48 protein-coding genes and 1 pseudogene (2 of these 49 running past the window's edge) are annotated in these 57,671 nt (G+C 38.7%); 30 read left to right on the top strand and 19 right to left on the bottom strand.

Annotated elements, in window-relative coordinates; genetic code table 11:
- Positions 1–262, top strand: the 3' end of a protein-coding gene (locus AC1PJ9_RS18010; protein ID WP_311087991.1) for an OprD family outer membrane porin. 1,019 nt of this gene lie to the left of the window's left edge; only the last 262 of its 1,281 coding nucleotides appear in the window; its start codon lies beyond the left edge, outside the window; its stop codon occupies positions 260–262.
- 252 nt (positions 263–514) lie between these two features.
- On the top strand, positions 515–2,713 hold the full coding sequence (locus AC1PJ9_RS18005) for an OsmC domain/YcaO domain-containing protein (protein ID WP_311087990.1): 2,199 nt from the start codon (positions 515–517) through the stop codon (positions 2,711–2,713).
- A 64-nt stretch (positions 2,714–2,777) separates the two neighbouring features.
- On the opposite strand, the gene AC1PJ9_RS18000 is transcribed toward AC1PJ9_RS18005, so the two are convergent.
- The 4 genes from AC1PJ9_RS18000 to AC1PJ9_RS17985 form a co-directional block, all read right to left on the bottom strand.
- Positions 2,778–4,448 carry a GMC oxidoreductase gene (locus AC1PJ9_RS18000; RefSeq protein ID WP_311087989.1) on the bottom strand — a complete coding sequence of 557 codons (1,671 nt, stop codon included), beginning with the start codon at positions 4,446–4,448 and terminating at the stop codon, positions 2,778–2,780.
- Between the two features lie 27 nt (positions 4,449–4,475).
- On the bottom strand, positions 4,476–5,369 hold the full coding sequence (locus AC1PJ9_RS17995; protein WP_311087988.1) for an alpha/beta hydrolase: 894 nt from the start codon (positions 5,367–5,369) through the stop codon (positions 4,476–4,478).
- 75 nt (positions 5,370–5,444) lie between these two features.
- The gene (locus AC1PJ9_RS17990; protein WP_311087987.1) at positions 5,445–6,299 is read right to left on the bottom strand and encodes an SDR family NAD(P)-dependent oxidoreductase; all 855 of its coding nucleotides are present in this window, start codon (positions 6,297–6,299) and stop codon (positions 5,445–5,447) included.
- 44 nt (positions 6,300–6,343) lie between these two features.
- Positions 6,344–7,831 (bottom strand): flavin-containing monooxygenase, encoded by a 1,488-nt coding sequence (locus AC1PJ9_RS17985; protein ID WP_311087986.1) that lies wholly within the window; start codon positions 7,829–7,831, stop codon positions 6,344–6,346.
- 133 nt (positions 7,832–7,964) lie between these two features.
- On the opposite strand from AC1PJ9_RS17985, the gene AC1PJ9_RS17980 reads away from it, so the two are divergent.
- A complete protein-coding gene (locus AC1PJ9_RS17980) occupies positions 7,965–8,978 on the top strand; it encodes an AraC family transcriptional regulator (protein WP_311087985.1) in 1,014 nt (337 codons plus the stop codon).
- A gap of 7 nt (positions 8,979–8,985) precedes the next feature.
- Here the strand turns inward: AC1PJ9_RS17980 and AC1PJ9_RS17975 are convergent, their stop codons facing one another.
- The 4 genes from AC1PJ9_RS17975 to AC1PJ9_RS17960 form a co-directional block, all read right to left on the bottom strand.
- Positions 8,986–9,861 carry a class I SAM-dependent methyltransferase gene (locus AC1PJ9_RS17975; RefSeq protein ID WP_311087984.1) on the bottom strand — a complete coding sequence of 292 codons (876 nt, stop codon included), beginning with the start codon at positions 9,859–9,861 and terminating at the stop codon, positions 8,986–8,988.
- Positions 9,862–9,972: 111 nt separating this feature from the next.
- Positions 9,973–11,496 (bottom strand): flavin-containing monooxygenase, encoded by a 1,524-nt coding sequence (locus AC1PJ9_RS17970; RefSeq protein WP_311087983.1) that lies wholly within the window; start codon positions 11,494–11,496, stop codon positions 9,973–9,975.
- 22 nt (positions 11,497–11,518) lie between these two features.
- On the bottom strand, positions 11,519–12,352 hold the full coding sequence (locus AC1PJ9_RS17965) for an SDR family NAD(P)-dependent oxidoreductase (RefSeq protein ID WP_004702815.1): 834 nt from the start codon (positions 12,350–12,352) through the stop codon (positions 11,519–11,521).
- Positions 12,353–12,414: 62 nt separating this feature from the next.
- Entirely contained in the window at positions 12,415–13,374 is a 960-nt protein-coding gene (locus AC1PJ9_RS17960) for a metal-dependent hydrolase (protein WP_004702813.1), read from the bottom strand.
- A 526-nt stretch (positions 13,375–13,900) separates the two neighbouring features.
- On the opposite strand from AC1PJ9_RS17960, the gene AC1PJ9_RS17955 reads away from it, so the two are divergent.
- On the top strand, positions 13,901–14,524 hold the full coding sequence (locus AC1PJ9_RS17955; RefSeq protein ID WP_004702811.1) for a TetR/AcrR family transcriptional regulator: 624 nt from the start codon (positions 13,901–13,903) through the stop codon (positions 14,522–14,524).
- A 59-nt stretch (positions 14,525–14,583) separates the two neighbouring features.
- Here AC1PJ9_RS17955 and AC1PJ9_RS17950 read toward each other — a convergent pair whose 3' ends face one another.
- Positions 14,584–15,306, bottom strand: coding sequence for a pirin family protein (locus AC1PJ9_RS17950; protein WP_311087982.1), 723 nt, complete (start codon positions 15,304–15,306; stop codon positions 14,584–14,586).
- 556 nt (positions 15,307–15,862) lie between these two features.
- Between AC1PJ9_RS17950 and AC1PJ9_RS17945 the strand changes: the two genes are divergently transcribed.
- The 6 genes from AC1PJ9_RS17945 to AC1PJ9_RS17920 all read left to right on the top strand — a co-directional run bounded on the left by AC1PJ9_RS17945 (position 15,863) and on the right by AC1PJ9_RS17920 (position 22,600).
- Entirely contained in the window at positions 15,863–16,780 is a 918-nt protein-coding gene (locus AC1PJ9_RS17945; RefSeq protein ID WP_223861106.1) for a metal-dependent hydrolase, read from the top strand.
- Between the two features lie 65 nt (positions 16,781–16,845).
- Positions 16,846–17,676 carry an SDR family NAD(P)-dependent oxidoreductase gene (locus tag AC1PJ9_RS17940; protein ID WP_311087981.1) on the top strand — a complete coding sequence of 277 codons (831 nt, stop codon included), beginning with the start codon at positions 16,846–16,848 and terminating at the stop codon, positions 17,674–17,676.
- Between the two features lie 23 nt (positions 17,677–17,699).
- Positions 17,700–19,250, top strand: coding sequence for a flavin-containing monooxygenase (locus tag AC1PJ9_RS17935; RefSeq protein ID WP_311087980.1), 1,551 nt, complete (start codon positions 17,700–17,702; stop codon positions 19,248–19,250).
- 368 nt (positions 19,251–19,618) lie between these two features.
- The gene (locus AC1PJ9_RS17930; protein ID WP_004702801.1) at positions 19,619–19,846 is read left to right on the top strand and encodes a hypothetical protein; all 228 of its coding nucleotides are present in this window, start codon (positions 19,619–19,621) and stop codon (positions 19,844–19,846) included.
- 323 nt (positions 19,847–20,169) lie between these two features.
- Complete coding sequence (locus tag AC1PJ9_RS17925) at positions 20,170–21,489, top strand: NCS2 family permease (RefSeq protein ID WP_004702799.1); 1,320 nt, start codon at positions 20,170–20,172, stop codon at positions 21,487–21,489.
- A gap of 112 nt (positions 21,490–21,601) precedes the next feature.
- Positions 21,602–22,600, top strand: coding sequence for an adenosine deaminase (locus AC1PJ9_RS17920; RefSeq protein ID WP_068935879.1), 999 nt, complete (start codon positions 21,602–21,604; stop codon positions 22,598–22,600).
- A gap of 43 nt (positions 22,601–22,643) precedes the next feature.
- Here AC1PJ9_RS17920 and AC1PJ9_RS17915 read toward each other — a convergent pair whose 3' ends face one another.
- Positions 22,644–23,201: a cytochrome b gene (locus AC1PJ9_RS17915; RefSeq protein WP_311087979.1), complete on the bottom strand. Its 558-nt coding sequence runs from the start codon at positions 23,199–23,201 to the stop codon at positions 22,644–22,646.
- Positions 23,202–23,440: 239 nt separating this feature from the next.
- Here AC1PJ9_RS17915 and AC1PJ9_RS17910 point away from each other — a divergent pair, with 239 nt between their 5' ends.
- Positions 23,441–23,818: a hypothetical protein gene (locus AC1PJ9_RS17910; RefSeq protein ID WP_077166139.1), complete on the top strand. Its 378-nt coding sequence runs from the start codon at positions 23,441–23,443 to the stop codon at positions 23,816–23,818.
- A gap of 67 nt (positions 23,819–23,885) precedes the next feature.
- A complete protein-coding gene (gene rnhB / locus AC1PJ9_RS17905; protein ID WP_311087978.1) occupies positions 23,886–24,452 on the top strand; it encodes a ribonuclease HII in 567 nt (188 codons plus the stop codon).
- Between the two features lie 69 nt (positions 24,453–24,521).
- Here the strand turns inward: rnhB and csrA are convergent, their stop codons facing one another.
- From csrA to alaS, 3 genes are all read right to left on the bottom strand, one after another.
- Entirely contained in the window at positions 24,522–24,776 is a 255-nt protein-coding gene (csrA, locus tag AC1PJ9_RS17900) for a carbon storage regulator CsrA (RefSeq protein ID WP_000906487.1), read from the bottom strand.
- A 245-nt stretch (positions 24,777–25,021) separates the two neighbouring features.
- Entirely contained in the window at positions 25,022–26,302 is a 1,281-nt protein-coding gene (locus AC1PJ9_RS17895; RefSeq protein WP_004702788.1) for an aspartate kinase, read from the bottom strand.
- Between the two features lie 65 nt (positions 26,303–26,367).
- Complete coding sequence (gene alaS / locus AC1PJ9_RS17890; protein ID WP_311088077.1) at positions 26,368–29,004, bottom strand: alanine--tRNA ligase; 2,637 nt, start codon at positions 29,002–29,004, stop codon at positions 26,368–26,370.
- Positions 29,005–29,273: 269 nt separating this feature from the next.
- Between alaS and AC1PJ9_RS17885 the strand changes: the two genes are divergently transcribed.
- From AC1PJ9_RS17885 to AC1PJ9_RS17865, 5 genes are all read left to right on the top strand, one after another.
- Complete coding sequence (locus AC1PJ9_RS17885; RefSeq protein WP_311087977.1) at positions 29,274–30,293, top strand: type I glyceraldehyde-3-phosphate dehydrogenase; 1,020 nt, start codon at positions 29,274–29,276, stop codon at positions 30,291–30,293.
- Positions 30,294–30,604: 311 nt separating this feature from the next.
- The gene (locus AC1PJ9_RS17880) at positions 30,605–31,771 is read left to right on the top strand and encodes an ATP phosphoribosyltransferase regulatory subunit (protein ID WP_032011696.1); all 1,167 of its coding nucleotides are present in this window, start codon (positions 30,605–30,607) and stop codon (positions 31,769–31,771) included.
- 64 nt (positions 31,772–31,835) lie between these two features.
- Positions 31,836–33,155: an adenylosuccinate synthase gene (locus AC1PJ9_RS17875; RefSeq protein WP_100191889.1), complete on the top strand. Its 1,320-nt coding sequence runs from the start codon at positions 31,836–31,838 to the stop codon at positions 33,153–33,155.
- A gap of 127 nt (positions 33,156–33,282) precedes the next feature.
- Positions 33,283–33,600 (top strand): hypothetical protein, encoded by a 318-nt coding sequence (locus AC1PJ9_RS17870; protein WP_311088076.1) that lies wholly within the window; start codon positions 33,283–33,285, stop codon positions 33,598–33,600.
- A gap of 116 nt (positions 33,601–33,716) precedes the next feature.
- Positions 33,717–34,499, top strand: a complete 783-nt coding sequence (locus tag AC1PJ9_RS17865; protein WP_263613282.1) for a M48 family metallopeptidase — start codon at positions 33,717–33,719, stop codon at positions 34,497–34,499.
- 55 nt (positions 34,500–34,554) lie between these two features.
- On the opposite strand, the gene AC1PJ9_RS17860 is transcribed toward AC1PJ9_RS17865, so the two are convergent.
- Together AC1PJ9_RS17860 and crp are read right to left on the bottom strand one after the other, a co-directional pair.
- Complete coding sequence (locus AC1PJ9_RS17860; RefSeq protein ID WP_311087976.1) at positions 34,555–35,604, bottom strand: NADP(H)-dependent aldo-keto reductase; 1,050 nt, start codon at positions 35,602–35,604, stop codon at positions 34,555–34,557.
- A 160-nt stretch (positions 35,605–35,764) separates the two neighbouring features.
- Positions 35,765–36,472, bottom strand: coding sequence for a cAMP-activated global transcriptional regulator CRP (gene crp, locus AC1PJ9_RS17855; protein ID WP_000203217.1), 708 nt, complete (start codon positions 36,470–36,472; stop codon positions 35,765–35,767).
- A 264-nt stretch (positions 36,473–36,736) separates the two neighbouring features.
- Here crp and AC1PJ9_RS17850 point away from each other — a divergent pair.
- The 3 genes and pseudogenes from AC1PJ9_RS17850 to AC1PJ9_RS17840 all read left to right on the top strand — a co-directional run.
- Positions 36,737–36,817, top strand: a pseudogene (locus AC1PJ9_RS17850) (hypothetical protein); the annotation flags it as partial.
- A gap of 94 nt (positions 36,818–36,911) precedes the next feature.
- Positions 36,912–37,334 carry an OsmC family protein gene (locus tag AC1PJ9_RS17845; protein ID WP_001195082.1) on the top strand — a complete coding sequence of 141 codons (423 nt, stop codon included), beginning with the start codon at positions 36,912–36,914 and terminating at the stop codon, positions 37,332–37,334.
- A gap of 89 nt (positions 37,335–37,423) precedes the next feature.
- The gene (locus AC1PJ9_RS17840) at positions 37,424–37,852 is read left to right on the top strand and encodes a GNAT family N-acetyltransferase (protein ID WP_311087975.1); all 429 of its coding nucleotides are present in this window, start codon (positions 37,424–37,426) and stop codon (positions 37,850–37,852) included.
- On the opposite strand, the gene AC1PJ9_RS17835 is transcribed toward AC1PJ9_RS17840, so the two are convergent.
- Positions 37,846–38,655 (bottom strand): peptidoglycan DD-metalloendopeptidase family protein, encoded by an 810-nt coding sequence (locus tag AC1PJ9_RS17835; protein ID WP_311087974.1) that lies wholly within the window; start codon positions 38,653–38,655, stop codon positions 37,846–37,848. The genes AC1PJ9_RS17840 and AC1PJ9_RS17835 overlap by 7 nt on opposite strands.
- A gap of 339 nt (positions 38,656–38,994) precedes the next feature.
- Here AC1PJ9_RS17835 and AC1PJ9_RS17830 point away from each other — a divergent pair, with 339 nt between their 5' ends.
- Positions 38,995–42,903 (top strand): Dyp-type peroxidase, encoded by a 3,909-nt coding sequence (locus tag AC1PJ9_RS17830; protein ID WP_311087973.1) that lies wholly within the window; start codon positions 38,995–38,997, stop codon positions 42,901–42,903.
- 322 nt (positions 42,904–43,225) lie between these two features.
- Positions 43,226–45,805, top strand: a complete 2,580-nt coding sequence (gene clpB, locus AC1PJ9_RS17825) for an ATP-dependent chaperone ClpB (RefSeq protein ID WP_311087972.1) — start codon at positions 43,226–43,228, stop codon at positions 45,803–45,805.
- Positions 45,806–45,863: 58 nt separating this feature from the next.
- Here clpB and AC1PJ9_RS17820 read toward each other — a convergent pair whose 3' ends face one another.
- The gene (locus AC1PJ9_RS17820; protein ID WP_263613288.1) at positions 45,864–46,352 is read right to left on the bottom strand and encodes a CinA family protein; all 489 of its coding nucleotides are present in this window, start codon (positions 46,350–46,352) and stop codon (positions 45,864–45,866) included.
- 268 nt (positions 46,353–46,620) lie between these two features.
- Between AC1PJ9_RS17820 and AC1PJ9_RS17815 the strand changes: the two genes are divergently transcribed.
- Positions 46,621–47,037 carry a hypothetical protein gene (locus tag AC1PJ9_RS17815; protein ID WP_263613289.1) on the top strand — a complete coding sequence of 139 codons (417 nt, stop codon included), beginning with the start codon at positions 46,621–46,623 and terminating at the stop codon, positions 47,035–47,037.
- Positions 47,038–47,061: 24 nt separating this feature from the next.
- On the opposite strand, the gene rlmKL is transcribed toward AC1PJ9_RS17815, so the two are convergent.
- Positions 47,062–49,266 (bottom strand): bifunctional 23S rRNA (guanine(2069)-N(7))-methyltransferase RlmK/23S rRNA (guanine(2445)-N(2))-methyltransferase RlmL, encoded by a 2,205-nt coding sequence (gene rlmKL, locus AC1PJ9_RS17810; RefSeq protein ID WP_263613290.1) that lies wholly within the window; start codon positions 49,264–49,266, stop codon positions 47,062–47,064.
- Between the two features lie 229 nt (positions 49,267–49,495).
- Here rlmKL and AC1PJ9_RS17805 point away from each other — a divergent pair, with 229 nt between their 5' ends.
- From AC1PJ9_RS17805 to AC1PJ9_RS17785, 5 genes are all read left to right on the top strand, one after another.
- On the top strand, positions 49,496–49,840 hold the full coding sequence (locus AC1PJ9_RS17805; RefSeq protein WP_311087971.1) for a hypothetical protein: 345 nt from the start codon (positions 49,496–49,498) through the stop codon (positions 49,838–49,840).
- 123 nt (positions 49,841–49,963) lie between these two features.
- Complete coding sequence (locus AC1PJ9_RS17800) at positions 49,964–50,980, top strand: aspartate carbamoyltransferase catalytic subunit (RefSeq protein ID WP_263613292.1); 1,017 nt, start codon at positions 49,964–49,966, stop codon at positions 50,978–50,980.
- A gap of 11 nt (positions 50,981–50,991) precedes the next feature.
- A complete protein-coding gene (locus AC1PJ9_RS17795) occupies positions 50,992–52,227 on the top strand; it encodes a dihydroorotase (protein ID WP_263613293.1) in 1,236 nt (411 codons plus the stop codon).
- A gap of 212 nt (positions 52,228–52,439) precedes the next feature.
- A complete protein-coding gene (locus AC1PJ9_RS17790) occupies positions 52,440–53,858 on the top strand; it encodes an OmpA family protein (RefSeq protein WP_311087970.1) in 1,419 nt (472 codons plus the stop codon).
- A 103-nt stretch (positions 53,859–53,961) separates the two neighbouring features.
- A complete protein-coding gene (locus AC1PJ9_RS17785) occupies positions 53,962–54,741 on the top strand; it encodes a Rossmann-like and DUF2520 domain-containing protein (RefSeq protein ID WP_311071861.1) in 780 nt (259 codons plus the stop codon).
- Between the two features lie 13 nt (positions 54,742–54,754).
- On the opposite strand, the gene AC1PJ9_RS17780 is transcribed toward AC1PJ9_RS17785, so the two are convergent.
- On the bottom strand, positions 54,755–55,381 hold the full coding sequence (locus AC1PJ9_RS17780; protein ID WP_311071860.1) for a glutathione S-transferase family protein: 627 nt from the start codon (positions 55,379–55,381) through the stop codon (positions 54,755–54,757).
- 216 nt (positions 55,382–55,597) lie between these two features.
- On the opposite strand from AC1PJ9_RS17780, the gene AC1PJ9_RS17775 reads away from it, so the two are divergent.
- Both AC1PJ9_RS17775 and AC1PJ9_RS17770 read left to right on the top strand, forming a co-directional pair.
- Positions 55,598–56,365 (top strand): hypothetical protein, encoded by a 768-nt coding sequence (locus AC1PJ9_RS17775; RefSeq protein WP_311071858.1) that lies wholly within the window; start codon positions 55,598–55,600, stop codon positions 56,363–56,365.
- A gap of 226 nt (positions 56,366–56,591) precedes the next feature.
- On the top strand, positions 56,592–57,671 hold the start of the coding sequence (locus AC1PJ9_RS17770) for a putative Ig domain-containing protein (protein ID WP_311087969.1). It continues 7,395 nt past the right edge of the window; the window shows 1,080 of its 8,475 coding nt (coding positions 1–1,080); it begins with the start codon at positions 56,592–56,594; the stop codon falls past the right edge of the window.

The raw sequence follows: 57,671 nt of genomic DNA, 5'->3' as shown, positions 1-57,671 counted from the left end.
AGGTGATTTTTCATTAAATGGATTACGCTTTATGACTCGCTATGCAAAAGGTGAAGACATTGATTTATTGCAATATGGCGACCAACGTTTTAAAGAGGAGTCGATGGAATTTGATTTGAGCTATAAAATTCCTGAAGGTAAGTTAAAAGGCTTAGGTATGCGAGCTCGTTTTTCTCACTACCGCAACGATATGCCAACGAATATGACATTCCATTCGGCAAATGAAACGCGTTTGAATGTTGACTATACCTTTAAATTTTAACGTTCAATATTTAACTAAATTCAAGACAAGTTAAAACATTGTGATCAGCAATGTTTTAACTTTAGTTATCAACTGCACAAAATCCCTCTATAATACCGCCAATCTTATTAAAGCCACTTGAGTCTCTCATTAAACACATGGCTTTAATCTCTCATTTTTTTAAGTCAATTTCTTCGCTGTGATTCGGCTTATTTTTCAATATTTAGAATTTTATGTGTCTGTGCTGACACATAAAAATATTTAGGTGCCAGCATGGAAATCAAGGTTAATTATCTCGACAATCTTCGACAGGAAGCTAAGTTCGATGACTTTACGGTAATTGCCGATCAACCAATTCGCTACAAGGGTGACGGTTCGGCACCGGGCCCATTTGACTATTTTTTAGCATCGTCGGCATTGTGTGCAGCGTACTTTGTAAAAGTGTATTGTGCCGCTCGAGATATCCCAACCGATAATATTCGTTTATCGCAAAATAATATTGTTGATCCTGAAAACCGCTATAAGCAAACCTTTAAAATTCAAATTGAATTACCAGCCGATATTTCAGAGAAAGATCGCCAAGGGATTTTACGTTCGATTGACCGTTGTACTGTTAAAAAAGTGATTCAAACGGGTCCCGAATTTATTATCGAAGAAGTTGAAAGCATCGACGCAGATGCGCAAGCACTGTTATTGCCAAGCTTAACTTCAGAAAGTCATACCTATATTCAAGGTAAAGACCTGCCATTAGAAGAAACCATTGCCAATATGTCAGCTATTTTGGCAAATTTGGGCATGAAGATTGAAATCGCATCTTGGCGTAATATCGTGCCAAATGTATGGTCATTACACATTCGTGATGCCCAGTCTCCAATGTGCTTTACCAATGGTAAAGGTGCAACTAAAGAAAGTGCTTTGGCATCTGCATTGGGCGAGTTTATTGAGCGTTTAAACTGTAACTTCTTCTATAACGACCAGTTCTGGGGTGAAGATATTGCGAATGCTGAATTTGTGCATTATCCAGATGAAAAATGGTTTAAACCGGGCCCAAATGGTGAATTACCTAAAGAAATCTTAGATGAATACTGTCTTGAGATTTACAACCCAGATGATGAGTTACTTGGCACACATTTATATGACACCAACTCAGGCAACGTAGAGCGTGGCATTTGCTCGTTACCCTTTGTGCGCCAGTCTGACGGTGAAGTTGTCTATTTCCCATCAAATTTAATTGAAAACTTGTACTTAAGTAATGGTATGAGTGCTGGGAACACTTTGGCAGAAGCCCAAGTTCAATGCTTGTCAGAAATTTTTGAGCGTGCTGTAAAACGTGAAATTTTAGAAGGTGAAATTGCACTTCCAGATGTTCCTGAAGACGTATTAGCAAAATACCCAAGTATTGTTGCTGGTATTAAAGGTCTAGAAGAGCAAGGTTTCCCAGTATTAGTTAAAGATGCATCGTTAGGCGGTCAGTTCCCTGTAATGTGTGTGACTTTGATGAACCCGCGTACGGGTGGGGTGTTTGCATCTTTCGGTGCGCATCCAAGTTTTGAAGTTGCGTTGGAACGTAGTCTGACTGAATTACTTCAAGGTCGTAGTTTCGAAGGCTTAAATGATTTACCTCAACCGACTTTCCAAAGTAATGCAGTGACCGAACCGAATAACTTTGTTGAGCACTTTATTGATTCAAGCGGTTTGGTATCTTGGCGCTTCTTTAGCTCTAAATCTGACTATGACTTTGTTGAATGGGATTTTTCTGGCGAAGGCGAAGAGTCGAACGTAGAAGAAGCTGCAACATTGTTCGGCATTCTCGAAGAGATGGGCAAAGAAGTATATATGGCAGTCTATGAGCATTTAGGTGCGACCGCTTGCCGTATTTTAGTACCAGATTATTCGGAAATTTATCTCGTTGAAGATTTGATTTGGGACAACACCAATAAGGCACTTTCATTCCGTGAAGACATTCTAAATCTACATCGTTTGGATGATGAACAGCTTGAGGCATTGGTTGAGCGCTTAGAAGAATGCGAGTTGGACGATTACACTGAAATCACCACGCTGATTGGTATTGAGTTTGATGACAATACAGTTTGGGGACAGCTCACCATTTTAGAACTGAAATTGCTGATTTATGTTGCTTTACAACAGTTTGAAGAAGCAAAAGAGCTTGTCGAAACTTACTTGCAATATAACACCAACACCGTTGAGCGTGGCTTGTTCTATCAGTGCATGAACGTGGTGCTTGAAGCGATGTTAGATGAAGAACTAGAGCTTGAAGACTACCTGACTAATTTCCGCCGTATGTTTGGTGATACACGAATGGATGCGGTATTAGGTTCTGTCGATGGTAGTGTTCGTTTCTATGGCTTAACACCAACAAGTATGAAATTAGAAGGACTTGATCGCCATTTACGTCTGATCGAGAGCTATAAAAAATTGCATGCAGCTCGCGCTAAAGCCGTAGCGATGTAATTTAAAAAGCGAAATAAAAAAGCCTATTTTTAAATAGGCTTTTTTTATAAAACGACTCGCTAGTTTAAGCAGAAGCTTTAGTAATCTCTATGGTTTCTGCATCTGCTCTATAACCTTGTTGCTCATCCAAAGTATGTTTAGCTGGAATATACGACATTGCGCGTTCTGCAAGAGCTGTAATGGTGAGACTTGGGTTAACGCCCAAATTGGCACCTAACATTGAACCATCTACAACATATAAGTTTTTATAGTTAAAGACACGGTTTTGTCCATCTACTACGCCACGCTCTGGACTTGAAGAAATCGCACAACCACCCATACAGTGAGCTGTAAAAGGCACGTTAAATAAAATTTCGGTAATGGTCGTCATTGGATGACCATTAAACATTTTGGCAACTTTTTCGGTAAATGCATTGGCCTGCGGAATATACACAGGTAGCTTTTTACCTTCGCTCGATAACACCTTACCAAAAGGCCAGAACCAATTACGTTTCAAGCGCATGTTGATGGAGGCATCTGCTGTTTGCATCACCAAGAAAATTAAGGTTTGGCGTGCAAAACTGACCGGATTACTCATGCGAAGAAAAATAAATGGATGGCAAATAAGTGCCCATAACCAAAAGAATATACGTGTCCAACCCGGTTTGCCTTTCGCCATATAAGTACACATGAGACCCATGGCATCTGAACCAGTTTGGTAACGCGTCGCTTCAATGTGAGTGTCATGGTCAAGGTAAATACTTGAACCAATGGCAACACCTTTACTCATGTCGACATCTTTACCAAAAAAGCGAACGCCTAAAATCGACTCGGCATTAGTACGAACCCGATTACCCAAATCATCAGAGATATTTGGCAGTGAACCAGACTGTTTTAAACGGAATAACATCTCTTGCGTACCCAAAGAAGATGCAGAGAAAATCACGTTACGAACACGCCATGTACGGCGTTGTTTATTAAACCATGAGCTCGAACATTCAGTTGTAACTTCATAGCCATCGCTGCCATCGGCTTTACCATTGAGTGGTTTCACATCAACGACTTTGGTTTCTTCATAAACCTTGGCGCCATTTTTTTCGGCAAAGTACAAATAGTTTTTATCTAAGGTATTTTTTGCGTTGTGTTTACAACCCGTCATACAGCCGCCACATGCCGTACAGGTTCCGCGGTCTGGACCTTCGCCGTTAAAATACGGGTCTGGGTAGGTCTTGCCGCCTTGTTCACCTTCGGGTGGAAAAAACGTTGCAACACGAGTCGGTTTAAACGTATGCCCAACACCAACTGCATCGCCCATTTTTTTCAGCATGTGGTCCGCAGGACCGAAAATTTTATTATCAGTCACCCCAAGCATACGTTCTGCTTCAGCATAGTGCTGCGGCATTTCATTTTTCCAGTCCGCTGCATCTGCCCATGTGCCTTCATCCCAAATATGTTCAGGTGGAACAAGTAGGGTATTGGCATAGGTGATTGAGCCACCGCCTACAGCATTACCGCAAATAATGGTGACATGGCGAAAAAAACGCATGTTGAAATAACCAAAAAGTTTCATGCCCGGGCGCCAAATCCAGCGACGGGTATTCCAGTTATTTTTAGCAAAATCTTTAGCTTCCCAGCGTCGCCCCATTTCCATTACAGCAACAGAGTAACCTTTTTCGGTTAGACGGCAAGCAGAAACACTACCACCAAAGCCTGAACCAATAATGAGGTAATCATAGTCATAATTGTTTGTTGTCATGCCGAGGACTCCTCTCTGGCGATATTTTTATATTGACTGTGTATGTTTATCAATGAATTGCCCAATGCGCTCAATCGAGTCATTAGATTCATTTAGTATACCCGCGTGGAACTGAAAAACATGTCCGACTCGGTCATAAACCTTCAAATTCGTCGGAATACCGTATTTTTCAGTTTGTTCAGCAAGGCGTTTTGCATCGTCTAATAAGACTTCTTCTGTACCGACATGAATTAAAACAGGTGGTAATCCAGTTAAGTCAGCATAGAGTGGGGAACAGATTGGATCGGTTCCCGATTTTTGTCCGCAATAGTTTTTTGCACACCACGCTAACCAGTTTTCTGACAACATCGCATCTTGAGCAGCATGAGTTTTCATCGTGCTTCCAGAGAGGCTTAAGTCAACCCAAGGTGAAAGTAAAACTAACGATGCTGGTAATGGCAATCCCGCATCCTGTATCGCAATTGCAGTACTTAAACTCAGTCCGCCGCCAGCAGAATCGCCAGCGATCACGAGTTTTTTCGGGTCCTGCCCTTGAGCAAGTAGAGTTTTATAGACTGCAACCACATCTTCAATAGCAGCTGGGCTTGTGTGCTCTGGGGCTAGGCGATATTCAGGTAACCAGACTTGCGCTTGAGCTGCATGTCCGATTTGTGCAGCAAGCTTAGTGTGACTTTTTGAGCTACCCACCACATAGCCTCCGCCATGTAAATACAAAATGCCGAGTCCTGATTGAGTCGTTTTGGGCTGAATATGAACTGTCGGTACTTGAGCAATTGTTTGCTTTTTTGTTTTATAGCCACGTGGCCCAAGCACAATTGCACTGGCTGCATCACTACAAAAACGTTGTAGTTTTAGTGGTGTTTTAGAGGATAAAGCTGGACGTAGCGTGGTACGGATAGTCCATGCAAGAAGCTGCTTCATAATAAGAACTCATACTAGAGCTTGTCATTTATCGACCAGCATCTCTTAAAATAAAGAGTATGCTGACCACTATTTTTATTTTGCTGATTTATTGAGTAGGTGAGTTTGCAAGGCAGTCGCAGTTGCAAAAATCTTTTGGTAACCCTGTGGAAGAATACGTTGAATCACATCAACGGCTTTCGCATCGGCTCCGATCAGTAAGCGGCGGCGGTCCTTACGAACAGCTTCTAAAATTTGTTGAGCTGCATCATCAGCAGGAGTACGAAGTAATTTATCGAAAGCATCCTGACTTTTTAAAGGATCCATTCCTAAAGACTGGACGCTATTATTCATGCGGGCAGCTTTGGCAATATTGGTGCGAATACCACCCGGATGCACACAAGTCGCGCTCACACCAGCATTTTGCATATCAAGTTCTTGGCGTAGAGACTCGGTAAAGCCACGTACGGCAAATTTACTGGCGTTATAAGCACTTTGTGTTGGTTGAGCTGTTAAACCAAACATACTAGAAATATTAATAATATGCCCATCACCACTTTGCTTTAAGTAAGGCAAAAACTCTTTGGTGCCATAAACCACGCCCCAAAAATTAATACCAATGAGCCATTCAAGATCTTCATAGCTCACACCTTCAGCCGTACTCCCTATTGCGACACCAGCATTATTAAAAATCAGGTTAACTTGGCCATGTTCATCGACAACGGCCTTTGCCCAAGTTGCAACTTCATCACGCTTAGCCACATCGACTTTTTGGGTAGTTACTTTGACTGAATAAGACGTTAACAGCTCGACTGTTTTGGCTAATCCGGCTTCACTAATATCGGAAAGTGCCAGATGGCAACCTTGTTTTGCGAGAGCAATGGCAAGTGCTTGTCCAATACCAGAGCCAGCACCTGTCACAGCTGCGACTTTATTTTTAAAAGACTTCATAAAATTCTCCGTTTATTTTTCTCATTTCCTATGGTGAAGCTTGTTTAAGAAATAGCCGAAACCTGAGTGTAGTTTTCAACATCGAAGCGACGAGTACGTTGTCGATATTCAAGGGTAAAACCTGGCCAGTTATTGGTATTTTTACCATCCGCAGTTTGATACCAACTGGTACAACCTTGCGCCCAGACAGTTTTTTTCATTTTTTCTTGAATGCTTTGATTAAACTCATGTTGAACTTCTGCACGAACATTGGTGAACAAAAGTTTGTTTTGTAGGGTTGTTTGAATGGCATCTAAAATATAATTCACTTGACTTTCAATCATATAAACAATTGAGTTATGCCCAAGATTGGTGTTTGGACCATAGAGCATAAAGAAGTTTGGAAAGCCACTCACAGTTAAGCCAAGGTATGCTTCTGCACCATCTTTCCATGTGTCTTTTAAGGTACGACCATCAAGGCCTGTAATCTGCATTGGTGCCATAAATTCCGTTGCGGCAAAGCCCGTCCCATAAATAATGGTATCGACTTCGCGCAGATTTCCTTCCGTATCTAAAATGCCGTTTTCGGTAATTTCTTGAATGCCAGTATTAATCACATCGACATGAGATTGAGTCAGTGTTTCATACCAATGGTTAGAGATTAAAATACGTTTACAACCAATTGGATAATCCGGCATTAAACGGTGGCGTAACTTCCCATCTTTAACGACTTTACGAATATGGCGTTGGAATAAATATTCCACCAAAGGCATTTCATTGAGTGAGGTTGTAAAAGCAAGTAGGCGAATTTCATGGTGTCCATATTGCAAGGCACGGTCCAGACTTTGCAAAATAGGTAATTTACGGAAAGCCTTTTTCTCTAAAGGTTGGTAAACCCGATCTGGTTTTGGAATCACGTAAGGTGCTGAACGTTGATAAACGTCTAGATGTGCTACTTGTTTTGCAATTTCAGGTACAAATTGAATTGCGCTTGCACCTGTACCGATCACTGCAACACGTTTGCCAGTTAAGTCATAGTCATGATCCCAACGCGCGGAGTGAAATGCTTTACCTTTAAAGTTTTCAATACCTTTAAGTTTTGGATAGGCAGGGCGGTTGAGTTGGCCTACCGCGCCCACTAAGAATTCAGCTTCAAACTGTTCACCTGTTGTACTTTGGATGTGCCATACACCTTGCAGAGCATCAAATTCTGCACTGGCTATTTCAGTATTAAATTGAACATGCGGACGAATATCATATTTATCGGCACAGTGGCGTAAATATTGATAAATCTCTTGAGATGTACCGTAGCGATTTTTCCAACCAAGTTCCTGTTCAAAAGAAAAAGAATACAGATGAGAAGGCACGTCGCATGCAGCGCCCGGATACGTATTGTCACGCCAAACACCACCAACATCGGCAGCTTTTTCAAAGAGAGTAAATTGTTCAAAACCTGCTTGTTTGAGACGAATGGCAAGTCCTAGACCACCAAAGCCAGTGCCAATAATGGCAATGCGTACATTTTTATTTGAATTAGTAGACGAATTAAACATGGCTGCTCTAAATCCTTAAAAACAGTGAGCGAAAAATCGCAATTTCCTGTATGCAGAATAGACGTTTATTAACTTGATTTAGAGGATGGATGAGGACAAAATATTGTGATTCGAGGACATTCTGAGCAATACAGTGAAGTATGCATGGGCTTTTGAACGCAGTGTACATAGTGTTCGGTTAATGGCTGATTTTGCGGTGGAATCAGGTATTTCTTATCAGACGATTTTAAAAGGGACTGGGCTTAGTCAACAACAATTACTCGACCCAAATATGGTGGTGACAGGCCATCAGGAATTACAGCTCATTCAAAACTTGGTTGAGCAACTAGGAGACAGACCGACACTAGGCTTAGAAGTAGGTACACGCTATCATTTCACCACATTTGGGCCATTAGGTATGGCTCTGATGAGTAGTGCTAGCATTCGTGAAGCACTAGATTTGGCTTTAACCTATTTTACTTTAACTTTTGCTTTTACCCGCTTTGATGTATCCGATACACCACAGGGCGTTCGCATTGAAATTGATGAGCAAGATATTCCCTTATCAGTTCGTCAATTTATTATTGAACGAGATGCCGCTGCGCTCATTACGGTACAACGAGATTTGGTGCAGGATAACTTTTGCCAGTATTTGGCTTTTTCTTTTCAACCCAAAGGTGATGTTCAGCCTTATCAAGATTTATTTGGTGTAATACCAGCATTTGGCTCAGTTAAAAGCTTTGTAATTCTGGATCCACAAAAAGTAGATCAAAAGCTACTTATGGCAAATGATTTGGTGCTATATACAGCCGAAGAACAGTGCCGCCAAATATTAGAAAAACGTCAATCACAAAATAAATTTACAACCTTGGTGCAACAGCAACTTATGAATGTGCGAGGGGAAATGCCTTCTATGGAAATAGTCGCTGACCGATTGCATTTAAATGTCCGTACTTTACGCCGTCACTTGGCATCTGAAGGAATGACCTTTATTCAGATTCGTGAAGAAGTCAGACAAGTTTTAGCTGAGCAATATTTAGCATTACCAAAAGCTTCGGTTGAGCAGATTGCCGAGTGGTTAGGTTATGCCGAGCCTGCCAGTTTTATTCATGCCTATAAAAGATGGCATGGGAAAACACCTCATGCCATGCGGTTAAACAACTCATAAAAATTCTTTATTTCTTCAAACGCAGATGCAGTAAGCGTGTTGCCGATGTATGGCGTATATTGTCTGCGCGATTATAAAAATAACGTTCAGTGATTGCCTCACCAGAAAGATCTTCGACCACTTCAAAACCCATTTTTTCAACGGCCTGATGTAAATCTGAGGGTTTAAATTGGCCTAATAAAGGTTCTTTCAGTAAATGGGTAAACTGTGCAACGCCCATACTTCCAAGTCGCTCAATACCCTTTAATTCCTGAAAATCAGTTGAATAATCGAGTACTAGTTCACTACCGTTTGAAGCAAATTCAGCAATACTTTTTAAAGTTTGCATGGTCGTTTGCGGGTTTAAATAATGAGTTGTGCCTAACCATGAAAAAAATGCAGGAGCAGATGAATTATAGACACTTCTAGTCAGAGCTTCTGAAATAGATTCTTTTTCAAAATTAATGGCAACAAATTCAATCGTGGAGGGGAGTTCGCCTAGCTTTTTGAGCTTGGCTTGTTTAGTCGATTGAGTATCTGGATGATCTACTTCAAAAATTTTCAAAGTAGGATAATGCTGTGACTCACGTAGTACAAAAGAATCTAAACCCGCCCCAACCAAAACATATTGCTCAATATTGTGTTGAACAGCCTGATCCAGTAAGTCTTCGGCATAACGAGAACGTCCGACCACTTGCCCAGTAAGTAAACCTAAAGTGCGGTTTAAAACCGAAGAATTCATGACTTTAACAATCAGTGGGTTGGAGAGCAGTTTTTTCCAGCCTTTACTTGTTAGTTCAAAAGCATAGGGATCTGAAAATACAGGGTTCGTCGTATTTTTAAAGTGATTTGCGCGTAATGCAGCAGCAGCTTCGGCAGTACGGCTTGATTGACCTTCTTTCATCTTTAACCTGTTCTTTTATTTCTTGAAGATTCAATGAAGAAAGCAGTGTATTTTATAAAAAACAAAAATACACTGCTCATTCCTAACAACGGATTTGGTCAAAATTACAAGTTAATGTGTTTTTGACGTTTGATATGTGACTTCATAATCTTTTAAATCTAGATTTTTCAAACGTTGTTTCAGCTTTTTCAATGACCACGGCCAAGCTGCAAAGTTGCGACCGTTGGCATCAAGGTAATAACTCTTACATCCGCCGCTATTAAATACCGTTGTTTGTAAGTGCTTTTGCACCAAGTCGTTATGCTTTTTAATTACATCTGACTTAACGTTTAACTTGCTAATTCCTTTATTTTTAATTTTCAATAAGCCATCTACGATATAGTCGAGTTGTGCTTCTGCCAAACCAATAAACGAGTCATAAACTAGTACGTTAGGACCTAAAATTAAAAATGCATTTGGTACATTTTCAATGTTGGTTCCTAAGTAAGCTTCTGGTGAAGTGTTTTTCCATAAATCATTTAAACGTTGTCCTTTTTCATTAAACACACGTTTACCGATTGGTGGGTGAGATACTTCAAAACCAGTGCCCCAAATAATCACATCAACTTCGTGGCGTTCACCATTGGCAGCAATAACAGTATTGCCTTCAACTTTTACTAAACCATGAGGAATCAGAGTCGTATTTGGTGCTTGTAGTGCAGGGTAGTAATTGTTAGCAAACAAAATACGTTTACAACCAATATCAAAATTAGGTGTTACGTTTTTACGTAATTCAGGGTCTGCAATTTGAAGTTTAAGTAATTGCTTGCCGAGTACATTTACTGGTTTTAGCGCAAGTGGGTTACGTAAACCAAAGTTAATTGCATTCAACGTTAGCGCTACACTTTTACGCCAGTTCGCTTGAATAGACGGATATTTAGCAATTACGGATTTACTCAACTCGCCCAAGTCGGTATCTGGTTTTGGCAGCACCCAAGGAGCTGTACGTTGGAACACAAACAGCTCTTTTGCTTTAGGCTGAATTTGTGGCACAAATTGGATGGCAGATGCACCTGTACCAATCACGGCAATGCGTTTACCAGTTAAGTCATAATCATGATTCCATTTCGCTGAATGGAACATTTCACCTGTAAATGTTTCTAAGCCTTCAAGACGTGGAATTTGAGCCTCGGTAATTGGACCTGTGGCAAAAATAACGGTTTTAGATAAATATTGACCACTAGTTGTATCAAGTACCCATAAATGGCGTGAGTCATCCCACGCTGCGTTAAACAACTCGTTGTTAAACTCAATTTTAGACATAATGTTAAATTCGTTACTTACATCTTCCAAGTAACTTAAGATTTCTGGTTGGCGTGCAAATAAATGGCTCCATTTTGCACTTGGGGCAAATGAGTACGAGTAAAGAGCAGAAGGTACATCACAGCCACAACCTGGGTAGGTATTTTCACGCCAAGTACCACCTACACGTCCTGCTTTTTCAATAATTTTGTAGTTGGTATAGCCAACTTGGTCGAGACGAATCGCTGTTGCAATACCTGAAATGCCAGCGCCCACAATAAAAGTATCGAAAATATGCTGAGGTGAATTGACAGCTTTTTTTGCTGATGCATTTGTTTTCATTTGAGCAGTCATATGTGTACTACCTATAAATTTCTTATTTAAATAATTTGTAAGACGTACCAAGGAACTTGGTATACAAGCTTGGAGATGCACGTTTCATGAGCCAGAATAACTTCGCATCAATTTGAGGAATGGTATAAAGTTCATCCTGATCAAGACGGTTAAGGGTGAGTTTGGCGACGTCATCACTTGTGGTGAGTGCATAGTTCATAAGTGCATGGTCTGCAAGCTTCGAATAACGACCCGGAATACGACCATTTTTAATGATATTGGTGGGAACTAAAGTCGGGCACAGCACATTGACTTTAATATTAAACTTACGCAGTTCGGCAGAAAGTGTTTCAGATAGCGCACGCACACCCGCTTTTGTTACGTTATACGCGGTCATTTCTGGAGCAGCAGTGTAAGATGCCGCCGAAGCCACATTAATAATCGCGCCGTAACCTAACTTTTTAAACTTGGGAACAAATGCATGACAACCATGAATAACACCCCAAAGGTTAATATTCATGACCCAGTTCCAGTCTTCTAGACTGAGTTCGTCAAACTTGCCACCCAAACCCACTCCGGCATTATTAATGACAAGAGTTACAGGGTGCCCAAGTAAAATTTCAGCAGTTTCAGCTAAATGATTTACTTGTTCTGCATTACCTACATCACAACGCATAGCAAAAGCTTTTGCGCCTTCTTGTTCAAGAAGCTTTACGGTTTCTTCTGCGGCTTCTAAATTAATATCTGCACATACTACGCTGCCACCACGTTTTGCCAGTTCAATTGCAAAACTCCGACCAATTCCGCTACCTGCACCCGTCACGACGGCATAAGCTTTTTGGCTTGGTTTAACTCTCTTTTTGCCAAATAAAATCATGATTCATCCCGAAATAGATTTAAGGAAAACCAGCCATTGAGTAGTGACTGGTTACAAGCCAATTAAGACATGCGTACAGGAGGGGTAAATTCCTTCACAAAGTAAGGTGCAATTGCACCGCCTTCGCTTAGTAATTTGTTTTTGTAGTACTCTAGATATTCAGTCGTATCATGATCATTGGGGTGGAAATCAGGGCGTAAGTAGTCAAGAATTTGACCAATGGTGCTACCAAATACGCCATCTTTTGGACCAAAAATAAGTCCTACACCTCGGCGAGCGTCTTTCCAGAATTTTCTAGTTAACATTTCCTGTGGTTTTCTTAAAACCGGAATAAACAAGGTAGTTGCTGGGATTAAACCTAAAATAGTGAACAAAGCTAAGAAGAAGCCAGAAGCTCGTAATGGGTAGCTACCATTGAGTAATTGATAAACATCATAGGCAATGTCTTTATGCTCGGATTCTTCAAGCATATGCCACATCCATAACGCACGACTTTTCGCATCGTCCGAATAGTAAAAGTTCTTCTCGTGCTTCATCATGTATTCAGCAAGTACAGCCGTAAAATGCTCAATACCAGCCATCATCGATAATTTCAGTGGTTGCGGAAATTTTAAAAACACATATTTGAAGAAGTTCTCGCCCAAGAAACGATATAAATCGACAGGGTACTCAACATCTTTAAGTGCATCGTTATATTCATTGTGCAATTTTGAATGGATGGCTTCTTGACCAATGAGAGAGGTAACACGCTGTTTTAAAACTGGGTCTTGAATAAATTCGCGGTGGTGACGAGCAGTTTCAATCACCAAATCTTCACCATAGGTTAGAAATACTGAAAGCGTAGCAAAAAAAATCGTCGCAAATTGATTGTCCATATAGAATCTGACATCAATTTCTTTTCCATCAAAACCAATATTTAAATGACGGATTGGGATAGATTTTTTACTGGCAAAATCTGGTAACTCGATTTCACGGTAAAATTTAATTTTGTTTAGTGATTTTTTAACTGTGGTCGAGATCATGGCGACACCTTCAGATCAATCAGTGATAGTGCGATATTGCTGAAAACCAAAAAGCTTTGATTTCCAACAGGGCACTGTAAATTCCATTTTCAAAAAGCAGTTTTCTCTGCTTACTGAGTACGGTGATGTTGCTCCGTTATTTGTTTGATTATTTGACTGAATAACGGAAAAAGAGGCGAACTTGATAAAATGAATCAACCTCTTTTTAGATTTTTTCATGTTAATCTGAGTTTATGTTCGGATTCAATTCGGGTAACTTTTCAATTTATTTAAGCTCAAATCTAATGTATAAATAAAATAAAAAGTTAGTTTAAAATTTTATTAATACATTGATTTTTATTTGAATATTTTAATTTCTTTTAAAAGTAATTTCCTAATAATAAAAGAACTCATAACTATGTTTTGCCATACCTCTAAAGAAATTGTGTCATGAAATTTGACAAGTATTCGGATTTTGTTTTTTTATTAGGGTAAGGCTAAATTACATGCTAACCTGAGCTTATGTTCGGATTATTTATAAGAAAATATGTCTACGCGAAAACCCCGTCAGGCACGAGCCAAAGTCACTGTTGATACTATTATTGAAGCAGGTTTTATTGCCGTAGCATTGCATGGACCAAGTGGTACCACTACACGTCATATTGCAGAAATTGCAGGGGTGAGTGTTGGGTCACTTTATGAGTATTTTAAAAATAAAGAAGAAATCTATGATGCGATGAATCACTACTTTGTGAGTGAAATTCTCGATATGATTAAAGAGTTAACTCCTACAATTCTAGAGTTGGAGTTAGAGCCTGTTATCGAAATGATCTTTTATACATTTAGTGATTTATTAAAGAAGAATAATGACCGTTACTTAACCGTTTTACGTTATGCAGGTGAGTTGCAATACGATAAATATATTCCAAAAATTGAACAGGCTTTAATGGAAGTCATCATGAAATATATGATGCATAATCCTAAATATTTAAAAATTAATAACTTACCTGTCATTACTTACATTTGTATAAATAGCGGTATTTTTAACGTAGCAAGACATCTTATTTTACCTAACCCATTTATTAGTTTTGATGAAATGGTGCAAGGGTTAACCACGATGATCATGAGTTATATCAATACTGAAATGGCACGTTCGGAAGAACATTCATAGTTTTTAATTTTCAATATATAAAAAAACACCTGCATATATCTATGCAGGTGTTTTGTTGATTATGGCATGGTTGGAACTTCTTCCGGACGCATATCAAAAATCAGAATTTCAGCATTATCACCATTAGTAAATGATAACTTGCCTCCATCACGAATTCGCGCAGCATCACCCGTGTTAAAGGTTTTACCGTTTACATCAATACGGCCTTTTGCCACATGTAGGTAAACATAACGTCCTTCTGGAATTACAAACTCTGCTGTTTCTTCGCCGTCAAAAAGACCAGAATAAATATTAATGTCTTGTTTGATCGACAAAGTTTTTTCGCCACCTTTTGGTGAAATCATCAAGTGCAATTTACCGCGTTTGTCTTGCTCGGAAATATGCAATTGTTGATAGCCTGGTGTGGTGTTCACTTCGTTTGGAACAACCCAAATTTGCAAGAAGTGCACGTTTTCTTGCGCAGAGTGGTTAAATTCACTATGAGCAACACCACGTCCTGCGCTCATTAATTGAATATCACCAGGCACAATCACCGAACCTGTACCCATTGAATCTTTATGCTCTAACGCACCTTCAAGCACATAAGAAATAATTTCCATATTGCGGTGAGGGTGAGTACCAAAACCTTTCGATGGAGCAACAGTATCATCATTAATCACAAGCAAATCTGAAAAACCTACTTGTTTCGGGTCCCAATAATTTGCAAATGAAAACGTGTGTTTTGACTGTAACCAGCCATGATGTGCTGCACCACGCTCATGAGATAAACGCATATCAAACATGATTTATTATCCTCATTCAATTTTTTTCTCTGAATGCAGTTTATCGTTTTCATTTATGCAATGAAGCTCTAAAAACAGAAAGCTTGGTGTGATTTTTGGAACGCTGAAGTATTAAAATGATATACTATAAAAAATAGGCATAATGTTTCATTTATTATCTTTTTAAGCCATCTTTTTATCATTTTAGGACAAGTGTCCTTTATTTAAATCGTTATGAATAATATTAGCTTATATAAGTCGTTTGAAATAATCAAAAAATATTTAAATTGGCAAAAAGTTTCAATGTGGGTTGGCTTTTTTTGTCCTTGTTCGAGTAATGCATCAAGCGCACTATTTAACCTGATTTGGTGAATTTAACCTCGTTTAAGTTCATAAAACATGGCAAGGCAGATGTAACCGAGCAAATTTTTGTTCTAGAGCAGTTAAAGATTGCAAGAAATAATTTAAAGACAACTTTACCTGTTTGATTCGACGCTGCCTTGTATTTAACAAATTTTATAGGGTGTCAAAAATGGTCGCTCAAGCTATCCGAAATATTATTTCTCCTAAATCAGTTATGGCTCAGTATCAAAAGATAGATTTTTCAAATAAAGGATCTATCCCAATCCGCCATCTAAATATCGGATTTGATGGCAAAGAAATTGATATCGAGTTTTACGTCAACAATCAGTTTGCAACTTTGTTCTTTGCAACGCTTTCGGTTTTTTTGACCTATGGTGAAGATCTTGTCATCGAAACTGCTCGTCATCACCGCGAATTTATTCAAGACCCGATTTTAAAACAGCGTGTTACTTCTCTTATTGGTCAAGAGGCCATCCATTCAAAATTGCATAATGAATTCAATGATGCAATTAAAGAGCTGGAATATCCGGTCGATTTGTATCGTTTCTTAGGTGAAAACTTCTTTAAATATGTGTTTTTAAAATTCCCACAGCCATTAAAGCTTTCACTTATGGCAGGCATTGAGCACTTTACGGCAGTTCTCGCTGAATACATGATGAAGCATGAAAAGAACTTTTATTATACCGACGATGCGAAAAGCCGTGCGTTATGGATGTGGCATATGCTTGAAGAGTCTGAGCACAAAGATATTGCTTATGATGTTTATCAGGTTTTGAACGGTAACTATCCATTGCGTGCAACCGGTTTTTTAATGGCTTTCATTACCATTTTAGGGCTTATTCCAACCGCAACATTATTTGTGCCTGTACTGCGTAAGCCACAAGAAATGCTGACTAGAAAATTCTGGAAAGATGCACGCCGTGGCGTCAACTTAATTTTTAGTCCAAAAGATGGCGTATTCGGTAGCACCGTTGGCCAGATTCTGGATTATTTACGTCCAAGTTTTCATCCAAATGATCATGACACAACTCAATACCTTGAGTACTACAAAAAGAAATTACTTAACGAAGGTGGTGCAATTGCACCTTACTTTGTGAAGGAATTTACTCCACCAGTTCGTGCAGTTTCATAAGGCTGTTAGTCACGGCAGTAATACCCAAATTACTGTCGTCTCCCTAAAATTTTTTAGGATTTACTATGATTCTATTTGGTAAGAAAGACCAGCCTAGCCGAAATGCATATGCTGTTGTGACAGGGGCAGGTAGTGGAATTGGCCGCAGCTTTGCACTTGAATTGGCAAAACGCGGTGGCAACGTGGTATGTGCGGATATTAATTTAGAAGCTGCTGAAGAAACCGTAAAGTTAGTTGAACAGCTTGGACAAAAAGCTTTTGCAGTCAAGTGCGATGTTGGACAAGCAGAGCAAGTACAGGTTTTGGCTGATCAAGCAGAGCAATTATTAAAGCATCCGGTAACACTGATTATTAATAATGCTGGCGTAGGTCTAGGCGGCAAATTTGATGAAATGAGCTTGGAAGACTGGAAGTGGTGTATGCACGTAAACCTATGGGGCGTTATTCATGGTTGTCATGCATTTGTGCCAAAGCTCAAAAAATTAGGTTACGGTGCAATTATTAATGTGGCTTCTGCCGCGTCTTATACTGCAGCACCAGAAATGAGTGTCTATAACGTAACGAAAGCGGGTGTATTGGCATTATCAGAAACCCTTTCAGCTGAGCTTCGCAAATTCAATATTAAAGTGAATGTGCTGTGCCCGACTTTGGTTCCGACCAATATCATTAAAAATGGTCGTATTCCAGGGCGCTATTCAAAACTAGCTGATCATGCACTCATGAATTATGCCATGACCACTAGTGATGCAGTTGCAACGTTAACATTGAACCGATTAGATCGAGGGCAGCTCTATACCACGCCACAGATCGATGCCAAATTATTCTGGCTTATGAAAAGAACGTCTCCAACCCTATATGCAAAGTTCCTTGGGCTTTCGTATCAGCTATTTAAATAAAATTTTGTATAGGCAGAAAAATTATGGTCACTAAACCTAGAACAAATACACGCACACGTAAAACCCAAGAAGTTGCACATATTTATGACACTTTTATTGTCGGTGCAGGTATTTCTGGCTTAGCTGCTGCAATTAAGCTAAATGAAGCAGGCTTAACCAATTTTAAAATTATTGAAAAAGCAAGCCGCGTCGGTGGTACTTGGCGTGAAAATACCTATCCGGGTTGTGGTTGTGATGTTCCATCATCGCTTTATTCTTACTCATTTGCGCCAAGTGCAAAATGGAGTCACTTATTTGCACGCCAACCAGAAATCTTAAGTTACTTAGAAGATGTAAGCCGTGAGTTTGATATTGAATCCTTAATTGAATTCAATACTGAACTATTAAAAGCAGAATGGGACAGTCTAGAAAATGTCTGGAAACTCGAGACAAGCTCTGGTTTGTATATAGCTAAAACAGTCCTATTTGCTACTGGTCCAATTACTGAGGCTCAGATACCACGCCTTGAGGGTTTAGATACTTTTACTGGTGAAATGTTCCATTCAGCGAAATGGAACCATGATTATGACTTAACTGGTAAACGCATTGCCGTGATTGGTACTGGTGCATCTGCCATCCAGTTTGTGCCACAGATTCAACCTAAAGCAAAAGAGCTATTCGTGTTCCAACGTACAGCACCTTGGGTACTGCCAAAACCAGATACCGACTTGGGTGAGTTAAGTAAATCCGTCATTGCTAAATATCCAGCTATTCAAGCGACTTGGCGACAGACTGTGGCGAGTACTTTAAATGTCATTAATTTTGGCTTACGCAATCCAAAAGCTTTAAAGCCTGTCAATTTTGCTGCGAAACAACTATTAAAGTTGCAAATTAAAGATCCGGTTCTACGTCAAAACGTAACACCTAATTTTGATATTGGCTGTAAACGTATTTTATTTGCTAACAATTACTACCCTGCACTACAAGCACCAAACACGACTCTGATTCCTCATGGTTTAGTAAAAGTTGAAGGCAATACGGTGGTTGCTGCCAATGGTGAACGCCACGAAGTTGATGTGATTATTTGGGGCACTGGTTTCGAGGTATCTCATCCTCCAATTGGTAAACGCGTACACAATGAGCAAGGGCAATGTTTGGCTGATCTTTGGAAAGACTCTTCACCAGAAGCTTACTTAGGTACCAATATTGAAAATGTGCCGAATGCATTTCTTATGCTAGGACCTAATGTGTTGGTTTACGACTCCTTTATTGGTCTTGCTGAAGCACAACTGCAATATATTGTTGATGGTTTGTTACAAATGAAGGCAAAGGGGATTGCTAAACTTTCCGTTAAGTCAGAAGTGATTAAAAAGCATAATGAGCTTGTACAAAAACATCTGCAAACCACTGTATTTAATAGTGGCGGATGTAAAAGTTACTATCTCGATGCTAATGGCCGTAATTTTGCCGCATGGCCATGGTCTTTGAAAAAACTTAGACAGCGTTTAAAACATTTAAAGTTAGAAGAATATGAAGTGGTGTATGAGGCTGATTTGATAAAGGCAAAACCTAAAGTTGAAGAAATTGTCGGTTAATTAATTTATAAAAGCCCATTTTGATTGATTGAAATGGGCTTTTTATTATTTGGGAATTGAATAAATAAATTAAAATTCAATCAATAATATAGTGAAGTTAAATTGAAAAATAAATTTAAATATACTTAAAAATAAAAGAGCGAAAGCAGTGTATATAAGTTTTTAATAAAAAAATATAGTGATTTTTAAAAATGAATTTTTAAGTGAAAAGTTTCCTTTTTAAGCTTTTTTAAAATTGTAAATTAGAAAACATTTTTTATATCAATAGCTTGAGTGATTGGTAATTATTGTAAATAAATGTGAAAGTATTCACAAACTGGTTATTTTTTGTTAAGATCATTAACATTAAAAACATAGAGATAATAATAATGATCAATAAAGTATTAATAGTGTTGTGTGTGAGTATCGTGTTTGTATTAGGATATTGGGCGTATTTAGATAGCCAAAATAAAAAACACCAAGAACTTATGCGAATTATTCAAGAAGCAGAAAAAAACTTGCAAACGATTGAGCGAAATCCTAATCGTGTTAGTCATAGCAATTTAGCTTCTTATACTTTGCAAAACTATCTCAGTGATAAAAAAGTTTTTTTCTAGTCAAAACTGTTATTGTAATTTGCTTTAAAAAAGACTGTCATTGGTCATATCTTTTCATAAATTTTGATCATGTTGCGATTGAATCTGTTAAACTTATTTAACGTATAGTAAAAAAGCTGCATAGGGGTTATGCAGCTTTTTTGTGTTTCAAGAGGGGCTGTGTCTATTTTCTATGTATGAAATCAAAATTCAAATGAGTGGCATATTTGTTGCTTCATCTATTTGAGGTTTTTGTTTAGAGATCTGATCAGAAAAACAAGATTGCTCAGATACCTACATAGAAGTACATATTCCACAGCTCAGATTTTGCATAGAGGCTACTTATGGCGGCGCCCAATTCTTCGGCAGGCTGGTTAGAGCGTTTATTTAAGTTAAGCGACAATAAAACCACGTTTCGAACAGAAGTTCTTGCTGGTGTAACTACATTTTTAACGATGTGTTACATCATCATTGTCAATCCACTCATTTTATCTGAAACCGGCATGGATCATGGCGCCGTATTCGTTGCAACCTGTTTGGCGGCAGCAATCGGTTGTTTAGTGATGGGTATTATTGCCAATTATCCAATTGCATTGGCACCGGGCATGGGGCTTAACGCTTATTTTACCTATTCGGTATGTATGGGCATGGGAGTGCCATGGCAGACGGCTTTAGCAGCTGTTTTTGTTTCAGGAATTGTCTTTCTTGCTATTAGCTTCTTTAAAGTTCGTGAAGCGATTGTCAATGCAATTCCAATGTCGCTTAAATTTGCGATAGGCGGGGGTATTGGTTTATTCCTTGCACTTATTGCGCTAAAAAATGCCGGCATTATTGTTGCCAATCAAGCGACATTGGTAGGTTTGGGTGATATTAAACAACCTACAGTGTTGTTGGCTTTATTTGGATTTTTATTGATTGTAGTTTTACATCAGCTTAAAGTTCGCGGTGCCATCATTATTAGTATTTTAGTCGTTACAGCAATTGCGACTGCTTTAGGCTTGAATCAATTTAAAGGTGTAGTAGGTCAAATCCCTTCAATTGCACCAACATTCATGCAAATGGACTTTAAAGGCCTATTTACTGCAAGTATGGTCGGTGTCATCTTCGTATTCTTCATTGTTGACTTGTTTGACAGTACGGGTACTTTGGTTGGCGTTTCACACCGTGCTGGCCTTTTAAAAGATGGTAAATTACCACGTTTGAAAAAAGCATTATTTGCTGACTCTACGGCTATTGTTGCTGGTGCTGCATTGGGTACTTCATCTACTACGCCATATATCGAATCAGCTTCAGGTGTAGCGGCAGGTGGGCGTACTGGTTTAACTGCAGTCGTTGTTGCTGTTTTATTTATCTGCTGTTTATTTTTAGCTCCTCTTGCTCAATCTGTGCCAGGTTTTGCAACAGCCCCAGCTTTATTATTTATCGGTGTACTTATGATCCAAGGGATCACGCACATTGATTGGGATGATATTACAGAAGCTGTTCCAGCCTTTTTAACGATTGTATTTATGCCATTCGCGTATTCAATTGCAGATGGTATTGCAATGGGCTTTATCAGCTATGCATTAGTTAAACTATTCACAGGTAAGGCAAAAACTGTTCCATACATGGTGTGGATTATTGCTGCTCTTTGGGTATTTAAATTTATCGCTTTTGGCGGTTAATACGATTTTTTATAATTTCCTTCTAGAACTATATTTCGTAATCGTTATATAAGAAGGAAGTTATTGAAGGGTGTGTTACCACACCCTTTTTTTCTTTAGATGTGGAGTTAATATGAATCAAGTCGAGCTGATTCAGGCCTTACCAAAAGCCGAGTTGCATGTGCATATTGAAGGGACGTTTGAACCTGAATTAATGTTTGCTATTGCACAGCGTAATCAGATTCAGATTCCTTACAAATCTGTTGAAGAAGTAAAGCAAGCTTATAACTTTCATAATCTTCAATCATTTCTAGATATTTACTATGCTGGTGCAAATGTTCTTGTTCATGAGCAAGATTTTTATGATTTAGCATGGGCATATTTTGAGAAATGTGCAGAAGATCGTGTCGTTCATACAGAAATGTTCTTTGACCCGCAAACCCATACTGACCGTGGTGTTGCTTTTGCGACAGTAATCAATGGGCTTAAACGTGCATGTGCTGATGCAAAAGCTAAATTTGGTATTAGCTCTCAGCTCATTATGTGTTTCTTGCGTCATTTAAGCGAAGAAGCTGCATTTGAAACGCTTGAGCAAGCTTTACCGTTTAAAAAAGACATTATTGCTGTAGGGCTTGATTCAAGTGAAGTAGGTCATCCACCAGCTAAATTTGAACGTGTTTTTGCTAAGGCGCGTGAAGAAGGTTTCTTAATCGTGGCTCATGCAGGCGAAGAAGGCCCACCTGAATATGTGTGGGAAGCTTTGGACTTGCTTAAAGTAAACCGTATTGACCACGGCGTGCGTTCTGAAGAAGACGAACAATTAATGGCTCGTTTAATTAATGAAAAAATGCCATTAACCGTTTGCCCTTTAAGTAACTTAAAGCTATGTGTTGTTAAGGATATGAAAGATCACAATATCCGTCGTCTTTTGCAAAAAGGCGTACACGTGACTGTTAACTCGGATGATCCTTCATATTTTGGTGGATATATGAATGATAACTTCATTGCTATTCAGCAAGCCTTAGATTTAAGTAATGATGAGTTGAAGCAACTCGCAATTAACTCTTTTGAAGCCTCTTTCATTTCAGATGAAGAAAAACAAAAGTGGATTTCAGAAATCCAAAAAATCTAAATAAAAAAACCGCCTGTGATAGGCGGTTTTTTTAACATTGAATTTATTTAGGTTGTTTGATCATGCTGTTTAAAACATTGTCTTTATCCACAAAGTGATGTTTTAAAGCTGCCAGAACATGTCCAACAATAAGCAAACCTGCAAACCATGAAATATAAATATGTAATGGTTTAACAATCGCTAATAACTCAGGGTTGTCTTGTACTAAACGTGGAATATTAAATAAATATAAAACTGGGGCAGGGTGACCAGCACTCCAGCTAAATAAGCAACCAGTAATAGGTAACGCTACTAAAATCACATAGAGTAATAAATGTCCAATGTGAGCCAAAGTTTTCATTGTTACCGACATGGTGTCAGGCAACTTTGGGGCTGGATGGGTGTAACGCCAGAAAAGGCGAATAACCACTAGAAAGATAATGGTTGTGGCGATGTTTTTATGCAGTGTAATGACATCACCTTTAAAGCTGCCATCAGTATCATAACTTAAAAAATTTCCACTGTAGAAACCAATCACCCAAGCCGTAATGAAAATGATTGCCATAACCCAATGCAAAATCTGTGCAGTGCGGGTGTAGTATTGAGAGGATGAGGCAGGCATAAAAGACCCTAATTTTTTGTCATTTTAGCGCTAGATTTTATGGTAAAGCAGTATTTTTGAGAAATGTTGTTCTCGTAACGGAGCGTACTATAAACAGAACGCTTTAGCTGAAGCACATGATTAAATCAAACTGGAGTGTAGGAAAATTAGATTGCATAAATGCATCAATTTATTTGTTTCTTCTAAGCACAAGTTTAGGCAAAATACGCGCTGCTTACGTTCGATCAAAGGAAAAAATGATGAAAAAATTGATGCTTGCTGTGGCACCAGTTGTTTTGGCTTTAACTGCATGTGCAACAACTCCTGGTACAGGTTCTGCAGAAACTACAACTCAACAGTTAGGCATGACTGCATTAAAAGTTGCTGTAAATGCAAAATGTATTACAGAAATTAATAATGTTCCTGCATGGAAAACAGCAACAAAGCTTATGACGGCTGAACAACGTGATAGTATTCAAACTAATGTTTGTGGCTGCGTAAGTGAAAAGGCACCAAACAGTGTTACTGCAGTTGATTTGGCTACTGCTGCACTTGACCCAGCTGCACGTGCAACAATAGTAACCCAAGTCGTTTCTAATACTGTAAATGCTTGCGTGGCTGAAGCTTTACAAAAGTAATTAATAATTTAAGTTTTAAAGAAGGCTGATTCATATTGATCAGCCTCTTTTTTTCATTGGAGTATACATGTTCGTTGCAGGCGTAGATGAGGCGGGGCGAGGCCCATTAGTGGGGTCGGTTGTTGCCGCAGCTGTTATTTTAGATCCGGAAAATCCGATTTTAGGACTAAACGATTCTAAAAAATTAACTGAAAAAAAACGTGAAAAGTTGTTTATTGAAATTCAGGAAAAAGCTTTAGCATGGTCAATTGCGGAAGCGACGCATGCAGAAATTGATGAGCTAAATATCCTACAAGCAACATTTCTAGCAATGAAGCGAGCAGTGGACGGCCTAAAAACACAGCCTCAAAAAGTCATTGTAGATGGCAACCAAATTCCCAAAGGAATCATTATTCCTTGTGAAGCAATTGTTGGTGGAGATGCGAGCCACGCCGAAATTAGTGCTGCCAGTATCTTGGCAAAAGTCACACGTGATCGCCAAATGGCAGAATTAGATCAACAGTATCCATTATTTGGATTTGCCAAACATAAAGGCTATCCAACAAAAGCACACTTTGAAGCGATTGCAGCTCACGGAGTGATCGATCAACACCGTCGTAGTTATGCACCCGTTAAACGTGCATTAGGACTATAAATTTATATACTTCCAAAAAATTTAAAGCGACTAGAAAGTCGCTTTAATTAGGGAGAGAATAACTTCATACTAACGATTGAAGTTTTTCTGTGCATAATTATCATCTTCATATGAAACTTGATAATCTTGATCAAGATGTTGAAGGTGTTCATGCATTGCACGTTCATGTTGAATACGTTGATAAATTTCTTCGCGATGAACAGAAACCTCTTTTGGCGCATTCACACCAATTCGAACCTGGTTTCCTTTGACGCCAAGCACAGTAACACTGACTTGATCCCCAATCATTAATGTTTCCCCGACACGGCGGGTCAGAATCAGCATGTTTATCTCCTTGCTAAACGCTTAAAACTGCAATATTGGTACCCAAATAAAAGCTCAACCTCAGTTTTCAGTCAGATTCTAACAGAAATATGAGAACAAAGTCATATTTTGATAATCACTGCCAAAAAACTTTCCGTTTAATATAACAGAGCCGCTATAAAAAAAACTATAGCGGCTCTGTGTTTTCTTTGATTATTGTCGGACAAGTAAACATTTTTTAATGAATTCTTGACCGTTTGGTAAAATTAAGCGCGGGCGCTGCTTTCACCATGTTCGCGATCTAAACCAAATGCGGTATGTAGGCAACGAACTGCAAGCTCAAGGTATTTCTCATCAATAATGACAGAAACTTTAATTTCAGAAGTTGAAATCATAAGGATGTTAATGCCTTCATCAGCAAGGGCAGTGAACATTTTGCTCGCTACACCTGCGTGTGAACGCATACCAACACCAACGATAGATACTTTAACGATATCATCACGTGTTGAAACTTCACGCGCGCCAATATTTTTAGCAGTTTCGTTTAAGATTTTTTCAGCTTTCGCTAAATCAACACGGTTTACAGTGAAAGTGAAATCTGTTGTGCCATCTTCTTCAACATTTTGCACTATCATATCGACTTCGATATTGGCATCACTTACTGGTGATAAGATTTTAGAAGCAATACCTGGTTCATCAGGCACACCTAAAATCGTTAATTTTGCTTCGTCACGGTTAAAAGCAATACCTGCAATGATTGGCTGTTCCATATTGTCTTCCGCCTCAGTCGTAATGAGTGTACCTACATTTTCTTTAAATTCGTCGTCAAAAACGCCATCGTTGTCATTATCAAAGCTTGATAATACACGTAAAGGAACTTGATATTTCCCGGCAAACTCTACTGAGCGAATTTGTAAAACTTTAGAACCTAATGATGCCATTTCTAGCATTTCTTCAAAAGAAATACGGTCGATTTTTTTGGCTTTAGGAGCAACACGAGGGTCAGTGGTGTAAACGCCATCTACATCAGTATAAATCTGACATTCGTCAGCTTTTAAAGCAGCAGCAAGAGCAACACCAGAAGTATCTGAACCACCTCGGCCTAGTGTTGTGGTATTTCCATTTGCATCAAAGCCTTGGAAACCAGCAACCACAATAACACGGCCTGCATCTAGGTCATTGGTCATGACATCTGTATCAATAGACTCGATACGCGCCTTGGTAAATGCACTGTCAGTTTTAATACCGACTTGACGTCCGGTATAGGATTTAGCTTCCACACCAATCGAATTAAGTGCCATAGCTAACATGGAAATCGTCACCTGTTCACCGGTTGAAACCATTTGGTCTAACTCACGTGGGTCAGGTGTTTCGGTAATGGCTTTAGCGAGGGCAAGTAAGCGGTTTGTTTCACCACTCATTGCAGATACGACCACAACAACCTTGTGACCGTGATCATGCCAACGCTTCACACGACGAGCAACATTTAAAATGCGCTCGGGGGTACCCATAGAAGTACCGCCATATTTTTGAACGATTAATGCCATAGTTGTTCCATATAAGCCATGACCCTGAGAGGCTTTTCAGGGTCAGTTACACAAAAAGTGAAGTCTTATTTTTGTTCAAGCCAAGCAGGCAATGCTGCAATAACTTGTCCAAACTTCTCGTTAAGTGGCGCGCCACCTTGTGCTAAGTCAGGTTTACCACCACCTTTACCACCTAACTCAGTTGCTAGATGTTTGATGATGTCACCTGCTTTTAGATTTGCAGTGTATTGCGACGCGACTGATGCAAGCAGGCTGACCTTGTCACCCTCTACACCTGCTAACACAATCACTGCATTCTCTAATTTTGATTTCACACTGTCATGCAAGTTGCGAAGCGCTTTTGCATCAACACCTTGAACAGTAGTGATAAGCGTTTGACGATCAGCAATCGTTTGTACCTGATCAATCAAGTCAGCCGCTTGGAAGTTTGCCAATTTCTGGTTGAGCTGTTCAATCTGCTTTTGTAATGCAGAAACCAATTCCACATTAGCTTGAACACGCTCAACAGTTTGGTCTTTCTGTGCTTTGAGTAAGCTATTAATGTGCTGAATATCGTTGTCAGCTTTTTGTACCACTTCTAACGCTTTAGTACCAGTCACTGCTTCAATACGACGTACACCAGCAGCTACACCACCTTCAGAAGTGATTTTGAATAAACCAATATCACCTGTACGTTTTACGTGAATACCACCACAAAGTTCGATTGAGAAGTTTTTCTCATCAATGACTGAACCCATAGAAAGTACACGTACTTCATCACCATATTTTTCACCGAACAACATCATTGCGCCTTTTGCTTTCGCAGCTTCAATGTCGAGAAGTTCAGTCGTTACTGGAGTGTTGGCAATAACTTCAGCATTTACGAGACGTTCAACTTGTTGTAATTGTTCAAATGAAACAGGTTGGTCATTTGCAAAGTCAAAACGTAAGATATCGCTTGCAACTAAAGAACCTTTTTGTTGTACATGTGAACCTAAGATTTGACGAAGGGCAGCATGTAACAAGTGAGTTGCTGAGTGGTTGCGCGCAGTAGCTTCACGAATGTCTGCTTTAACAATCGCTTCTACATTTTGATTTGCTTTGAGGTTACCAACAGTCACAATACCTTGATGAACAAAAGCACCACCTGACTTTTTGGTGTCTTGAACTTCAAAAATACCAGTTTCGTTTTTGAAGATACCTGTATCACCAATCTGACCACCACTTTCTGCATAGAAAGGAGTTTGGTTTAAAACGATTAGTGCTTCGTCACCTTCAGAAACTTCATCAACTTGTACGCCATCTTTATAGATCGCTACAATTTCACCTTGACCAGTGGTGTTAATGTAACCATCGAATTGAGTTTCACCTTCAACTTTTACAATGTTGTTATAGTCAACTGCAAACTTACCAGCATCACGTGCACGTTGACGCTGTGCAGACATTTCAACTTCAAAACCAGCTTCATCAATAATAAAGCCACGTTCACGTGCAATATCAGCCGTTAAGTCTGTCGGGAAGCCATAAGTGTCGTAAAGTTTAAATACAGTCGCACCAGGAATAGTTTTGTCTTTTAACTGAGCAAGTTCACCTTCAAGTAGTTTTAACCCTTGCTCAAGTGTTTTAGCAAACTGTTCTTCTTCACGAATTAAAGTTGCTTCAATAACATCTTTGCGCGCTGCAAGTTCTGGGTATGCATCACCCATAACTTCAATTAAAGGTTGCAACATTTTGTAGAAGAACGTACCAGTTGCGCCAAGCTTGTTACCATGACGAACAGCACGACGGATAATACGGCGAAGTACATAGCCACGGCCTTCATTGCTTGGGTTTACACCATCAGCAATCAAGAAACAGCAAGAACGCGCATGGTCTGCAACAACACGTAAAGAAGGCTGACCTTCGTCTTCAATACCAATAATATTTGCAGCAGCTTTTAATAAGTGTTGGAACAGGTCAATGTCATAATTTGAATTAACATGTTGCAATACAGCAGAAATACGCTCTAAGCCCATACCTGTATCTACAGATGGAGCTGGAAGAGGGTGAAGCACGCCATCAGCAGTACGATTGAACTGCATGAAAACGTTGTTCCAGATTTCAATGAAACGGTCACCATCTTCTTCAGGAGAGCCAGGTAAACCACCCCAAATGTGGTCACCGTGGTCAAAGAAAATTTCAGAACATGGACCACATGGACCAGTATCACCCATTGCCCAGAAGTTATCTGAAGCGTATTTTTCGCCTTTGTTATCACCAATACGGATAATACGCTCTGGCGCTAAACCAATTTCTTTATTCCAGATGTCGTAAGCTTCGTCATCGGTGTGATAAACCGTTACATATAGGCGGTCTTTCGGTAAAGCAAGCCATTGTTCGCTGGTTAAAAATTCCCAAGCAAAATTAAGTGCATCACGTTTGAAATAGTCACCAAATGAGAAGTTACCTAACATTTCAAAGAATGTATGGTGACGAGCTGTATAGCCGACGTTATCTAAATCGTTATGTTTACCGCCTGCACGTACACATTTTTGTGATGTTGTGGCACGTACATAGTCACGTTTCTCAAGACCTAAAAAACAGTCTTTAAACTGGTTCATCCCAGCATTTGTAAATAATAAAGTTGGGTCGTTGGCAGGAACAAGAGAACTCGACGCGACACGTGTATGCCCTTGCGTTTCAAAGTAGCGCAAAAATGCTTCACGAATTTCAGCAGATGTCATTAAACGAGTACTCACAACCAAGTCACTCCATATTTTCGAATTTGGCTAAAAGCATCACTACAAGTTTGTTTGTTCACAAATCTTGCATGTGATACGGGGCTTATTTTTAAAAAACGCTAAATTGTAACGGAAAAACCCCACCGAACCAACGATTTTAGAGGGAATATCTTACAAAACTGTGATTTGGCTAAAAATCTATATTCAATTAGCCTTCACGTGTTTTACTATATGCCTTCTTTCGTTTCTGGTTTTGTAGATAAGGATAGGTCATGCAACGTATCGCCATTAATGGGTTTGGCCGGATTGGACGTAATGTTTTACGTGCTTGGTTTGAAAGCCCGAAACAATTTCATTTTGAAATCGTGGCGATTAACGATATAGCAGATGTACAAACACTAGTGCATTTATTCAAATATGATACAACCCATGGCCGTTTTAATGGCAAAGTTGACATAGCTATTGAAAATGAAAAGATTTATTTAAATATTCAATCAAACCAGCGAAATCTGAAAGTTGAAGTTCTTCAGCAAAAACAACCAGAACTTTTACCGTGGGCAAGCTTGCAAATTGATGTTGTACTCGAATGTACAGGCTTGTTCCGTTCTCATGCTGATGCAACACGCCACCTAGAAGCAGGGGCGAAACGGGTCATTATTGGGGCAGCACCTTTTGATCATGTCGATGCGGCAATTGTCTATGGCGTTAACCATGCAGATGTAAAAGCAACTGATCAAATCATATCTAGTGTGTCATGTACTACGCAGGCTTTAGTGCCATTAGTAAAAATTATTGATGATGCATTTGGTATTGAAACTGCGCTCATGACCGAAATTCATGCAGTAACAGCAGACCAGTCTGTACTTGATCACGCACATCGTGATTTACGTCGTGCTAGAGCTTCTGGGCAAAATATTATTCCCACTACATCTAGTGCACTTGGCGCATTAAAACGTGTGATGCCGAAAATGGAAGACCGTATTGATGGCTACTCAATTCGAGTTCCTACCATTAATGTGGCTGCAATTGATTTAACGTTTATCACACAATCTCCAATTACTGTGCATCATATTAATGAATTGTTAATCAAAGCTTCTCAAACAGATTATGCGGAAATTATGGCAGTGACTGATGAACCACTAGTTTCAAGTGATTTTAATCATTCACCTTATTCACTTATTGTTGATTTAACCCAAACCATGGTTGTTGGTCATCAAGCTAAAGTATTTGCTTGGTACGATAACGAATGGGGCTATGCAAATCGATTATTAGATTTGTGTAATTCTTTCTAAATTTAAAATAACTTAAGAAAGCTATTCAACCGTTAAGGCTGGTTAGTTGGAAACAAGGCGATAGTTCAGATATTAGCCCTTTCTTTAGTCGAAGAACTTTAGTGCGTAACTAAATTGAATAAGGGTAACATATTGAATCTTCTTATTTATTCTTATTATCTTCTTTTTGACTTTAGAGTTTATTAAGAAAGATTTATGCAAATTGTCAGGTGCATGGCACAAAGTATCATGCTACACTAAGAGAAATCGGGTGTGTTCCCGATTTTTTTATGTGGGGTCGTTCCACGTTGATCAGATTTTAGGCTTGAAATATGACCATTTCAGAGACATGGTTGCTGCCTGACGGGGTAGCAGATGTATTGCCGGAACAGGCGCAAGTCATTGAAAAACTTCGCCGTGAAGCTATAGATTTCCTCTCAGTAAGAGGTTATCAACTGGTATATACACCATTTATCGAATACATCGAATCGTTGTCTTCATTATCAGAATCAAATCAAGACCTGGATTTAGTAACTTTTAAGGTGATTGACCAGCTTTCAGGCCGTTTACTCGGTATCCGTGCTGATATGACACCTCAAGTTGCACGTATTGATGCACATGTAAGACCTGTTGAAGGGGTTGCACGTTACTGTTATGCAGGGACTGTATTACATACAAAACCACAAAATTTCAATGCGACTCGCGCACCTTTACAATTAGGTGCAGAGCTATATGGCCACGATAGTATTGAAGCTGATGTTGAAATGGTCGATGTAATGCTTGGGCTCATTGAAAATGCTTATACATTGCAAGGCGCACATTTAGACTTAGGACATGTAGGGCTATTTCGCAGCTTAGTCAAATATGCTGGCCTTTCTAAAAATGAAGAGCATGAGTTATCTGATCTTTATCAAAGAAAAGCATTACCTGAGTTGGCTGAATTTACTCAAAATTTAAATATGGGTTCAGATTTCTATGCACTTGGTCGCTATGCAAGTGATTTAGAAGCATTACAAACTCATTTAAGTACAGATATTTTAAAAGATGTTGAATTTGATGCTGCATTAAATGCACTCAAAACTACACTTGAACAAATTAAAAACCGTTGGCCAGCACTTAATGTTGGAATTGACGTTGTCGAACTTCGCAGTTACCACTATCACACTGGTTTGATGTATGCAGTTTATGCACCGAACCGTGCTGCACCTTTAGCGCAAGGTGGCCGTTATGATGGTATTGGTGAACACTTTGGTCGTGCACGTCCTGCTACTGGTTTCAGTTGTGATTTATATGCCTTAGGGGCAAATCAGTTTGCTGAAATTGAAACTGTGGTGGCACCAAAAGGTACTGATGCAGATTTGCTTAAAGCAATTGCAAATGCACGTTCACAAGGCTTACGTGTCGTTCAATTGTTAGGTAATGATAATTTAGGTTCTATTCCTTATGCGACACATCAGCTTGTATCGCAAAATGGTCAATGGAATATTGAAAAGATTTAAACGCCAGCGGTAAGTTTTTTACTGATGGTTTCCAATTTTAACAGCATGATGTAATGAGGCTATTATGGGCAAAAATGTTGTGGTACTTGGTACCCAATGGGGCGACGAAGGTAAAGGTAAAATCGTCGACCTGCTCACAGATCAAGCGGCTGCGGTAGTACGTTATCAAGGCGGACATAACGCAGGTCATACTCTTGTCGTAGGTGGTAAAAAGACTGTATTGCACCTCATTCCATCAGGCATTTTACGTGAAAACGTATTGTGCTTAATTGGCAATGGCGTGGTGCTTTCACCAGCAGCATTAATTGAAGAAATGGGAATTTTGGAAGCTGAAGGTGTTCCAGTTAAAGAACGTCTACGCATTTCTCCAAACTGTCCACTTATTTTGCCTAACCACATTGCTCTTGATCAGGCTCGTGAGAAGAAACGTGGTAACGCTAAAATCGGTACTACAGGTCGTGGTATTGGCCCTGCGTACGAAGACAAAGTAGCTCGCCGTGCAGTGCGTGTTGCTGACCTTGTTCGTGGTGGTGCAGCGTTAGAAGAAAAACTCCAAGAAATGCTTGAGTTACATAACTTCCAATTAACTCAGTTCTACGGCGTAGAAGCAGTTAAATTTGAAGACGTATTGGCTCTTTGCAACGAATGGCGCGAAGTGCTTGCTCCATTAGTGATTGACGTGACTAAAGTGTTACATGACTACCGCAAAGAAGGTAAGCCTGTAATGTTTGAAGGCGCTCAAGGCTCACTTTTAGACATCGACCACGGTACTTATCCGTATGTAACTAGCTCAAATACAACTGCTGGTGGCGTAAGCTCTGGTTCTGGTATGGGTCCTTTACATCTTGACTATGTATTAGGTATTACTAAAGCTTATACAACACGTGTAGGTGCTGGTCCGTTCCCAACTGAATTAGTTTACGATGCAGCAAGTGATTCTGGTGACCCAATTGGTAAACACTTGGGTACTGTAGGTCACGAATTTGGTGCTTCTACTGGTCGTCAACGTCGTTGTGGTTGGTTTGATGCCGAAATCTTACGTCGTTCTGTAGATGTTAACTCACTTTCAGGTATTTGCTTGACTAAACTTGACGTTCTAGATGGTTTAGAAGAAGTAAAAATCTGTGTAGGTTATGAAAATACTGATTCAGGTTGCGTAGGTTCTTCTGATGCGGTTTCTTTTGAATGCTTGAAACCAATTTATGAAACTATGCCAGGTTGGAGTGAGTCAACTGTTGGTTTGACTAGCATTGACCAATTACCTGCAAATGCTTTGGCTTATGTGAAACGTATTGAACAATTAATCGAATGTCCGATTGATATCGTTTCAACTGGTCCAGACCGTGCAGAAACAATTGTTTTACGTCATCCATTCTCTGCTTAATTTGCAAAGATAATAAAAGCCTCCTGAGAAGGGGGCTTTTTTTATATCCGACTAAAGTGCAGTTTCGGTTTTGTCTAATTCAGATTAAAACAGAAATAAAAGTTATGTCATGGATGATGAACTAAAAATGAAATTACAACCAACAATTTCAAAAACCATTTTTTATTCTTTTTTATTTGCGATCGGTGGTTCGCCAACGTTGGCTATGTTAGTTATTTATGGTCAAAACTATAATCCTGACTTCTTTATGACAGCATTCATGAGCCTTTCTGTTCTGATAGCTTGTATCTTGATTCCGGTTGTTCTTATACAAAACAGTTATCTATTATGGAAAAGAACAAGCCCCTCTCTTGAAGCGAAAGTTAAGCCTTTAAGCCATGTCTATTTTGTCTTAAATATAATATGTTTACTGTTCTGGATTTATTTGATGACTTTATCGGCTTGATCGTTACATAAATACTATGATCGTGAAGAAATGAGAGATTCAAAGCTTGTGTGCTATTTCTTATAATAAGTGCAAAAGAATAAACAGTTTTTTAACGATTTAGGTGAACCATGTTAATGAATAAAAAACTTTTTTTAAGCTTATGTGCTGCTGGTGTCGTAACAATTTCGGGTTGCGCAACAATGGCGGACATGGCAGGTGCAGATACAGCAACCTTAAATGCTCAATCTGCACAAGGTTTTACTAAAATGGTGCAGGAAGCACGTGCTAAAGGGACTTTAGATACAAGTTCAAGTACCTATAGCCGTATTAATTCTGTTTTCAACCGTTTAAAACCTTATGCTGACCAAGTAAATCAAACAGGGCAGCCATTTAGCTGGCAGTTAGCTGTACTGAAATCAGATACTGTTAACGCGTACGTTGCCCCAGGTGGTAAGGTCGTGTTCTACACAGGTATTGTGAATAAGCTGAATTTAACAGATGCTGAAATTGCAGCTGTTATGGGCCACGAGATGACACATGCCTTGGAAGAGCATGCTAAAAGTAAAATTGGTGCTCAGGCTTTAACTGATTTAGCATTAAATATTGGCTTAAGCTATGCAGGTGGCGGTAACGTTAACCAATTAGGAGCGGCTGCTGCACAATTGGGTTCGCAAGTAGGGGTGGGCTTACCATATTCACGTAGTTTAGAGAGCCGTGCTGACCAAGGTGGCTTAATGCTAATGGCACGTGCGGGTTATAATCCAAATGCTGCTATTACTCTCTGGGAAAAAATGAACAAACTTGAAGGTGCAGGTGGTTCATCTTTCTTGTCTACTCACCCATCTAACGCTCAACGTATTAATGACATGCGTAAAAACTTACCTGCAGCATTAGCTATTTATAATGGTCGTAGATAAGTTTTAAAACTTTAAAGTGAATGTAAAACGGATGCTCAAGCATCCGTTTTTTGTTTTAAGGGGCAGGATTAGGCTGTTGTATATGAATGGCTTCAATACCTTGTAAAATTTCTGGTGAAAGCTCGATTTCAAAAGCCTGAATATTTTCTTTGAGCTGATCTAAATTGGTCGCACCAATAATTGTGCTTGTTACAAAGAACTGCTGCTTAATAAAAGCCAGAGCCAATTGAGTCAGACTTAAACCATGCTTTTCAGCGAGCTGCGCATATTGTTCAGTTGCCCATTCACTTTGTGGATTACTGTAGCGGCTAAAGCGTGGAAATAGAGTAACGCGAGCATTCGCAGGTCGTGCTCCATTTCTGAACTTGCCAGTTAAATAACCAAAAGCAAGAGGAGAGTACGCAAGTAAACCTACTCCTTCGTATTTGGCAATCTCAGACATGCCTATTTCATAAGTACGATTAAGCAGGCTATATGGGTTTTGCACACTTACAAACTTACTCACACCTAAGTTTTCAGCGAGCTGTAGAAACTTCATGGTGCCCCAAGGGGTCTCATTCGATAAACCGATATAACGAATACGACCTCGATTAATCTCTTTTTGTAGAGCGAGTAAAGTTTCTTCTAAGGGTGTAGTGTCATAATCATTGTGTGCTTGCTGGTTGCCATAAGCGAGTGTTCCAAAGAAGTTGGTGTGACGTTCTGGCCAGTGTAATTGGTAGAGATCGATATAGTCTGTTTGGAGACGTTTAAGTGAACCATCAATCGCTTGTGAGATATGGTCACTATTGAACTTGGTATGACCTTCTCGAATATGGGTTCCACCAAAGCCAGGACCTGCAATTTTTGAAGCAAGGAATACTTTGTCGCGCTGACCATGCTGTGCAAACCAATTGCCCAAAATGGTTTCAGTCGCCCCGTATGTTTCTGGTTTAGGAGGTACGGAATACATCTCTGCCGTATCCCAAAAATATAAACCGTGTTCTAAAGCGTAATTGAGCTGTTCGAATGCTTCTTGTTGAGTATTTTGCTCACCAAATGTCATGGTACCTAAGCAAATTCCTGGAAGGTTAATGCCAGTGTGACCAAGTGGTTTAAATTGCATACTGCGAAATCCTTGAGAAATTTTAAGTTAGCCTAACGGAAAATATGTATTCAACTTAAATCATAAAAACAGAATAGTTTGTAAGCTTTGTGTATTAACTCATTGTTGCATATAAAAAAAGCAAACCGAAGTTTGCTCTTTATTAAATAATTACGTGTAATTATTCTTCGTCATCATAGTCTTCATCAGTGACTGGAGTTTCTTCGAGTGAAGTATCAAAAATAAGAATAGCCTTACCATCTGTTTGGATCATACCCTGATCTTCTAAGGTCTTTAATACACGGCCAACCATTTCTCGTGAGCACCCGACAATACGTCCGATTTCTTGACGGGTAATACGAATTTGACGACCATTCGGCAAGATCATTGCTTCTGGTTGCGAAGATAAGTCGATTAAGCAACGTGCAATACGACCAGACACATCAATGAATGCAAGGTCAGTCATTTTACGAGTTGTATTTTTTAAACGACGAACAAGTTGCGCGAAAACGGCATAGCTGAGATCTGGATACTGTTTGCTTAGTTCATGGAAGTTGTCATATGAAATTTCTGCAATTTCACAGACATCACGGGTACGAACTTCAGCTGTACGTTGAGGGTTCGGTTCGAAAAGCCCCATTTCCCCAAAGAAGTCACCAGGATTCAAATATGCCACAACAATTTCACGCTCATCATCTTCACGTAAAATAATTGAAACTGAGCCTTTTAAAATTAAGTATAAAGATTTTGACTCTGTTCCGGCATCAACAATTGTGGTTCGTTTTGGATATCTGTTGATGTGAGCACGCTTTAACAATGCTTTAACGGATTCAGGTAGTTGCCCCGGAGATAAAGCATCTGTGCTGAGTTGTGAAAAATTTGAAGTCATGCTTGATATGTTCCGAATAGGGTAAACAATTCACACAAGCTCGAGATGAGCTATTACACAGAAGAGATGAAATTCCTTATCAACTCATTTTATGTTAGTGTACAAAACAAGGGCCTGTTGACATTTCACAGATGGTTGCGACATAAGACGATTTTTCTAGACGTTACGAAGCAAGAACTATGGAATTTAGTCATACTAAATAAATAGAGCTTAACAACGAAACGCACAAAAAATCTGGTCTTGCGCTGCACCTAAGATGCTTGAATCGCACCTCAGATTTTGGCTGAAATTTAACAAACTTTATTACAAAACTGGACAAAGGATTGCCCTTGTCTGTGTTTTGCGTTTTTATTTGGATTAATTTTTAGCTATTACGCAATCCATAGATGAAATGTCAACAGACCCTGCTTAAATTTATAATTTTTTTTGGGTAGTTGCAATGCAAACAAGTGTACATTGGCTAGAGAATGTTGCTTTTGAAGCGAAATCAGAGAGCGGTCATAGTGTAGTGATGGATGGCTCACCTGAGTATGGTGGTGAAAACCGTGGACCACGTCCTATGGAATTGATATTAATGGGACTTGGTGGGTGTGCTTCGTTTGATATTGTGACTATTTTAAAGAAATCTCGTCAAGATGTGACGAATGTCGTATGTCAGCTTAAAGCTGAGCGAGCAGATGCGATTCCAGCCGTTTTCACCAAAATCCATTTGCACTTTGTGGTAACAGGTAAAGCTGTAAAAGAAAAACAGGTTGCAAAAGCAGTAGAGCTATCAGCTGAAAAATATTGTTCAGCGAGTAAAATGCTTTCTGATGGTGGCGTAGAAATTACTCACGATTTTGAGATTATTGAAGCTGCATAATTTCATGTGAATGCCTGAAAAAAGAAAAGCTAACAGTCATGTTGGCTTTTTTTATGATAAGAATAATTAAAAATAAAAGGAGAATTTGGGTGAATATCCGTTTAGCTCAATGGGAAGATACTGAGACTATATGCCACTTACTGAAACAAATGGGATATTCGCAGCCTTTAAAAGTAGTTCAGGAACAATTTCAAAGATTAAGTAAAGACCCGAATGGAATTACTTTGGTCGCAGCCGATGATTCGCATGTATATGGGGTTTTATCGCTTTATTTTATTCCACAAATTGCTTTAAAAGGAGACTTTGCCAAAATCTGTTATCTGTGTGTGGATGAGAATATGCGTAGTAAAAGTGTGGGGCATTTGCTTGTGCAAGAAGCAGAGCGGTTAGCAAGGCAACGTGGCTGTGATCGGATGGAACTACATTCAGGAATACAAAGACCTTTGGCGCATCAGTTTTACCTAAGAGAAGGCTATGTAGAAGCACCAAAGTACTTTCGTAAAGCGTTAAATTATTGAGCTCGGTTTAAAAAGAGCTGAGGATCTACCCGAGCATTGTTAAGACTCATACCCCAATGTAAATGAGGGCCCGTTACACGGCCTGTTTTGCCCACTAAACCTAAAGTTTCTCCTTGGCGGATATGTTGTCCCTTTTCTACTTTTATCGCGCTTAAATGGCAAAACATGCTAATTAAGCCTTGGCCGTGATCAATTAATACAGTTTGTCCATTAAAGAAATAATTTCCTGTTTGAATGACTACGCCATCTGCTGGAGCAATTACTTTTTGACCTACAGGTGCTGGGATATCGAGACCTGAGTGAGGCGCACGTTCTTCTCCATTAAAGAAACGTTTTCTTCCAAACGAGTTGGTAAATTTTCCTGTAGTTGGGCGTATAAATTTGGGTAAGCTTTGCCATGAACTTGATGTAAAAGAACTATAAATATCATTTTGTTCTTTCGCTTCTTGTGCATAACGGTCTAACTGACTTTGGTTGGGGTTTACGTAGTCTTGGTTAGTGACTTTAATTCGTTGCTCAGCATAAGGATAAGACTTAACTTCTATTGGAATGGGAGCTTTATTGGTATTGAGCTGAACACTGCCAAGTGGAGTAGATAACGGAATACCAACTACAGCATAACGTTGATGGCCTTCCTGACTAATTAAAACCGGTTTCTGTTGAAAAGTAACCTGAGTAATATCGGCAGTTAATGGAATGACTGCAATCCCACCGGGTCTTCTTGAGTCTTGGGGAAGCTCGGCAAAACAGTAAAAAGGTATTGATGTAAAAAGCAAAGTAGAAATAAGTTTTTTTATCAACATAGCGACAATAATTTTCTAAAAGAATACTATAAATTATATCAGTAAGCTTTACTTAAAAGTTGTTTTAATTTTTTTTAATGATTTAATTTTATTTATTATTTTATATTAATAATTGATGGCTTATTTTATGTGATTATATTTATTTTGTTTGTATTTTTCTTTTTTATATTTTAAATTATCTAAACTTAAATTTATATTGGGTTTTTTATTAATTCTTACTGTTTTTGTTTGATTTTAAATTTCTTGTTATTTTAAATTTTATTATGAATAATGCTTCTGTAATTAAATTTATAATCATAATTTTAATTATTATATAAAAATTTTAAAGGAACTAATATAATGTTAAATATATCTTATGAAGATCGTTTTACTGAAATATGGAAATATATGCAACGTGGGTTGGTTTATCCTTCACCCCATGCCATTTTTAGTACAGTTTGGCTAAATAAAGAAATTACGCGGGAAAGAATACGACAATTAATGATAGCTGTGCGTCAAGAGGTCAATAAGAATCCAGCACTTTCTAGTAAAAATACAACTTTGGCAATTGGTGTTTCTTTTGATAATTGGGATCTGATTTGTGAAAAAGATAAGTTGTCACGACCAAAGGGAATGCAATTACATTATCCTGAAGAAAAAAATCCAAATGTCTCAGAAGTTTTCTCTGATTCTAATGGGAGTTTTAAAAATTCGGATGGCGACATTTGGTTGCATGTAAAAAGCGATGATGCCGATGCGTGTACAGTATTACAGACATATATTGAGCATTTTTTAGCTTCAGATATTAAAGAAATATTTAGTCAAGTTACTGCTTCACAATCTAAAACAGGTCGCAATGGTAAGGTTTTAGGGTGTCGTTTTTCTGAAAATTTAAATAATCCATCTGATCCAATTTCACTTGCAAAACATACTTTAATTGGTGCAGAAGATATTGATCATTTTGGTGGCTCATACGTTCTATCTCAAAGATTTTTAATTAATTGGGATCAAATCAACATGATGTCAGAAGATCAAATTGAAGATTTGATTGGGCGTAAAACTGACGACACAATTATTCCAGACCGTGATAGCCGTTCGCACATTAAAGCTTCTCGTGTACAAGATGAAAATGGAAATACCACGCCTATTCTGCGTCTAGGTTTACCGTTTGGCCGTGCTGAATCAAATTCAAGTTTTAGAGTGCCAAAATCGGTAACTAAAGCCGATGAAGCAGGAATTTATTTTGCTGGATTTGCAAAAACTGCTGCCATTTTAGAAGAAGTTATGGCAAGTCAGATTGGGGCAATAGAAGGCTTTATGAATGACCGTCTATTCAATAGCCTTCATTCAGATTTGGGAGGAATATTTTATATTCCAAGTTTAAAGGATTTAGCATTAGTTGATGCACCAGAATATTTAAATGATTTTAGTCGACTAGATAAAGATAACTGGAATTTTTTCCCAGGTATGGATTGGAATCGATTTGATCGCCATTATACGAATAGTTCCGATAATGGTTTGATGTACTACAATCATAGTAATTATCTTTTTAATATGGCAACTGGGCTAAATCCCCATAGTGAATTTTTTAAACCACCTTCTAATCGTATTTTAAGTTTACTTGAAAATACATTTTCTTTATGGCAAGACAACTGGTATTTCAACCGGAAACAAGAAGAAATTGAACAAGGGGTAGATTATTATATTGATGAGTTCGATATCAGTGATAAGCCTGAAAATATTATGGGTTTATCTATTATGCTGCGCAAAGGTTGGGCTATCCGATTAAGTTTGCAGTTATTCTCATCAGAAAACTATGGTTTTCGCGGACGGAAAATTTTATTAAAAAATGGTGAAATGATTCCATATTCAACTGGGCGTGAATGTGAAGGTAAGGTCATTTATGGATCAGATACCTATCGCATTATGCCAGATGAAATTATTGTGGGAGCTATGCCAAATCTGACCTTGGGTGAAGGTCGTTATGTCATGAAGTATTTGTCTGAAGAAGAGCGTCTTCAGGGCTTTTTGCGTAACTTAAGTGAAGCATCGGGGGTTGGGCATGTTATTCCAAATTATAAAAAGGCACTAGATTTAGGTTTAGCTGGTCTACAACAAGAAATTGCGAAACATGCAAGCAATGCCCAGACTCCAGAGAAAAAAGACTTCTATGAAGCTTCGAGATTAGCACTAGTTGGTATTTCTGAATATTTCTTAAATTACTCAAAGCTCGCATTTAAAGTCGCAGACCAGATGCAAAAAGGACAAGAGTTCGAAAGAGATAATTTAATTGCGATTGGTCATCGAATGGAAAAGTTATCGAAAGATAAACCGGACACATTTCTTGAAGCAGTTCAATTTATTTTCACATTGCATAGTTGTTTGCATTTAAATGGTGAGCCAACAGCATTTGGACGTATGGATCAGCTGTTGCAACCTTTCCTTGACAAAGATGCGATTCCGCCTGAAGAAGCACAGGAAATTATCGATGCCTTCTATATCAAGCTAGACGAAAAAGTACAACAGAACCGTATGTTTATGGAAGACCATCAACCTTTTGGTAATCTTGCAATGGGTGGTAGTTCGGGACCTTATCCTCAAGGTGCATCTTTGGGCCAATGGATTCAACAGATTACAGTTGGTGGTACAGTCGCTGATGGTGAAGAAGACTTTTCTAAAACCAAACCAGCTTATAATGAGGTCACAAAATTATTCATTCGTGCGTCAGGCCGTTTACCGTTAAATGCACCGTGTTTGTCTTTAAGAACTCGCAAAGATATTCCTGAAGAAATTTTAGAAGTGGCTGCGCATGCAATTTTATCTGGCGGTGCCCATCCAATTTTATTAAATGATGAAAAACTCATTCCTAGTCTTCATCAAAGTGGAGATGGCGTAGGGGGAGATGCGTTCTCTAATTTGCCAAATTGGAATTCTAAAGTCGATATTCGTTCAGCTCAAAATTATGCTTGTGATGGTTGTTATGAACCTCAGTTCCCTGGTGAAAACTGGTTTTCATTAGGTGGTTTCTCGACATTACAGCCTTTGGAATGTGCATTAAATCAGGGTAGAACAATTTCAAGTGCTGGGCAAAGCTATCTGTTTGGGCAAACTGTTTCACTAAATACGAAACCTGCCGATCAGATAGATAGTTTTGAAGAACTATTAGATCTATATAAGCAACATTTTGAATTGCTCAATCGCAAGGCATTTAATGGGCAAATTCTGGGTTATGGTGCCAATACAGATATTTGTCCATCTCCAATTCTAAATGTTTTGATGGATGATTGTTTGGCTAAAGGTCAGGATTTTTATAGTGGTGGGGCTAAATATAATATTTATGGACCGTGTTATATCTCGCTCAGTAATACCATTAATTCACTATATGCGATTAAGGCAATGGTTTTTGATCCATTAACTGCAGTAACTACATTACCTGAACTCTTAGAGTGCTTGTGTTGTGACTGGGGTTATAAAATGACTGAGCCATTTATTAGTAATTTAGCTGGGCATGCTCGTATTGCTGCACAAGCTGATCGCTATAAGCGTTTACGAGAGATTGCTTTGGCACAACCGCGTTATGGACGAGGAAATTCTGAAGTCGATAAATTAGGCGATCAGATTGTTCAAATGATTGCTGAAATTTCAGTCGAAACATTTAGAAAACCATGGCCACAATTTGCGCAAAGTCTTAAAGGCTTAGCTGAACGTTATGGTTCAGAAGAGCATCCTTTTGGTATTCAGATTCAACCCGGTGTGGGAACTTTTGAAAATCATGTGGAGATGGGGGCATGGAATGGGGCGAGCGCTGATGGTCGTCGTTTAGGTACAACAGTAGCATCAGATTTAAGTCCATCACCAAGTCCAGCAGATTTGGTTGTTGATCATCAAGTGGCTGAATTTAGCCGTGCTTTAAAAGGTTTTGACGGTACGGGTACAAATTTAATGGCCGATGGTGCACCTACAGACTTTAATATTCGTGAAGACTTTGGCGTTAAAGATTTAATCAAGATATTGAGACAATTCAGCCAAGGTGGTTCATCTAATATTTTAACGATCACGGTCGCTAACCCAGAAACATTTACTCAAGCGGTAACATCACCTGAGCAATATAATTTATTAAGAGTACGTACCGGTGGTTGGTCAAACTTCTTTACGTCGGTATTCCCTATCATTCAGGAACAGCATCAGCGTCGTCCAATCTCGACGCCAGATATTCCAAAAGAAAAAACAGAGCAAGCTAAGTGTCCGTTCCATCAATGGCATAATTGATTAGCCATTTTATAAGGCAGTCTCTCAAGTGAGGGACTGCCTTCAATATTTTTAAATTTAGCTATGCTAACTATTAAATATATTACGGCTTTAAAATTGCCATTTATGATAAAAATTCAGATGAAATATCAGGTTTTTGTTTTCTCTTAAAAATTATACAAAATATACTTGAAATAGATCACTCATAAACCCATATTATAATGGAGTTTTACTTATTGTTATTTTTATAACATTATGAAAAATATATAAAAATTTATTTGAAATCCGAAAAAGTGTTCCCATCTATTAGACAAGTACAAATTTGTTGTGAGGAATAACAAGAATGCGTTTTGAAAAATTTACAAACCGCTTGCAGCAAGCCCTTTCAGATGCTCAATCTTTAGCGATGGGTAAAGACCATACTGCTATAGCAGGTATTCATATTTTGAGTACCTTATTAGAAGAGCCTTCCAATATTAGCTTGTTGCAACAAGCAGGTGCACGGTTACCTGAACTTAAACAAAAGCTTGAGCAAGCTATAAAAGATGCTCCGACCATTGCGAATCCGACAGGCGATGTCAATTTAAACCCAGAAGCAGTTAAAGCGCTTAACTTGGCAGATCGATATGCGCAAAAAGCGGGTGATGAATTTTTGTCAACTGACTGGGTTTTATTGGGCTTGGCAGAAACTGGCGAAACAAAAAATATTTTAAGTGCCGTAGGTGTCACTCCCGACAGCTTACGCAAAGTAATTGAACATATTCGAGGTAGTGACAAAGTCATGAGTAATAATCACGAAGACCAACGTGACTCACTTAATAAATATACGATTGATTTAACTGAGCGGGCTTTATCTGGAAAACTTGATCCGGTTATTGGGCGTGATGATGAGATTCGCCGTACCATTCAAGTCTTGTCACGTCGTACAAAAAACAACCCTGTACTCATTGGTGAGCCGGGTGTTGGTAAAACCGCTATTGTTGAAGGTTTAGCACAGCGTATTGTGAATGGCGAAGTGCCAGAGGGTTTAAAGAATAAACGTGTTTTATCCCTCGACTTAGGTTCATTACTTGCTGGTGCGAAGTATCGTGGTGAGTTTGAAGAACGCTTAAAAGCAGTTTTAAAAGATTTGGCAAAACACGAAGGCGAAATCATCCTGTTTATTGATGAGCTACATACGCTTGTAGGCGCAGGTAAAGGCGATGGCGCGATGGATGCAGGAAACATGTTGAAACCTGCATTGGCTCGTGGTGAATTGCGCTGTGTAGGTGCAACAACCCTAGATGAATACCGCCAATACATTGAAAAAGATGCAGCTTTAGAGCGTCGTTTCCAAAAAGTATTGGTTGATGAGCCAAGTGTAGAAGATACCATTGCGATTTTACGTGGTCTAAAAGAGAAATATGCTACTCACCATGGTGTGCAAATTTTAGACTCAGCGATTATTGCTGCGGCGAAAATGTCTCATCGTTATATTACAGACCGTCAATTACCAGACAAGGCAATTGATTTGATCGATGAAGCAGCTTCTCGTATCAAAATGGAGATTGACTCTAAACCTGAAGCACTTGATAAACTTGATCGCCGTTTAATCCAGTTAAAAATGCAATTGGAAGCGGTGAAAAAAGATGAAGATGTAGGCAGTAAAGCCGAAGTTACTCATCTTGAAAAACAGATCGCTGAAGTTCAGAAAGAATATAACGATCTCGAAGAAGTATGGAAATCTGAAAAAACTTTGGTCGAAGGTACCAAACAGGCTCAGGTTGAACTTGATAAAGCGCGTATTGCTTTTGAAAAAGCTCAGCGTGAAGGTGATTTGGCTGAAGCAGCACGTTTGCAATATGGTGTAATTCCAGAGCTTCAAAAACAACTTGAGCAAGACGAAGTTGCTGAAGAAAACGAAGAGCCAAAACTTATTCGTACTAAAGTGACTGAAAACGAAATTGCTGAAGTCGTTAGTGCTGCAACGGGTATTCCAGTCGCTAAAATGATGCAAGGTGAGCGTGAAAAACTCCTTCATATGGAAGAGTTCTTGCATGACCGTGTTGTAGGGCAAGATGAAGCAGTTGTTGCGGTATCAAATGCAGTTCGTCGTTCACGTGCAGGTTTATCTGACCCGAATCGTCCTAGCGGATCATTCTTGTTCTTGGGACCAACGGGTGTTGGTAAAACTGAGTTGACCAAAGCATTGGCGAACTTCTTGTTTGACAGTGATGATGCCATGATTCGTATCGACATGAGTGAATTTATGGAAAAACATTCGGTTAGCCGTTTGGTTGGTGCACCTCCAGGATATGTGGGTTATGAAGAAGGTGGTGTTTTAACTGAAGCTGTTCGCCGTAAACCATATAGTGTGGTGTTGTTTGATGAGGTTGAAAAAGCGCATCCAGATGTATTCAATATCTTGCTACAAGTGTTGGATGACGGTCGCTTAACAGACTCACAAGGTCGAGTAGTAGACTTCAAGAACACTGTGATTGTGATGACCTCGAACTTAGGTTCACAAGATGTACGTGAGCTAGGTGAGGGTGCAACAGACGATGAAGTGCGTACCATTGTAATGAATGCGGTAAGTCAGCATTTCCGTCCGGAATTTATTAACCGGATTGATGAACTTGTGATTTTCCATTCACTCAAAAAAGCACAGATTCGAGGCATTGCTGATATTCAGTTGGATCGATTACGTTCACGTTTGGTTGATCGTGATATGAGTTTAACTGTAGATGACACTGCTTTTGATTTATTGATTGATGCTGGTTTCGACCCTGTTTATGGTGCGCGTCCATTAAAACGTGCAATTCAACAACAGATTGAAAACACATTAGCGCAAAAAATCTTGTCGGGTGATTTTGTCGCAGGTGATACCATTTTAGTGAAAGGTGAAAATGGTCATTTAGTCTTCGATAAAATGAAACTCAGCTAATCTTGTTCTGCTAAAACCGAAAAGAGAATATGGAAACATATTCTCTTTTTTTTTATATTTAAATTTTAGGCTGATTTGAAGATACAAGCGTAATAATTGAGTTGGCTACTTTTTGCGTGAGTGTTTTAAGTTTTTGTTCGGCATGACCTGATAAAAAATAAGGATAATGATAAATACGCCCTTGGTAAGAAATGCAGATAAAAAAGGTACCTACAGGTTTTTCAGTAGTTTCACTACCACCATGTTTGAGTAAACCTGTACAACTTACAATAATATCAGCTTGGTCAAATAGGGTTTGACCCAGCTTACACATTTCTTCTGTAACCTGTGGTGATTCTGCCGTGTACATATCGATTAACTTTGGATCGACTTTTAAAATACTAATTTTAATGCTGGGGTCATAACTGACCAAACCGCCCAGTAAAATATCAGCACCACTATTTTTATGAATCGAAAACTGGCTGGTTAAGTAGCCCGAGCTAGCACTTTCAATAAATGCGACTTTAAGTTGGAGATCCTCTAGTAATTGGCAGCACTGCTGAAGCATTATTTCACCTCACATGGTGTGTATTTATAAATAAAATCAAATACAAATAAATTATAAAATCACAGTAAGTGATTTAGGAGAATGGTTCAAGTCTGAGATAACAATCTATAAAACAACTTGAATATTCACAAAAAGCCTGTGAAGAGTTTCCGGTTTTAAAATGATCAATGCTAATTATCGGGAAGTTTCTTTATAACATTGCGACAAGGTTAAAAAGTTGCTAGTTTGATTCGATATAACGAACAATAACAATTTTAGGAAGTAGCTAATGAATAATAAACAAGGGTATATGCTGGGAATTTTGAGTGGTGTATTTGTATCGTTATCAAATACATGGGCAGCACAACCAATGACGGAAAGTGCGCTTTCAACTCAAACAGGAGCGGTCACTACATCTTTACCCGTCATTATTGCTAAAGCTCAAGATGATGCCAAGAAACCTGAAACAGAACAGCATCAAGCTCGTAAAGAATTAGGAGATAATTATTTACAAGAAGTTCGCTGGAACTCATTACGATCGAGTGTGTTATCACCTTATCAAGAACAAAAACAAAATCAGGTGATAGATATTAAAGAAAAGAAAAAATTAGAAATGGTTGCGCTACCAGATAGAGCGGACCGTTTTACACGTTATGAGTTTGAACCGAAAAATGTACATGGCGAAGTTATCATTACCGTAAAGTAATGATAACTTTCTACCAAATTTATATTAGTTCAATCCTAAATGCTGAATTTTCCATGCACGGTGGATTTTTTGATTACGTTTAAAATCAAGTCCGATCGTTTCAGACGTAATTTCTTCAACGTCGTATAGCGCTTCAATCTCTTCATCCATTTCAAAGCCACGGTAGTTATTTGAGAAGTAAAGCGTACCTTCACTTGTTAAACGGTTCATTGCACGTTTAATAAGAGAAACATGATCGCGTTGTACGTCGAAAGTACCGTAGAACTTTTTAGAGTTAGAGAAGGTAGGTGGGTCAATAAAGATAAGGTCGTATTGTTCGTGACCTTCTTTTAGCCACTCAAAACAGTCACTTGCAAAGAACATGTGTTGTTCATCTGCATGATCTACAGTTAAACCATTTAAAACGAAGTTTTCTTTTGACCAACTCAAGTACGTGTTCGATAAGTCGACACTTGTAGTACTTGCAGCACCGCCTAAAGCCGCATGTAAGCTGGCTGTAGAGGTATAACTATATAAGTTCAGGAAGTGTTTACCACGAGCTTCTTGCGCAATACGTAAACGCATTTGACGGTGGTCAAGGAATAAACCTGTATCAAGATAGTCAGTCAGGTTTACTAAAATTTTAGCTTTACCTTCTTGAACGATAAAACGTTTTGAAGCTGTACTTTGTTTCGTATATTGATTGGTACCTGTTTGACGAGCACGCGTTTTAATAAAGATCGCATCGCGGTTTAAACCGGTAACAGCACGAATTACAGCAAGCGCTAAATTAAAACGTTTTTTTGCTTTCTCAGGATCGATTGTTTTTGGTGGTGCATATTCCTGAACATGTAAGCGATCGCCATATAAATCTACAGCGACATTAAAGTCAGGTAAGTCGGCATCATATAAACGTAAGCAATAGATATTTTCTTTGGTAGCCCATTTTTTTAAGGCAGTCATATTTTTTTGCAAACGGTTCGCAAAGTCTTGAGCTTCTTCCATTTCAACTGGTTGAGCTTGCCAAGTTGCTAAGAATGGCTGTGTTACTTTTTCTGGTTTAATTGCACCGAAACGAATGTAAATTGGTAACTTACCATTCATTAAACGTAAAGTTTCAGGCGCTTCAAAAGCTAAAACGTCTGCTTGTTCAATTTGAGCTGCAATAATAGCTGCATATTGATTTGGGAAATGTTTTTGTAAAAGTGCAGATAGACCTAAATAAAGAGAGCGGTTTGATGCTTTATCACCTAAACGTTCGCCATATGGAGGGTTGGTTACAATAAAAGCTGTTTTCTTTTCAGCGGCAAAATCTGGCCAGTCAGCTAAAGTACGTTCTTCAATTTGGATTTGGCCTAGTAATTTTTCAAAGCCTGCCGCAATAATGTTTTCGCGTGTTGCTTTTACAGCTTCCCAGTCTGCATCAAACGCATAAAACTTAGGTAGTGGCTGCTCAAGAGCTTTTTCATGACGCTCTGCTGCTTCAGCTTTGAGTGAAAGCCAAAGTTCACGGTCATGACCATGCCAACCATTAAAGCCAAAACGGCGAACAAGACCAGGTGCGCGGTCAGTTAAAATCATTAATGCTTCAATGATAAAAGTACCTGAACCACACATTGGGTCGAAGACAAGCTCTGGATTACGTTCTTTGAGCTTGGCTTTTTGTAAAATTGCTGCAGCAAGGTTTTCTTTAATCGGTGCATCCGTCATATAACGACGGTAGCCGCGTTTATGTAATGAGTCACCAGATAAATCTAGGCAGTAAGTATGTTCAGTTTTACCTGCAAGCACATATAACGTAATTTCTGGCTGTTTAGTATCAATACTTGGGCGACGGCCTACAGCTTCCATAAAGGAGTCAACCACACCATCTTTTGCTCTAAGCGTTGCAAATTGGGTATTAACTTTAATTTCACGCTCTGCATGTAAGCGAATAGCGAAGGTACTTTGTGGTGCAAAAATAAGTGACCAGTCAAAGCTCATTGCACCTTCGTAAAGCTCTTCTGCTACATCACGTGCATCATGAGTGTGTTCAAGTTCATAAGTATGAATTGGAAGTAAAACACGAGAAGCGAGACGTGACCACATACAAATGCGATAAGCATGCTCAAGCGTCCCTTCAATGATTAAACGTCCAGCTTTACGTTCTGTCACTTTGGTGCCAAGCTGTTCTATTTCTTCTTGTAAGAGGGTTTCTAAACCATCAGCACAAGTAATCCAATAGTGGTTTAAACGTAAAGAGGTATTCATAAACTCGATTGACCAAAACATATAAATATTAACGATGCAAAGTTTAACTTATTTTGATGTGTAAAGGTTTTTAAATTATTGCAACCTATCACTTGGCAACCAATAAACTGATATTTAAAGCTTAAAAAACAAAAATTGGTATGTATTTTGCTAAATCTCTATGAGTAAAACTTATTTAATAAATGGTTTTTAACCAATTTTATGATTTAAAAAGCATAGGGGAATATAAATGAAAGATATGATGGGGAATGGTTTTGTAACCAATGCAGAAGCTTTTTCAGTGTCCGCACAAATATATGTACGTATGCGTAGGGTCACGGGGCGGGTCATAGATGCATTGTATGTGGTCCAAAATAAAGATTATGCAAAGTATGTAATGGCGCTAGCCTTGGAAACAGATGATGATGAACTAAAACGCTATGTTGAGCGATTAAATTCATTGACTGACTCAATACCAGAGCTTCCTCAAAAACAAATCACCGCCAATATTCAAGTGAGCGAAGAAACAGAAATCACGGCTGAAGACATTTATCGGGCACAAGTTCCACATCATTATATTGGTGCTTTAAGGTAATCTTGGCATGGCCCTAAATTTTCTGGTCAATTTAGGGTCTTATTCTGTAAAGTTCTTCTGCGAAAAAGCTGGAATTCAGCTACACTATGCACGTTTTCGCGATTCGACCCATAGGAATCCATTATGCATATTGCAGCGTTGCATCAACCGAGCCAGGTTCAGCTCAATCAAGACGGAAATTTAAAACATTTTTTAACGATTGAGGGCCTTTCAAAAGAAAACCTCACTAAGATTTTAGATACCGCGCAAAGCTTTTTAGACGATAATAATAATTTAATCAACCGCCCGCTTTTAGAAGGACGGACGGTGATGAATCTCTTCTTTGAAAATTCGACTCGTACCCGTACTACTTTTGAAGCAGCAGCAAAGCGTTTGTCTGCCAATGTATTGAACATTGATATTGCACGTTCAAGCACATCTAAAGGTGAAACTTTACGAGATACGCTTTGGAACCTTGAAGCAATGGCTGCAGATATATTTGTAGTCCGCCATTCATCTTCGGGTGCTGCACATTTCATTGCTAAAGATGTATGTCCAAAAGTCGCAATTATTAATGCTGGAGATGGGCGTCATGCTCATCCAACGCAAGCGATGCTTGATATGCTCACGATTCGCCGTGAAACTAAAAAACCATTTGAAGACTTGAGTGTTGCCATTATTGGTGACATTAAACACTCTCGCGTAGCGCGTTCAGATGTGGCTGCACTTCAAACTCTCGGCTGTAAAGATATTCGTGTGATTGCTCCGAATACTTTATTGCCTGTTGGTTTTTCAGAATATGGTGAGCATGTTCGTTTGTTTAATAACATGGACGAAGGCATTACTGGTTGTGATGTGATTATTGCTTTACGTATTCAAAATGAACGTATTGATTCACCAGCGTTATCTTCGCAATCTGAATTTTACAGAATGTATGGCTTAAACAAAGAGCGCCTTAGTTTAGCTAAACCGGACTGTATTGTTATGCATCCTGGTCCAATGAACCGTGGTGTAGAAATTGATTCGAGTATTGCCGATGGTGAACAGTCTGTGATTTTAAAACAAGTCACTAACGGTATTGCAGTTCGTATGGCTGTACTGGCGTTGTCTATGCAAGGGCAACTTCAAGAACAAGGTTTAATTGAAGCGATTGCGTTGTAAGGATGGATCACATGAGTATTGTAAAAATTGAAAATGTACGTGTGTTAGACCCAATCCAAAAAACAGACAGCGTACAAACTGTATATATTCAAGACGGTAAGTTGATCGCTCCAGTTGAACAGGTTGAACAAATCATTGATGGTCAAGGCAAATGGTTAATGCCAACCATGGTTGATTTGTGTGCACGTCTGCGTGAACCAGGTCAGCAACAGCATGGTACGCTTAAATCTGAAGGGAAGGCTGCACGTGCTAATGGTATTTTGCATGTCATTACCCCACCAGACTCAAAGCCAATTGTTCAAGACAATGGTGCCCTCATTCATGGCTTGGTTGAAAAAGCTTGGCTTGATGGTGGTATTCACATGCATATCATTGGTGCTCAGACTCAAGGCTTAAATGGTAAGCAACCAGCAAATATGGCAGGCCTTAAAAAGGGTGGTTGTACTGCTGTATCAAATGCGAATGCTGCTTTTGAAAATGATGATGTTGTTGTACGTACATTAGAGTATGCCGCTGGTCTTGGTTTAACAGTCGTGTTCTATGCTGAAGAACCGCAACTTGCTAAAGATGGCTGCGCTCATGAAGGTTTTATCGCATCGCGTCAAGGTTTGCCGATGATTCCTGCAATTGCTGAAACTGTAGCGATTGCAAAATACCTGCTTATGATTGAAGCAACAGGTGTTAAAGCTCACTTCGGTTTGTTGTCTTGCGGTGCGTCGGTTGAATTAATTCGTGCAGCAAAAGCAAAAGGTTTACCTGTCACTGCCGATGTAGCAATGCATCAGTTGCATTTAACAGAACAATTAACTGATGGCTTCAATTCACTTGCACATGTTCGTCCACCATTACGTTCTGAGCAAGATAAAGAACTTTTACGCCAAGGTTTAAAACAAGGGGTCATTGATGCAATTTGTACACATCATGAACCTTTAAGCAGTTCAGCGAAAATGGCACCATTTGCTGAAACTCAACCGGGTATTAGTGCATTTGATACTTATGTAGCTTTAGGTATTCAGCTTATTAACGAAGGTTTGTTTGAGCCGCTTGAGTGGGTTACTAAAGTAACAAGTGCTCCTGCACAGGTAGCAAACATGACTGCGCGTTGGCAAGCTGAAGCAGGGTGGGTGTTAGTCGATCCTGAATTAAGCTGGACCTTAAGCAAAGACACTATTTTATCGCAAGGGAAAAATACGCCATTACTAGGTCAAAACCTTACTGGTAAAGTATTACAGACTTTTGCTATATAGTTTCTAACAGCTAAAAGCTTATTCAAAATATAAACAGGCAGATCATAATGATCTGCCTATTTTGTAAATACTCGATGGAAAATTGTATATAAATTATTTAAAAGACAACAAAAGATTTCGAGCGCATTAGAATAAAAAACTATCAGCAAATAGAAGTATTTGAATAATCAAAAGTTGCTGGTTACGACTTATAAGATTCGGGAGAATAACCAATGTCGATAAACCCTATAGAACTGCTTAAAGAAAAAGTATCATCAACAATATTAAACAACCAAGATGGATTCTTGGGCGACAAAACAAATGCTTTATCTAAATTTTATCCAATCTTACTTTCATTATTAGCTGCTAAACCTGATCTTATTGGACAATTGAAAAACAGTGTGGTTCCATCATTATCAGATCTTTTTTCTCATAATGACCAAATTAAAAATACTGTACTGACTCATTTAAGTGGTACTGCGCCATCTGCTGAGATTGAAAGTACACTTAATAGTGCAATCAAACCTAGTCTTAATACGATTTCTGATATCGCTGGAAGTGATCAACAAAGCATTGTGAACTATTTACGTCAGCATGCTGAAACGATTCGCTCATATTTGCCGGGGTGGGCAGTTGGGCTTTTGGCACCATTAGGTATTGGTGCTGGTTTATCATCAGTAACTTCATCAACAGCACCTCCACTTGCAGCAGCAACGGAAACGACTGGTAAATCTCGTGGTTTCTTACCAATTATTGCGCTTATTATCCTTGGGTTATTAATTGCGTGGTTATGGCGCTCTTGCCATCATAAAGAGGCGACACCTGTACCTGAAACTGCTCCTGCAAGTGGTGTAGCGGCCGCAGCTGCTGCACCTGCTACCTTAACTTTAAATACAGATGATAAAGGGGCTGTGAGTCAATGTCAGGCAGGCATTGGTGATCAGGGCTTCTTGGCAACTTTGCAAACCCAAGTTAAAAAAGTTCTTTCAGCGACTAAAGACTGTAACGTCGATACTAGCCAAACTTATGCTGCTGCATTTACCGATAAAGATGCATTAGCGGGTGTACTCGGCGCATTAAAAGGTGTTCCAAATGCGTCTTTAGAGTGGGTAGGCGACAAAATCACATTGAAAGCGGGTGATGCTGCAGCTTTAGAAGCTTTAACTGCAAAAGTAAAAGCACTCGTTCCTCATACTGAGGTTGTTTCAACTGCACCACAAACAGCTGAGCAATCTGTAAGTAATAGCTTAACTGCTTCACAAACTGCTTTAGGCTCAATTGACCCGAACAATGTAGATGTAAATGCTTTGGTTAAAGCGCTTAACCTACAAATTATTAACTTTGCGAGTGGTTCAAGTGAAATTCCTGCAGATAACAAAGCCATTCTTGACCAAGCTGCAACACTGTTAAATAAAGTGACTAGTGTGAAATTAAACGTAGGTGGCCACACTGACTCAACAGGTAATGCTGCTGCCAATAAAGCCCTTTCTCAACGCCGTGCACAAGCGGTCGTAGATTACTTGGTTTCTAAAGGAGTAGATGCATCTAAACTTGTTGCTGAAGGTCATGGTTCAGAAAACCCTGTTGCAGAAAACACAACTGAAGAAGGACGCTTTAAAAACCGTCGTATTGAGTTTTCAGTAGCTCAATAATCAATAGATTCATAAAAAAATCTGATTTTATTGAATTCTGATTTGAAAAAAGCTTCTCATTTTGAGAAGCTTTTTTTATAGAGATCAATATTGTTGGGTTGACATGAAAATCAGTTTGTTAGGAAGTGGCCGTGTTGCTTTTCATTTGGCAAAGGCACTTTTGGCTAAGGGACATAACATCGTACAAGTCTATGCACGTGATTTTGAGAAAACCCAAAAGTTTGCAGAGCAAATTCAAGCGAAAGCATGTCAGTCTCTTCAAGAGTTTCAACCAAGTGATTTAATTATTCTAGCTGTTTCAGACAGTGCTATTGCTGAACTTGCAACGCAGGCACACGAGTTATTTCCCGAAACGCTTATGGTTCATACTTCAGGTAGTACCAATATTGAAGTTATTAGTAATATTCATAAAAAAGCTGGAGTGTTTTACCCTTTGCAAACTTTCAGTCTTGAAAGAGACGTTGATTGGCAAGCCACACCATTATTTGTAGAGGCGACCAATAAAGATGATTTAGCAATAATCTCTGATTTAGCAAATAGCCTAAGTAATAGGGTATATCAATACACCTCAAAACAACGTTTAACTTTACATTTAGCGGCTGTGTTTGCCTGTAATTTTAGTAACTACTGTTTTGATATGGCTAAACAGATTGTGGATGCAGAACAAGTCGACTTTAGCTTGCTTTATCCATTAATTGTGGAAACAGCAAAAAAAGCCACTGAAAATGATCCGAAACAAATGCAAACTGGGCCTGCGGTAAGGGGAGACCAGAATATCTTGGCAATGCATCAGGGGTTATTAGCCCAAGCAGAACGGGATGATTTAAAACAGGTCTATCAACTTTTAAGTGATGGCATCGTGAAGCGCCATCACTCAGTTTAAAGCTTATTTAAAATTAAGGTTCGCCGTTATTTCCCCATTTCAAGAAACCCGCACGTTGATTTAAATGTTCAAAATATTGATCGACATGTTTAAGCGTTGGATGGTCAAAAGGAGTAGCCTTCCAACGTTGTACAGACAGACCAATTGGAATATCAGCTAGAGTAAACTCAGTACCTGCAACATAGGCTTGAGTTTTTGCAAGTTGTTGATCGAGAATCTGCATATGATGATTCCAGTTCTCAATACCTTGTTGTAATAAGTTTGGATCTTGATGATCTGGAGAATGTCTAAGTAGAGACATAATCGTATAAGTCCAGCTGTTATTTAGCTCGATCGCTTGCCAATCAATCCACTGGTCAACAAAGAATCTTTCTTTTGCTTGAGTCGGGTAAAGTTTATGCTCTTTATCGTAAGCATTGGCGAGATAACGGATAATACTGTTGGACTGCCAAAGGACTAAATCGCCATCTAAAACAACAGGAATTTGACCATTTGGGTTTAATTGCAAATATTCAGCTGATTGAGCAGAACGAAAGCCTCGACCCCAATCTTCTCTTTCATATTCAAGATTTAATTCTTCACACAGCCATAAGACTTTGCGAACGTTAATTGAGTTATCGCGTCCTAAAATTTTTAACATATTGTTTTCTGACTTTTCGTGAATTTCAGTAAATTGAATGTAATACAGATTCTTTGGTTTTTTAAGATTTAATAATAAAAAAGATACCAGAACAAATACTAGCTATAAGAGCATAATTTTTTTGATATTTATTATTCTTTTGTGGTGAAAATATACAGACAGTTTTGTATAGTAAGTGTTAAAATAATGTATTGAAAATGAAAATATAAATTCTGAATGTTTCTTAATTTTACAATTGATGATCAATACAAGATCATAGGGGAAGGCGTAATCCAAGTAGGTTGGTTTCTGGTAGATGATAAGTCTGCATTACTTTATGAACCACCTTATCGAATGCGTTCAAAATCTGAAACCAAGCATGCGAAGTCAGCGAGTCGTTGTCCTGCAGTATTACAACTTGAAAGTCGCTACTTCGTGGTGAATTGTCCTTTTGATTTTCATTTAAGATTCACCCGAGATGCAAACGGAAAACCGACTTTAGTTAATGTATTAGGCGACCAGTCACCTGTTCGAGCCAATAAATTACGTGAGTTGCTAACGTTGGTAAATGAAAATGAATGGCGTACACCCCAAGTGCCGATTCTTCAACTTAAATTACCTTACTGTTTTATAGCTGATGAAGTTGTGTATTTAACGCAACTCGATGCGTTTGGACATTACCGTAAAAATCCCTTACCTGGAACTATTTTTGGTGGACGTTTCCCAATTCATATTTGGCCCAGACCATTAATGTGGGCGTTTGAATGGCACGACACATCAAAGGATTTAATATTAAAACGTGGTGACCCTTTATTTTACTGCCAGTTTGATGGTTTTGATCCATCACGAACGGTTAAGTTAATTCAAGCAGAAAAAACTCCTGAGCTTATGCATTATATTGAACAAATATCTGGTGTTGTAAATTATATGAATCAGACATTTAGTTTGTTTAATGAAGTAGAGAGAATAAGGCCAAATAAATTACTCGAGAGTGGAAAATTATAAGTAAAATCAATTTTTTTATAATATTTTGTTGATGTATTAAATCCCAACTAAAGTTGGGGATATTTTTTAATAAATAGATTTTATGCTAATTAATAGAGCTTTTAATTATAAGATGAATTTTAATTTTCTTTTAATATCTATTTTAAGTTTTAGTATTTAATTAGCAAAAATCAGAAACCTTATTAAAAATCTTAAATCGAATTAATGATTAAACAGGGGAAATCATATGAGTACAATCCAAAATTTAACAACTAAGCAAATTAAAGAGTATCAAGACCTAATACTAGCACAAGGTATTAATGCTGTTCCTGGTGTTTATAATGTACTAAATAATATCGGCTTTGGTTATGCTGGTTGGGCATTTGGTGTATCAACCGGGAATACTATAACAGGTACAGGAGCATTGGATTTTATGCAGGAGACAGCTCATCGCTTGGGGACAACGATTAGCGCTGAAACCGTTGAAAAAATTCGAGTTGGGATGCTTAATGGTTATTTAAATGCTTTACTGGAAAAGGCAATTAATAATGGAGGTTTTGTTAATGAAGAAATAGATTTTCCAAAAATACGAGAATTTCATATGCAGGTTTTTAATGCTAATGGTTTAAACATTAATTATTGGACATTAGAAACACCCATGAAAATTATTATGGAAAACTTTGGTATTGATGTTGTTAACCAAAAGTGGAAGGAAATAACAGAAACTGAAGGCAAAGCTCCAGCTGGATTATTGAGTAGTTCGGTACTAGTAGATTGGGTTACAGAGGCTAGCCATGGAACAATTAATTTAGATAAAAACGATAATTTAATTACTCGTTCTGAGTTATTGATTCATCCAGAATCGCGATTAAAAATTGAGCAAACTAAAGATGTATCAGATTATTCGAATGATGCAGAAGAATGGCTGGCTAGACTATCCTTAGGGGGTTTTGGTTCTGTAGGGCATTATTTTTTAAATAATTTTTTTGGTGAGGATAACTATTGGGCTGTTGGTGATCAAGATAAGATTGATCAAAACGATATATTATCAGTTGAGTCTGGTACAGATGTCTCCTATGTCTATGGCTTGGGGGGAAATGATAGAATATATGGTTTAGAGACAAATTCTAATTTCATTGGATTATACCATTCATCTTATAGTACAAAAGATCGTTTCTATGGTGGGACAGGAAATGATGAACTTTATGGTGGTAGTAATCGAGATCAACTTTATGGTGGACTTGATAATGATCATTTATACGGTGGAAAGGATAATGATCACTTAGAGGGCGGAGAAGGAGATGATATTTTAGATGGCGGAGAAGGA

Source organism: Acinetobacter sp. 70_2, from assembly GCF_056736115.1.
The sequence above is the reverse complement of the archived record's forward strand: the minus strand, read 5'-3'. Positions and strand labels throughout refer to the sequence as shown.

What these genes read in the sequence shown, in the direction of transcription:
- alaS (WP_311088077.1), bottom strand. Translation starts at nt 29,004, where the DNA reads ATGACATCTGCTGAAATTCGTGAAGCATTTTTGCGCTACTTTGAAACG.
- AC1PJ9_RS17830 (WP_311087973.1), top strand. Translation starts at nt 38,995, where the DNA reads ATGTTAAATATATCTTATGAAGATCGTTTTACTGAAATATGGAAATAT.
- clpB (WP_311087972.1), top strand. Translation starts at nt 43,226, where the DNA reads ATGCGTTTTGAAAAATTTACAAACCGCTTGCAGCAAGCCCTTTCAGAT.
- AC1PJ9_RS17960 (WP_004702813.1), bottom strand. Translation starts at nt 13,374, where the DNA reads ATGATCTCGACCACAGTTAAAAAATCACTAAACAAAATTAAATTTTAC.
- AC1PJ9_RS17860 (WP_311087976.1), bottom strand. Translation starts at nt 35,604, where the DNA reads ATGCAATTTAAACCACTTGGTCACACTGGCATTAACCTTCCAGGAATT.
- AC1PJ9_RS17995 (WP_311087988.1), bottom strand. Translation starts at nt 5,369, where the DNA reads ATGAAGCAGCTTCTTGCATGGACTATCCGTACCACGCTACGTCCAGCT.
- AC1PJ9_RS17925 (WP_004702799.1), top strand. Translation starts at nt 20,170, where the DNA reads ATGGCGGCGCCCAATTCTTCGGCAGGCTGGTTAGAGCGTTTATTTAAG.
- AC1PJ9_RS17915 (WP_311087979.1), bottom strand. Translation starts at nt 23,201, where the DNA reads ATGCCTGCCTCATCCTCTCAATACTACACCCGCACTGCACAGATTTTG.
- AC1PJ9_RS17940 (WP_311087981.1), top strand. Translation starts at nt 16,846, where the DNA reads ATGATTCTATTTGGTAAGAAAGACCAGCCTAGCCGAAATGCATATGCT.
- AC1PJ9_RS17785 (WP_311071861.1), top strand. Translation starts at nt 53,962, where the DNA reads ATGAAAATCAGTTTGTTAGGAAGTGGCCGTGTTGCTTTTCATTTGGCA.
- AC1PJ9_RS17870 (WP_311088076.1), top strand. Translation starts at nt 33,283, where the DNA reads ATGAAATTACAACCAACAATTTCAAAAACCATTTTTTATTCTTTTTTA.
- AC1PJ9_RS17955 (WP_004702811.1), top strand. Translation starts at nt 13,901, where the DNA reads ATGTCTACGCGAAAACCCCGTCAGGCACGAGCCAAAGTCACTGTTGAT.
- AC1PJ9_RS17920 (WP_068935879.1), top strand. Translation starts at nt 21,602, where the DNA reads ATGAATCAAGTCGAGCTGATTCAGGCCTTACCAAAAGCCGAGTTGCAT.
- AC1PJ9_RS17795 (WP_263613293.1), top strand. Translation starts at nt 50,992, where the DNA reads ATGAGTATTGTAAAAATTGAAAATGTACGTGTGTTAGACCCAATCCAA.
- AC1PJ9_RS17945 (WP_223861106.1), top strand. Translation starts at nt 15,863, where the DNA reads ATGGCTCAGTATCAAAAGATAGATTTTTCAAATAAAGGATCTATCCCA.
- AC1PJ9_RS17935 (WP_311087980.1), top strand. Translation starts at nt 17,700, where the DNA reads ATGGTCACTAAACCTAGAACAAATACACGCACACGTAAAACCCAAGAA.
- AC1PJ9_RS18005 (WP_311087990.1), top strand. Translation starts at nt 515, where the DNA reads ATGGAAATCAAGGTTAATTATCTCGACAATCTTCGACAGGAAGCTAAG.
- AC1PJ9_RS17985 (WP_311087986.1), bottom strand. Translation starts at nt 7,831, where the DNA reads ATGTTTAATTCGTCTACTAATTCAAATAAAAATGTACGCATTGCCATT.
- AC1PJ9_RS17820 (WP_263613288.1), bottom strand. Translation starts at nt 46,352, where the DNA reads ATGCTTCAGCAGTGCTGCCAATTACTAGAGGATCTCCAACTTAAAGTC.
- csrA (WP_000906487.1), bottom strand. Translation starts at nt 24,776, where the DNA reads ATGCTGATTCTGACCCGCCGTGTCGGGGAAACATTAATGATTGGGGAT.
- AC1PJ9_RS17845 (WP_001195082.1), top strand. Translation starts at nt 36,912, where the DNA reads ATGCAAACAAGTGTACATTGGCTAGAGAATGTTGCTTTTGAAGCGAAA.
- rnhB (WP_311087978.1), top strand. Translation starts at nt 23,886, where the DNA reads ATGTTCGTTGCAGGCGTAGATGAGGCGGGGCGAGGCCCATTAGTGGGG.
- AC1PJ9_RS17895 (WP_004702788.1), bottom strand. Translation starts at nt 26,302, where the DNA reads ATGGCATTAATCGTTCAAAAATATGGCGGTACTTCTATGGGTACCCCC.
- AC1PJ9_RS17965 (WP_004702815.1), bottom strand. Translation starts at nt 12,352, where the DNA reads ATGATTTTATTTGGCAAAAAGAGAGTTAAACCAAGCCAAAAAGCTTAT.
- AC1PJ9_RS17875 (WP_100191889.1), top strand. Translation starts at nt 31,836, where the DNA reads ATGGGCAAAAATGTTGTGGTACTTGGTACCCAATGGGGCGACGAAGGT.
- crp (WP_000203217.1), bottom strand. Translation starts at nt 36,472, where the DNA reads ATGACTTCAAATTTTTCACAACTCAGCACAGATGCTTTATCTCCGGGG.
- AC1PJ9_RS17780 (WP_311071860.1), bottom strand. Translation starts at nt 55,381, where the DNA reads ATGTTAAAAATTTTAGGACGCGATAACTCAATTAACGTTCGCAAAGTC.
- AC1PJ9_RS17880 (WP_032011696.1), top strand. Translation starts at nt 30,605, where the DNA reads ATGACCATTTCAGAGACATGGTTGCTGCCTGACGGGGTAGCAGATGTA.
- AC1PJ9_RS17790 (WP_311087970.1), top strand. Translation starts at nt 52,440, where the DNA reads ATGTCGATAAACCCTATAGAACTGCTTAAAGAAAAAGTATCATCAACA.
- AC1PJ9_RS17930 (WP_004702801.1), top strand. Translation starts at nt 19,619, where the DNA reads ATGATCAATAAAGTATTAATAGTGTTGTGTGTGAGTATCGTGTTTGTA.
- AC1PJ9_RS17910 (WP_077166139.1), top strand. Translation starts at nt 23,441, where the DNA reads ATGAAAAAATTGATGCTTGCTGTGGCACCAGTTGTTTTGGCTTTAACT.
- AC1PJ9_RS17800 (WP_263613292.1), top strand. Translation starts at nt 49,964, where the DNA reads ATGCATATTGCAGCGTTGCATCAACCGAGCCAGGTTCAGCTCAATCAA.
- AC1PJ9_RS17970 (WP_311087983.1), bottom strand. Translation starts at nt 11,496, where the DNA reads ATGACTGCTCAAATGAAAACAAATGCATCAGCAAAAAAAGCTGTCAAT.
- AC1PJ9_RS17815 (WP_263613289.1), top strand. Translation starts at nt 46,621, where the DNA reads ATGAATAATAAACAAGGGTATATGCTGGGAATTTTGAGTGGTGTATTT.
- AC1PJ9_RS17805 (WP_311087971.1), top strand. Translation starts at nt 49,496, where the DNA reads ATGAAAGATATGATGGGGAATGGTTTTGTAACCAATGCAGAAGCTTTT.
- AC1PJ9_RS18000 (WP_311087989.1), bottom strand. Translation starts at nt 4,448, where the DNA reads ATGACAACAAACAATTATGACTATGATTACCTCATTATTGGTTCAGGC.
- AC1PJ9_RS17775 (WP_311071858.1), top strand. Translation starts at nt 55,598, where the DNA reads ATGTTTCTTAATTTTACAATTGATGATCAATACAAGATCATAGGGGAA.
- AC1PJ9_RS17865 (WP_263613282.1), top strand. Translation starts at nt 33,717, where the DNA reads ATGAATAAAAAACTTTTTTTAAGCTTATGTGCTGCTGGTGTCGTAACA.
- AC1PJ9_RS17885 (WP_311087977.1), top strand. Translation starts at nt 29,274, where the DNA reads ATGCAACGTATCGCCATTAATGGGTTTGGCCGGATTGGACGTAATGTT.
- AC1PJ9_RS17835 (WP_311087974.1), bottom strand. Translation starts at nt 38,655, where the DNA reads ATGTTGATAAAAAAACTTATTTCTACTTTGCTTTTTACATCAATACCT.
- AC1PJ9_RS17975 (WP_311087984.1), bottom strand. Translation starts at nt 9,861, where the DNA reads ATGAAAGAAGGTCAATCAAGCCGTACTGCCGAAGCTGCTGCTGCATTA.
- AC1PJ9_RS17950 (WP_311087982.1), bottom strand. Translation starts at nt 15,306, where the DNA reads ATGTTTGATATGCGTTTATCTCATGAGCGTGGTGCAGCACATCATGGC.
- AC1PJ9_RS17990 (WP_311087987.1), bottom strand. Translation starts at nt 6,299, where the DNA reads ATGAAGTCTTTTAAAAATAAAGTCGCAGCTGTGACAGGTGCTGGCTCT.
- rlmKL (WP_263613290.1), bottom strand. Translation starts at nt 49,266, where the DNA reads ATGAATACCTCTTTACGTTTAAACCACTATTGGATTACTTGTGCTGAT.